Genomic DNA, 57,671 nt, shown 5'->3' on the forward strand with positions numbered 1-57,671 from the left:
CCCATAGCCCTACACATCGCACCCCACACACCCCCACCCACCCCCACGCCCCACCCCGGTCGCGCGCCCGCAATCCTGCTCATACGCTCCGAAATGTGACGTCATCCTTGATACGGGGCCGGCCGCGGCGCGGGAGCTCCCACATATCCGTGCGGGTGGGGCATGCCGTGCTGGGTGGGGCGGTCGGGGTCGTGTGGCTGGTGTTGCCGGTGATGACGATCAATGCGGAGGTTCCGGTTGCGGCCGCCCGGGGTGGGCCCGTCGCCGATGCGGGCGGACACCGGCAGCAGGTGGCCGAAGGGGCGACCTCCGCCGACCTCGTCCTCCCCCTCGTCGCCCTCGGCGGAGTCGGCGTACTCGCGGGGTACGGGTACGTGCGGCGTACCCGTAGGGCCCGTACCCGTACGACTCCCGGTGTCGGTATCGGTATCGGTGTCGTGTCGACCCAACCTCCCGTCACTCCACTCCCCGTCCTCGAACGCCAAGCCGGTGCCGCCCTCGTCCAGGCCGACGACTGCCTGCGCACCAGCCGTGAGGAACTCGCCTTCGCCGAGGCCCGGTTCGGGGCGACGGCCGTGGAACCGTTCCTACAGGCCCTGCGGGACGCCGAGCGTGAGCTCTCCGCCGCCTTCGCGATACGCCTGCGCTACGACCGAGGCGTCCCGGAACCGAAAGAGGAAGCAGCCCGGCGGCAAGCCCTCGCCGGCATCGTCGGACGGTGTGCCGAGGCCGGGCGGCGGTTGGATGCCGAAGCACCCGCCTTCGATCAACTCCGGGCGTTGGAGCAGGAGATGAACGAAGCGCTCGGCATCGCGGAGACCCGGTTCCGCGAACTGGCCGCCCGCACAGGGAACGTCGACGCCACCCTCACCGACCTGCACGCCCGCTACCCGGCACCCGCCGCCTCGACCGCGACCACCACCGTCACCGGGTACGTCGAACAGGCCAAGGACCGCCTCGTGTTCGCCACCACCCACCTCAACCAGGCCCGCCAAGCCGCCTACTTGGGACATACGGGCGAAGCCGTACGTTCCCTCCGCGCCGCCGAGGGCGCCATCAGCCAGGCCGACGCCCTCCTGAACGACGTCGACCGGCTCGCCAACTCACTCGCCGCAGCAGCGCAGTTGGTGCCCGCCACACTCACCGGCGCCGAATCCGAGATCGCACGGGCAACCACCAAGTCGCCGACAGGGCCGCTCCACACCCACCTCACCCACGCCCACACCACCCTCGCCGCCGTACGGGAAGAACTCACCGGCGACCGCAACCGCGCCCACGCCCACGTCCACGACCCCCTCGACGCCCTGCGCCGCATCGTCCAGGCCATGCTGCCGCTGAGCGGGGCACGTGACGGAGTCCTCGGCGCCGCCGCGTGGCTCGTCACGCGGAACGACGTCGGCTCGGCGGACGGTTTCGTGGCGACGCACCGGGGTGCCGTGGGCGTAGAAGCCCGGACCCGGCTCGCCGAAGCGGAGCTGCTGCTCGCAACCGACCCCGCCGCAGCCGACGAACCCGCGCTGGGGGCAAGGGAGTTGGCCGAGCAGGACGTCCGCGTGCACGGGAACCCGTACACCGGTACCGCCGACGAGCACACGAGCGGGGTCGGCGGGGCCGTCCTCGGCGGAATCCTCCTCGGCGAGGACCCGGACGGCGGCCCACCCCTCACCTTCGGCGGACCGGCCACACGAAAGCGCCGCGCGCTCCCACCGACGTAGAACACCACAGTCGACATCGACAGGCACACAGGTGCCGGCACCGACACCTGCCACCAGTCGGCCGCCCCCATGACAACGGAAGCAGCCGAAGTCACCGGAGCCCTCAGAACAAACTCAGCAACGCCTCCGCCGGATCCACCAACCCGTTCTCCCCGTCCGGCAACGGCAGTTCGAACCACACCGTCTTGCCGCGCGGCGTCCGGCGTGAGCCCCACGCCGCCGACAGCAGGCCGACCAGCTGCAACCCCCGGCCCCCCTCGTCCGTGTCACGGGCGCGGCGCCGGCGCGGCTGGACCAGCCCCGCGTCCCAGACCTCGCACACCAGCGTGCGGTCCAGCAGCAACCGCAGCCTGATCTCGCCCTCGCCGTACCGCAGCGCGTTCGTCACCAGCTCGCTGACCAGCAACTCGGCCGTGTCGATGAGGGGTTCCAGGTCCCAGGACTGGAGGCGGGCGCGGGCGTACTCGCGGGCGCGGCCCACACTGCGGGGTTCGCGCGGCAGCGTCCAGTCGCCGACCGAGTCCTCGGGCAGGCCCTGGACGCGGGCCATGAGGAGCGCGATGTCGTCCTCGCCGTGGTGGGTGTCGAGGGTGCTGAGGACGTGGTCGCAGACGTCCTCCAGGTCGCGGTGGGTCTCCGCGTTCAGGGCCGCCTTGGCGTGGGGGTGGTCGTCGGACGAGTTGCGCGTCGCCGGGTCGGTCAGCGCGCCCACGAACGCCTGGAGGCCCTCGTCCAGCGGGTGGTCGCGGGATTCGACCAGTCCATCCGTGTAGAGCGCCAGCAGTGCGCCTTCGGGGAGTTCGACCTCCACCTCCTCGAAGGGCTCGCCGCCGACCCCTAGGGGCATGCCGGGCGGGACGTCCAGCATCAGCGCGGCCTCGCCCGGTTCCACCAGGACCGGCGGGAGGTGGCCCGCGTTGGCGAAGGTGCAGCGCCTGGTCACCGAGTCGTAGACCGCGTAGATGCAGGTGGCGAGATATACCTCCGCCAGGTCCGCCTCGCGGGGGCGGCGGGCCGCCCGCGTCGCCTGCTGGACTCCACCCGGCGTGCCCAGGCCTCGCGCGATCTCGTCCAACGCCGAGAGCACTTCGGCCGGTTCGAGGTCCAGGAGGGCCAACGTGCGGACGGCCGTGCGGAGTTCACCCATGGCCACCGCCGCGCGTAGACCCCGTCCCATCACGTCTCCCACCACCAACGCCGTGCGGTGGCCGGGCAGTTCGATGACGTCGAACCAGTCGCCGCCGACCTCCGTCGCCGCGTTCCCAGGGAGGTAGCGGCAGGCGATGTCGAGGCCGGAGGCCTCCGGGTCGCCGGGCGGGAGCAGGGACCGCTGCAGTATCAACGCCCGTTCGTGCTCGCGGCGGTACAGCCGCGCGTTGTCGATACAGACGGCGGCCCGCGCCGCCAGCTCCACCGCGAGATCCCGGTCCCGGTCCCCGAACGGCTCGCTCCCCTTCGTCCGGGCGAACTGCGCGAGTCCTACGACGGTGTCGTGGGCGACCATCGGCACGGCCAGCGTGGACTGGACCGGGCCGCCCTCCTCGGCGGGGACGTACTGCGGGCGGGCGGTGCGCAAAGCGTCCGCGCAGGGCGAGTTGAAGGGGTAGTGGTGGACCGCGCCCACGGCCACGGGAGCGCCGCCGCCCACGAAGGGGGCGTCCGAGACCGCGCTGGCGAAGGCGACCCGGCGGAGTTCCGCGCTGCCGTCGGCGCGCCCCGGCGGGGTCTCGTCGCCGGCCAGGAGGCCCTGGTAGAGGTCGACGGTCGCGAGGTCGCAGAAGCCGGGGACGACGACGTCGAGGAGTTCGCGGGCCGTGGTCTCCAGGTCGAGGGAGTTCCCGATGCGGGCGCCGGCCTCGTTCAGAAGGGCGAGATTGCGCCGCGCGGAGGCGGCCTCGCGGGCGGCGGCGCGGCGGGCGGTGACGTCGGTGCCGAGCCAGGCGATGCCGATGGGGCGGCCGCTGCCGCTGTGCACGCGGTAGAGGTTGATGGACCAGTGGCGGCGTTCCTCGGAACCCGGCACGAAGCCGGTGACGTGCATGTCCGTGATGGAGTTGCCGGTCTCCAGGACCCGGCGCAGGGTCGCGGTGACCCGCTCGGCCTCGGGGCTCTGCAGATAGTCCTGGACGCCGTTGCCGCGGTGGTCGTCGGGGCTGCCGCCGAAGGTGTTGGCGATCTGCTGGTTGGCCCGGCGGACCCGCAGGTCGGGGTCGATCAGCAGGAACCCGAAAGGAGATTGACCGAATATCGACTGCGAGGCGGCGAGATCGGTCTCGATACGACGCAGGATGCGGACGTCGACGACGATGCAGACGGCGGCCCGCTCGCCCTCCTCGGTCCGGGTCGGCATGACGTAGACCTCGGCGAGGCCTTCCTTGCCCGGCTCGCCGTCCACGGTCTCCGGCACCTTGAAGGGGACCACTCCGGTCCACTCCCGGCCGTCCAGGATCTCGGCCATCTTCCGCTGGCCGCGCTCGTGCAGTTCGGGGTCGACGAACGCCTCGATGGGATCCATGCCCACCGCGCGCTCCGTGGGGATGCCGAACAACTGCTCGGCCCGCAGGCTCCACTGGTCGACGAGCCCGTCGGGGCCTATGGAGAAGGAGGCGACCTTGATGTAGTCGTAGATCGAACCGGGTGGGCTGCTCTGCCACATGGCGTCGCCGACGGTCATCGCGTCACCGCCGGGCACACCCGACATGACGTCGGCGGCGGACACTCCGTCGCCTCCGGGCACGTCGATGTAACCCGCGGCCTCAGCCCTCGCGCGGTCCGACGGGTCCTCGGACTCCGTGGCCTTCGCTGGTATCTCGCTCACGCGAACCGTCCCCTCCAGCTCACCGCGTCCGGCACCGGTCACCGGGGGCGGCTGCCCGCAGTATCCAGCACTACGGCGCCGCACAACACGGTGTTCACGATCACAGGACAATCCCGATGCATTTCGGACCTGCCTGCGACAACACTCCCAGTCTTCTAACCAGCGGACACGCAGTCGAACCACGCCGATCGACAACCGTCACAGGCCTGAACCAGTCGATGGACACGGCTGTCCGGTTCGTACAGCTGTGTTCGGCCCGGATTCACCCGGGCACGGCCAGCTCGAACCACACGGTCTTGCCCGTCCCGCCGGGCCGCGTGCCCCAGCGGACGCAGGCGCCCGCGACGAGTTGGAGACCCCGGCCGCTCTCGTCCTCGGGGCGGGCGACGCGCTCGCGGGGCGGTTCGGGCAGCGGGTCGGAGACCTCGACCAGCAGTACACCGGCCGGGCCGACGGGCCGGACCAGCCGGACGCCGATGGGGCCGGTGGCGTGCCGCAGCGCGTTGGTCACCAGCTCGCTGACCAACAGCGCCGCGATGTCGGCGAGGGCGTCGAGGTCCCAGTCCCGCAACTGGCCGCGGACGGCGGTGCGTGCGGTGCGAACGGCTCCGGGATCCGCGGGAAAGGTCCACTCGGCGCAGTCGCCTTCGGTGTCGATCAAGCCGATCACATCCCGGGCCAGCCAGCTCACCCATGTCCGATTTCATGGGGTTAATGGGCACATACCCGATATTCAGGGCCCGGTACCGTCCCCAAGGGCGCACTGTGGCACGAACGGCGTACGACGGGTTCGGCACGCTCCGCCGTCCCGACTCACGACGACCTCAACGCGCCCCGCGGCAGGACGGACGGAGACGGCGACTTCAGCGGGCTCCCGCGTCGAGCAGCGCGAGTGTCTCCCGTACGGCGGGCACGTCCTGGTCGAGCCAGTCGACCGTCCAGATGTCGGCGGGAGCGAGCCAGCGCAGTTCGTCGTGGTCCTCGAGGGGTTCGGGCTCCGCCGAGCCGGGGAGCAGCCGGGCCGTCCAGACCTGGAGGACGTACGGCGGCTTCAGCGGCCACTGGCCCGGGACGCGCGCGACGGTCTCCGCGTCGACTCCGAGCTCCTCGCGCAACTCGCGCACCAGCGCGGCCTCGGGGCGCTCGCCGGGTTCGACCTTGCCGCCGGGAAGTTCCCAGCGCCCGGCCAGTTCGGGGGGTGCGCTGCGGCGCGCGGCGAGCAGTCGGCCGCCGTCGCTGCCGCCGTCGAACAGGGCGGCTCCGACCACCACGATCCGTGTCGTCATGCGGCGGAGCCTACGGGGTGCGGGGGCGCGGTCAGTTGCGGGTGGCGTCCTCGCTCTGCCCGATCCGCTCGACCCAGTACAGCTGCTTGTGCCCGCGGTCGTCGAGGCTGTCCGCGATCTTCTGGGCCTCGGCGCGGGTCGCGTACCGCCCCACGCGGTAGCGATTGCCGTTGTCGTCCTGCCGTATCACGAGCCAGGGAAGAGTGATCGTGCCGTCGTTCATCGCCATCGCGCCCCTCCGCCTCCCGCTCGCGGTTCGTGCCGTGCCCCACCCCATAAGGAAACCGCAATCCGCATATGCCGGAGCCTACGCCTAACCTTCACGCAGCGAATACGGGTTTTCACAAAGAGGTACGCAACCAGCCAGGACGGAGGGGGCGCACGATGACGAACGCGCCGTTGGCGCACCTCGATGCATCCGGTGAGAGGCACGCTACAGGCGCCGTGAACGACCTGCGAGAAAGACCGGAATCCAACGGCGCCCGGGACAGGGCGGATTGACCGGTTCCGGCGACAAATGCCGCAAGGGGTGGACTACTTCACACGCAGCGCACTACTCGGTGCGCTGCTTGACGGGCGAGGCGCGCTACTTGACCGGCAGGTGGTAGGCGATCCGGTACCGGTCGGCCGGGACCACGACGTCGGCCGTCTCCACCGGGCGCCCCGAGGCGTAGTACGTGCGCTGGATGACGAGGACCACATGCCCGGGGACTCCCCCCAGGGCGAGCAACTCCTCGGCGAGACCGGGCCGGGCGCCGACCTCCTCGGTGACGTTGTCCACGACGACGTCGATCGCGCGCATCCGCTCGACGACCCCCATGCCGCCCAGCGGCCCTTCCTCCGGGAGCATCACGGGCGTACGGCCGGTCACCGCGAGGGGCTCCCAGGACGTGGAGAGCATCATCGTCTCGCCGGCGTCCCGGAACACGTACTTCGTGCACATCACGCGCTCACCGGGCTGGAGCGCGAGCCGCTCGGCGATGGTGACGCCGGCCTCGGCCTGCTCGCTGCTGGACTCCCAGGTGCCGCGCGCCTCCCCCTCGGCCTGCTCCTGCCGGAACGGGGTCGCGCCGGCCGGCGGCCGGAACCCGGAGCGGGAGACGCGCCGCGGCACGGGACGCTCGCGCACATACGTCCCCGACCCGGAACGGCCCTCGACCAGCCCCTCGGCCATCAGCACCTTGCGCGCCTCCAGCGCGACCGTGTCGGAGACCCCGTACTCCTCGCGGATCCTGGCCTGCGAGGGCAGCCGGGTGTGCGGGGGCAGCTGGCCGTCGACGATCTTCTTGCGGAGATCACCCGCGACGCGCAGATACGCCGGCTGCTCACCGAATGTCACTGGCCGCTCCCATCAGGTTGTACAGACAGCAACAGCCTGGCAACCGTGGGTTGTGCCATGCAAGCAAAGGCCAGAGAATCACTCGATGTGATGACTTATGCCCGGCGTGGGCTTTACCCAGGCACTTTCTCCCCGCTATAGGAGCCGTCACACCTCCATGCCGCCGGCGTCTCCCCCGCCGTCCCCGCCACCGTCGCTCCCGTCGTACGACGGAGGGGTCGTGGCGAGCCCCAGAGCCTCGCGGGCGGTGACCGACTTCTGGGGGTCGATCAGGTCGGCGCCCTTGTCGTAGTGCGCGTAGAACTCGTCGGCGTCGGAGGCCTTCGCCGCCTTCGCCCACTCCTTCTGCGCCGCCCGCAGATCCTTGACCAGGGCCGCGACCGGCTTCCCGGAACCGCCGAGCCACTCATGACGCTCCAGCAGATCGGCCTGCTGGGTGAGCGCGGTCGAGACCCGGCCCGCCCAGGCCTTGTGCCCCGGCAGGTCGTCCTCGACGTACCGCGCGTCGGGGGCCGTGTCCAGCGCCGAGTTGAGGACGTGGGCCGCCTTCAGATACGCGACCTGGTCGGAGTCGAGGGTCGTGGCGTCGTTGCGCAGCGAACCGCCGGGCAGGCTCGCCTTCTCGTCCGTGTTGCCGAACACGCAGGTGATCTCGCGGTCGCCCAGGCTCCAGCTCTGCGCGGTCGGGGTCACGTAGTAGATGTCCACGTCGTCGGGCACGGCCCAGCCGTCCATGGCGTAGGCGTCCTGGAGGGCGTAGCACTTGTCGTCGGCGGTGGCGGTGACCTTCTTGTCCCCCGGGTACGAGCCGCTCCCCATCCGCACGACGGCGAACACCTCCCCGTCGTGCTCGCCCTCGCAGGACACCACGTCGAAGTCGTACGTCATGCCCTCCAGCGAACCGCTGGGCGCGTCGAAGCACTCGCCCTTCACCGGGGAGGCGCTCGAATTGTCCCGCGCGCTGTCCTTGACCTCGTCCCAGAACCCGGTCGCCGCGCCCGTCGCCCCGAGCACCCACACCATCAGCCCGAACGCCGACAGCACCATCCCGGCCGCCGCCATGCTCCGCCCGCGCTCGCCCCGCTTCTTGATCTGGTTCAGCGAGATCAGCCCGAGGACGACCCCGACCCCCGGTATGCAGCACAGGATGCCGAGCACGAGGGCGGCGACGGACATGCCGTTCAGGGGCGCGGGGTTGTTGTACGGGGTGTAGCCCTGGGACCAGGTCTGGTAGGGCTGCGGGCCGTAGGGGCCAGGGGGACCCTGAGGGATTTGGGAGGCCTGGGGGTACGGGGCGTAGGGGGTCTGCGGCGGTGTGCCGTAAGGGGGTTGGGGCTGCGCGCCGTAGGGGATGTGCGGGTCCTGCGCGGGCGGGGCGTACGGGTCCTGTGACGGCGGGGCGTACGGGTTGTACGGGGTGGATGCCTGCGGGGAGGGAGCCTGGGCCGGGGGCTGGTCCTGGGGGCTCTCGGGGCCCTGGGTGGGCGGACCTTGGGGCTCCGGGGGCGGGGGTATGGACACCGGTTACCGTGCTCCTGGTTCGGGCGGGGATCTCCGGAAGGAGAGCTGGAGATCTTCAGATGCGGAACTGACGTACGACTTGGCGCATGGTAAGCGTGAGGTGAGCGGGGGCGGAATGCGGGTTGGGCGGGCGACCGTACGGGCGGTGAACGCGCTTACGGCGCGGTGGGCCGGGGTCGCCGACAGGGGCACGGTGTTCTCGGCGGCGGGGGTGTGGCCGCTGCTGGCCCTGCTGGCGGACGGTGCCGGGGGTGCGGCTCGGGCCGAGCTGGCGGACGCGGTGGGGCTGCCCGCGGATCAATCGGCCGCCGCGGCAAGGGAGTTGCTGGGCGGCCTGGCGGCGATGCGGGGCGTGGACTCGGCGCTCGGGCTGTGGACGAAGCGGACGCTGGAGCTGCGGGTGCCGTGGGCGGCGGGGCTGCCGGCCGAGGCGCACGGGGTACTCACGGGTGACCTCGACGCCGACCGCGCGGCCCTGGACGCGTGGGCGGCGAAACGCACCGGCGGCCTGATCGAGCGCATGCCGGTCGCTCTGACCGACGCCACCGAACTGGTGCTGGCGAGCGCGCTGGCCCTGCGCACGGAGTGGCTGCGGCCGTTCGAGGAGGTGCCGATGGAGAGCGCGTTCTGGAGCGACCGAGTCCCGCTCGGCCTGTTCCGCAGCACGGCCGTCCTGGACCGGATCGGCGTCGCGGACACACCGGACGGCCATGTCACCCGGCTGAAGGTGCTGGGCAATGCTGCGGTCGACATCCATCTCCTGCTCGGGGAGGAGGGGATGACGCCCGGGCAGGTCCTCGGCGCGGGCGTGGGCATCCTGGACGCCCGTCATCCCGTAGTACCCGGGGACCAACTCCCCTACGGGGAACCCGGCCCGGGCCTCAGCGTGGCGAAGGAACGCTGCACGAGCCCACAGCCACCCTCGCTCGACGTGACGACGGTGGCGTACGACATGAGCGCGCAGCATGATCTCCTGCGCCTGCATAACTTGTTCGGGCTCACGGCGGCGCGGGACTCCAGGGTGGGTCACTTCCCCGGGATCAGCGAGTTCCCGCTGGCCATCGGGTCGGCGGAACAGTCCACGATGGCGAGATTCGGCGCACGCGGCTTCCGCGCGGCGGCGGTGACGGCCTTCGCCGCCATCCCCGGCGGTGCCGCGCCCGCCCTGCGCTACGTGACCACCACCATCACCGCCCGCTACGACCGCCCCTTCGCGTTCCTCGCCCTGCACCGCCACACGGGGTTGGTACTGGCGGCGGGCTGGGTCACGGAACCGGAGCCGTACCCCGAGCAGGACCAGGGGGACTGGGGCTGAGCGTCGGAGGCCGGGCGGGCGACGATAGCCTTCCCGTGCGCGATCTTGCGCTACGGCACTCACGGGGGCGGAATTGGGAGCGGTTCAGGGCGCGGTGGCCGGGGGCACGGCGGTCGGGGTGACGGTCGACGCGGTCAACCGGCTGACGGCGCGTTGGGCGGACGCGGTGACCGGCGGCTCGGTCTTCTCGGCGGCCGGGGTGTGGCCGCTGCTGGCGTTCCTCGCCGACGGGGCGTCGGGCGCCGCGCGGGCGGAGCTGGCGGACGCGGTGGGGCTGCCCGCCGACCAAGCGGCCGCCGCCGCACGGGAGTTGCTGGGCGCGATGGGGTCGATGCCCGGGCTGAACTCCGCGCTCGGCCTGTGGACCCGGCGCGAACTGGCCGTACGGGAGGAGTGGCGGGCGGGGCTGCCGGCAGGCACGCACGGTGTGCTCACCGAGGATCTCCCGGCCTCGCGGCGGGCGTTGGACGCGTGGGCGGCCGAGCGGACGGGCGGGCTGATCGAGCGAATGCCGGTCACGCTGGACGAGGACGTGCTGATGGTCCTGGCGAGCGCGCTCGCGCTCCGGACCGAATGGCCGCGTCCCTTCGACGAGTTGAGGCTCAGCCCGGACGCCGGGCCCTGGCAGGGACGGCAGTTGGCGGGCCTGCACCGCACCGGAGTCCGCCTCGACCGGGCCGGTGTGGTGAGCGGCCCGCACGGTTACGTCACTGAGCTGAAGGTCCCCGGCGACAACGGGATCGACGTCCACCTGCTGCTCGGCGAGCAGCGCATGACGCCAGGTCAGGTGCTGGGCACGGGAGTTGACGTGCTGGCCCGCCGACTGGCCGTCGTACCGAGTGGCCAACTCCCGTACGGGGACGTGGGTCCGGGCCTGCGCGTCGAGCAACAGCGGTGCGCCACACCGCAACCGCCCGAGCTGCGCGTCACGGCGGTGGCGTACGACATGCGGGCGCGGCACGATCTCCTGGACCTGCACGGCCTGTTCGGGCTCACCACGGCGATGGACACCCGGGACGGCCACTTCCCCGGCGTCAGCCCGACCCCGCTGGCGATCGGGCAGGCCGAACAGTCCGCGGTGGCCCAGTTCGGCGCGCTCGGCTTCCGTGCGGGCGCGGTGACCGCGATCGCGGGCTACGGCGCCGGGGCCCGGCCCGACCTCCGCCACACGACCACCGTCGTCACCGCCCATTTCGACCGCCCGTTCGGCTTCCTGGCCGCACACCGGGAGTCCCGGCTGATCCTGATGTCGGGCTGGGTCACCGATCCGACCCCTTACGGGAGGTAGGGGGTTCGGGGCCGGGTGCGCTCCGTCCGTGGTAATCCCCCGCGCGCTTCCCGCCACCGTCCGGCGGGGCACCCCATCGTCGAACGGTGACCAAGCCGACCCGTCTGCTGCTCCCGCTCCTCGCCGCCGCGCTGCTCTTGCCCCTCCCTCCGGCGTCAGCCGCACCCCTCCCCCGCCCCCGCGACGACTGCGACGCGCGCGGCTGGGCGCCCTCGGCCACCCGGATCGACCCGGCCGACACGTACCACCCCTACGTCGGCAACGGTTACCTCGGCACCCGGGTCCCGCCCGCCGGCGCCGGGTACGCCGCGTCCGGTGAGAAGACCGGCTGGCCGCTCTACACCCCGCGCTACGACGGCGCGTTCGTCTCCGGCCTCTATGCCCGGGGTCCCGCGAACACGGCCGGCCGCGAGGCCCTCGCCGCGCTGCCGAACTGGACCGGCCTCGACGTCACGGCGGGCGCCGAGACGTACGGCGGGGAGGGCGGCGGCCGGGTCAGCCACTACCGCCAGACCCTCAACCTCCGTTGCGGGTACGTCCGTACGTCCCTCACCTGGACCACCACCGACGGCCGCCGCACCGACCTCGTCTACGACGTCCTCGCCGCCCGCGACACCCCGCACACCGGCGCCGTGCACCTGAGCGTGACCCCGCACTGGGACGGCGAACTCACCCTCACCGACCGCCTCGACGGCCGCGGCGCCCGCCGTGTCACGCAGACCGATGGCGGGCACGTCGGCGAACACACCATCGGCGTGGCGTTCCGCACGGACGGGACGGGTGTCGACGGGGCCGTCGCGTCCGTGCTGGACGCACCCGGGACTCATCAACAGGCCGCCAGGCAGAGCGAGTTGAGTGCCAGTCAGGCCACCGTCATCCCCGTCCGCTCCGGCCGTACGTACACCGCCACCAAGTACGTCGGCGTCGACACCGCCCTCACCTCACGCGACCCCCGTTCCGCCGCACAGGACGCCGCCGGGGTGGCCGCGCGGCGGGGATGGGACGCGTTGCTCGCCTCGCACAGTGCCGCGTGGCGGGCGTTGTGGGCGGCGGACATCGAGGTTCCGGGGCATCCGGATCTCCAACTCTGGGCCCGTTCCGCGCAGTACGGGCTGTTGTCCGCGCTGCGCCCCGGCGCCCGGAACAGCATCGCGCCCGCCGGTCTGACCAGCGACAACTACGCCGGCATGGTGTTCTGGGACGCCGAGACCTGGATGTTCCCCTCGCTGCTCGCGACCCACCCCGACCTCGCCCGGCCGGTCCTCGAATACCGCTACCGCACCCGCACGGCCGCCGCCGAGAACGCCGCGAAGACCGCGGTGAAGGGCCTGTTCTTCCCGTGGACGAGCGCGAGTCACGGCCGGTTGTGGAGCGAGTGCCAGAGCTGGCAGCCGCCGCACTGCGTCACCCAGAACCACCTCCAGGGCGACATCGCCCTCGCCGCCTGGCAGTACTACCTCGCCACCGGCGACCGCACCTGGCTCCGCACCCGAGGCTGGCCCCTCCTCAACGGCCTTGCCCAGTACTGGACTTCGAGGGCGACCAAGAACCCCGACGGCTCGTACTCCGTCAAGGAGGTCGCCGGACCCGACGAGTACAGCAACGGTGTCAACGACGGCGTCTACACCAACGCGGTCGCCGCCACCGCCCTGCGCGCCGCCACCGACGCGGCCCACGCCCTCGGCACCGACGCCCCCGCCGACTGGCTCACCGTCGCGAACCACCTGCGCATCCCCTACGACCCGAAGCGCAAGATCTTCCTCCAGTACGACGGCTACAACGGCTCCCAGATCAAGCAGGCCGACACCGTGCTGCTGATCTACCCGCTGGAGTGGCCCATGCCGGCCGGTGCCGCGGCCGCCACCCTCGACTACTACGCCCAGCGCACCGACCCCGACGGCCCCGCCATGACCGACGCCGTCCACGCGATCGACGCGGCGGCGATCGGCGAACCGGGCTGTGCTGCGTACACCTTCCTGCGGCGGGCCTACCAGCCCTTCACGCGCGGTCCGTTCGCCCTCTTCTCCGAGTCGCGCGGCGACAAGGCGGGCGCGTCCGACCCCCTCGCGGGCTCCCCCGCCCAGGACTTCCTCACCGGCAAGGGCGGCTTCCTCCAGGTCTTCACCCACGGCCTCACCGGCCTGCGGCTGCGCCCGGACGCCCTCCACCTCGACCCGACCCTGCCGCCCCAACTCCCGGACGGCGTACGCCTGTCGGGGCTGCGCTGGCGCGGTCGTACGTACGACATCGCGATCGGGGCGAGGACGACGACGGTACGGCTGCGGTCCGGGGCGCCCTTCTCCCTGGACACCCCCGAGGGTCGCCGCACCCTCTCCGGCTCGGTCACCCTGAAGACCCGGCGCCCTGACCTCACCCCCACCACCGACCTGGCCCGCTGCCGCCCGGCAACGGCGACTTCCTCGACCTCCGGCCTCTACCCGGAGGCCGCCGTGGACGGCAGCCCCGCGACCGCCTGGTCCCCGGACGCCGACCGCGCCACCCTCACCGTCGACCTGGGGCGGGCGGTGCGCGTGGGGACGGTTCGGCCCACGTGGGCGAAGCAGCCGGGGTCGTACAGGGTCGAGGTCTCCGCGGACCGTCGTACCTGGCACACGCCCGACGGGACGCCCGCCCGGTACGTCCGCGTCACCGTGCGCAGTGGCGGCAAGGGCGCCGCTCTCGCCGAACTCAACGTGCGCTCGTGACGGCCGAACTCCCCTGAGGGAAACGTCAGTTGGTGGCCTCCGCCGCCAGTCTCCGCTGCTCCTCCTCCACGATGCGGCGGGCCAGCGTGGCGTCGGAGATGTCGATCGCGTCCGGGGTGGCGTCCGCCAGGGCGCTGCGCCGGGCGAAGGCGTCGAAGAGGCGGTCCTTGTTCTTGAGGATGGTCAGGAGCCGGTCGTCCACGCTGTCGGGGGCGAGCATGCGGTGCACCTGGACCGTGCGTATCTGGCCCATGCGGTGGACTCGGGCCACGGCCTGGTGCTCCACCGTCGGTTTGACCTGGGGTTCGCAGAGGATGACCAGGGAGGCGGCCTGGAGGTTGAGGCCGACCCCGCCCGCCTCGATCTGGGAGAGCAGGACGGCGTGGCCGGGAGCCTGGGTGAAGTCGTCGACGAACTGCTGGCGCCGGGCCGCCGGGACGCTTCCGGAGATGGGCCCGAACACGCCCTTCTCCAGGGCCTGTTCGACTGCCGCGAGGACGTCCCGGAAGTAGGAGAAGACCACCACCTTCACGCCGTTGTCCGCGGCCTCGGCGACCAGCTCCCGCAGGCGCTGCAGCTTCGCGGACTTCTCGGTGTCGGCGTAGGCGGCCCGGCGCATCGCCATGAAGTTGCCGTCGCCGACCGCGCGGGCGTACGCCTCGCGGTCGGCGACGCCGAGTTCCACCCACTCGTCGACCTGGACCAGGGCGGGCAGTTCGGTGAGCACGTCCTCCTGGTTGCGGCGCAGATAGGCCGGGGCGACGGACTTGCGGAAGGCGTGCGGTCCGGCCGCCGCCGTGCCGTTGCGGACGGTCGGCAGGAGGTCGGGGCGGAGGTGGCGGACGAGGGTGCGGAACTCCTCGACGTGGTTCTCCATGGGCGTCCCGGTGAGGAACAGCACGCGGTCGCAGCGCTCGGTCCACAGGGCGACCGACTTGGTGCGGCGGGTGTCCGGGTTCTTCACGTAGTGGGCCTCGTCCACGACGAGCATGCCCGGGGTGGGGCCGGGCGGCGCGTCGGCCTTCGCCCGCTTCCCCTTCGGTGATGTGTCGGCCGGCGTCGGCAAGGTGTGCAGCGTGTCGAAGGTCGTGATCGCGACCCCGCCCCGCTCACCCCACTCCGCGTAGGCCTCGTGCCGGTCCGGGCCGTGCACCGGCAGCGCGCGCAGGGTGCTGCGGGCGCCGATCTCCCGGGTCCAGTTGATCAGCACGCTGGCCGGGCAGACCACCAGGAAGTGGCTCTGCCCCTCGGCCGCGAGATGGGCCAGCGCGGCAATGGCCTGGATGGTCTTGCCGAGTCCCATCTCATCCCCGAGGACGACCCGGCGCTGGGCAAGGGCGAAGCGCGCCCCGAAGGACTGGTATCCGCGCAGGGAGACCCGGCGGTGGGTGTCGTCCAGCGGCTGGGCGTGCACGCGCTCGGCCAGTTCCGTCGGCAGGAAGCCCTCGCTCGCCGCGAGGTCCGGCTGCTGGCCGTCGACCTCGGCGAGCTGGCTGTAGTACTCGGCGGACCGCAGCTCGAAGTCGACCCACGCCTCGATGTCGGAGACCGGCGGCCGCAGGAGGTCGGTGGAGGCCTGGGCGATCAGCAGCCGTACGTCCTTGGCGGCCGGGTCGGCGACCAGTTCGTGGAGTTCGGCGACCGCCGCGAGCGCGCTCTCCCGGCGTTTGCGTCCGGCGAGCGCCATCAGCAGCCTGCTGCTGGCGGGCCGGGCCACGGGGAGCAGGGCGCCGAGCCGCTCGTCGAGCCGGTTCGCGGCGTCCAGGGCGCGGCGCAGCTCGGGCCCCGCCTCGACGAGCCGTTGCAGGGCGATGACCAGGGCGGTGGTGCGGGGTTCGGGGTGGTCGACGTCGATGCGCACGGACACGGTCTCCGCGACGGCCCGCGCGATCTGCCGGGCGGCGGCGAGGGCCCGGTCGGCGGTCTGCTGTCCTACGCCGGGCAGTTGCCGCAGCTCGTACCGGCTCGCCTCGTGCACCGCGCGCACGGAGGTCAGCCCGGCCGCCTCCACGGCCCCGAGCCGCAGCCGCCCCTCGGTGACGTCCTTCAGCCTCGCTACCGGGATGGACTCCAGCTCCTGCGCGACGAGTTCGGCCCGCAGCGGCTCCAGTGCGGAGCGGACGGTGTCGAGCGCGCGGGTGTGGTCCTCACGCAGGGCGCGCGCCACGTCGTAGAGCCGCGTCCCCCGTGTGCACAGCTCCCTGGCCCGCCGTCCGGCCCGCGGAAACTCGCCCTCCATGTCACCCCCCGCTCCCCATGCGTCTCGCCGTGTACCCATCGTGGCACGCGGCACTGACAACGGGAGCGGGCCCGGCCTCTCAGCCCTCCGTCACGCGTCGAACCCCGTCGCCCGGGTCCGCTTCTCCCAGGCCGCGATGTCGCCGCGCACCTGCTCCAGGTGCCCGAGCACGGCGTCGACCGCGTCCTCGCCGAGCGGCAGGCGGAGCGGGGTCTCCTCGGCGTCGAGGGCGGCGAGGATGAGGGCCGCCGCCTTGGCCGGGTCGCCGGGCTGGACGCCGTGGCTGCCGGCGGCGGCGTCGCGGGTCGCGCTCACGTTGGCGTACACCCCGCTGTCGGCACTGGCCCTCGCCCGGCCGCTGTCGAAGAAGGACGTCCGGAAGGCGCCCGGCTCGACGATCAGCACCTTGACGCCGTACTCGGCGACCTCGTCCGCGAGCCCCTCGGACAGTCCCTCCAGGGCGAACTTCGTTCCGCTGTACGCCGATACGCCCGCGAAGGACATCTGCCCGCCCATGCTGCTCATCTGCACGATCGCCCCGGAGCGCCGTTCCCGCATGAACGGCAGCACCGCGCGCGTGAGGGCCGCCGGCCCGAAGACATGCAGGTCGAACAGGTCCCGCAGCTCCTGCTCGGTCGTCTCCTCGAAGGCCCCGACGAGCGCGCGCCCCGCGTTGTTGACGAGCACGTCGATCCGCCCGTGCCGCGCCACCACGTCCCGTACGGCCGCCTCCGCCGCGCCCGTGTCGGTGACGTCGAGGCGCAGCGCCTCCATCTGGTCGGGCCGCGCGGCCACCAGGTCGTCCAGACCCTCGGTCCGCCGGGCCGCACCCACGACCACGTCACCGGCCGCGAGCGCCGCCTCGACGATCGCCCGCCCGAACCCGCTGCTCGCACCGGTGACCAGCCACACCTTGTTCATGACGTCTCCCCTTGAGATCCCCTGTTGTCCATCTGCCGACCAGCCTGCTCCCGCCCCCGATCACCCGTCCAAGACCTACGCTGATAACCAATGGCTATGACGACGGACGTCCACGTACGGGACCTGCGCTACTTCGTCGCGGTCGCCGAGGAGCTCCACTTCACGCGCGCGGCCGAGCGGCTGTACGTCTCGCAGCCCGCCCTGAGCAAGCAGATCCGGGCGCTGGAACGGCAGTTGGGCGCCGAACTGTTCCGGCGTGACCGGCAGGGCGTGGCGCTCACGGCCGCCGGTGCGGCCCTACTGCCGTACGCCGAGCGGGTGTTGGCGGTCTGGGCGGAGGGCGCGGCCGCGCTGGCGGAGGTGAGCGCGGCCGGGCGCAGCACCCTGGTGGTCGGTATGAGCACCAGCCCCGGCCGGGGTGGCCTGCTGCCCGCGATCCGCTCCCGCTTCACGGCCGCGCGTCCGGAGGCGAACGTACGGCTGCGGCAGGTGAGTTGGGACGATCCGACGGCGGGTCTCGCGGACGGCGACGCGGACGTGGCGTTCGTCTGGCTGCCGCTGCCCGACGCGGAGCGCTACGACTGGACGGTCGTGGCCGAGGAACCCCGCCTGGTCGCGCTACCGGACACCCATCCGCTGGCCGCCCGCGCCGAGGTCGACTTCGCGGATCTCGTCGACGAGCCGTTCCTCGCCCTGCCGTCCGACGCGGGCCCGTTGCGCGACCACTGGCTCGCCCTCGACGAACGCGATGGCCAACTCCCGCGCATCGGCGCCGAGATCGCGAGCACGGAGGAGACGTACGAGGCGCTGGTCGCCGGTCTCGGCGTCTGCCTGGTGGCCACGGGCAACGCCCATCTGATCACTCTCGGCGGTGTCATCACCCGCCCGGTGCACGGGATTTCGCCGAGCCGTTACGCCCTGGCCTGGCGGCGGGAGGACGGCGGACGGCCGCTGGTCCGGGCGTACGCGGAGGCGTGCCGTCCGGTGGCGGGGCGCTGATCGAACGCGTCCGCGGCACGGTTACGATGAGCCGTTTTCGGGGGTTGGGATTCAGGGTTCGGGGCTCGGAGGGGAATCATGTCCACAGGGGGAAGCATGTCCGTACGACGGACGAGACGCACGCCGGTCGCATCGCTCGCGTTCGTCGGAGTGGCCGCGCTCGCGGGGCCGTTGCTCGTTCCGGCCGCGTCCGCGCAGGCTGCGTCGGGCTCGCTGACCGTGACCACGCTGGGGCGGCACGGCGCCAAGGTCGCGACGACGATCACCGTCGTCAACGCGTCGTCGGGTGAGACGCGTACCGTCAAGTCGGGCAAGCGGCTCAGCCTGCCGGCGGGCAAGTACCTCGCGATGACCGACATCTACGAGAGCGCCACCGACGGTCTGGGCACCGACACGATCGGCGCGCAGGTGGTGACGGTGTCGGGGGCCAAGTCCGTGACGCTGGACGCCCGTAAGGGCAAGGTCGTGAAGGTGTCGCTGGACACCCCGGCCGATGTGACGCAGCCGGCCCGGATCAGCGCGCAGGTGTGCGCCGCGGACATGGACATGCCCTCCGCGTTCAGCGCGGGCGGCTGGAACGACGCGGGGTCGCTCTACGCGATCCCCAACTCCTCCAAACTGCTCCAGTTCGGGTACCTGGCGCAGTGGTCGGGCGACGACAGCTATGTCGCAGTCAAGAAGACGACCGGTATCCCGACCGCGCCCGGCGGTTCGTTCAAGCGGTCGCAGCTGGCGACGCTGCGGTTCTCGGTGCGCGCCGGGACGCAGATGGGCACGCAGAACGACACCGCCCTCCAGGCCGCGCCCAAGGTCGACGACTGCACGACCGACCTGTACGCCAACGTCACCGACGACACCGCGCCGTTCAGCACCGCGGTCCATGTGACGCCCGGGACCTGGCAGCCGCGCGACGACGTGATCGCGAACAACGGCGATGTCGTCAGTGGCGGTTTCCCGGCGACCAGGACGCTGAAGGCGGGGCAGAGCTTCACCCAGTCGTTCGGGCGGGCCGTGTGGAGCCCGCTGCACTATCTGCCCTTCGTCTGGCAGAAGTCCGTGAACTTCATCCCGGACGCGCTGATCGGCGACCCCGACGTGGGCGTCTGGGGCGCCGACCCGACGAAGGAGACGGTGGTCCTGACCAAGGGGAGCACCACCGTCAAGAAGCAGACCCTGACCAACTGGGGCTCCTCGGCCAGTGACTCGTTCGCCGCCCGTATCCACTCGGCCGGCACCTACCGGCTGACCGTGGACGCCCACCGCTACCACCCGGGCATCACCTTCCCGTCCGGCATGCTGTCCTCGCGCGTCACCCTGGACTGGCGGTTCAAGGCCGACCCGGCCAAGTCGGTGGTCGCCCCGGTCTTCATGACCCGCTTCCTGCCCGCCGGCCTCGACAGCCGCAACCGCGCCAAGGCGAGCAGCACCACCTCGGTCACGGTCAGCGCGGGCCGCGGATCCCAGGGCCCGGACGTCAAGTTCACCAAGTCGACGGTCAAGTCCCTGAAGGTCTGGGCGTCTTCGGACGGCGGCACGACCTGGAAGGCCGCTACGGTCACCCGCTCCGGTTCCTCCTGGAAGGCCGCCGTGCACAACCCGGCCTCCGGCGCGGTCGCCCTGCGTTCACAGGTGACCGACTCCGCCGGCGGCACGTCAGTGGAGACCGTCTACCGCGCCTACGCCATCGGCTGATCCGCTCCCGTTCCCGTCCTGGCCCCCGGCGCCGGCTCCGTCCGGACAGGGCTGGTCGCCGGTCGGGGCGGACGGTTCGGGTGTGGGTGACGTCGAGGGGTCGGACGGGGTCGTGGGCTCGGACGGAGTCGTGGGCTCCGGTGTGGTGACGGGATCCGGAGTCTCCTCCACGGGAGTGCTCGGCTCCGGCGTCGGCTCCTCGCTCTTCGGAGGCGTGGGAGCGGGCTCCGTCGGCGCCGGGTCCGTCGGTGTCGGGTCCGTCGGTGTCGGGTCCGGCTTCGGTTCCGGCTTCGGTTCCGTGACCACCGGCGGTGTGGGAGTCGGCTCGGGCTCCGGCTTCGTGGTCACCGGCGGAGCAGGAGTCGGAGGCGGGGTCGGAGCCGGAGTCGGCTCGGTAATCACCGGCGGCGGCTCAACAGGCGCCGTAGGAACCGGAGTTGCCCCACCACCACCCACCGGCACTACGACCGACCCGCCCCCGGTGCCGCCAAGTGCGGCCGGAGACACGGAACTTATGGACCCGTCCGCCGCGGGCGCCGTAGAACCCGTACTCCTGCCCGGCGACTTCGAGGGCTTCCCCGTGCGCGGCTCGGAGGCCACCGGCGCCTGGGAGACCGGGACTTCGGCCACCGGGCCCTTCGCGACCGGGACTTCAGTGGCGTCGCCGCCGCCGAGGAGGACGACGACCGCGACGGCGCCCGCCACGGCCGTACCGACGGCGGCCGCCATCTGTGTCTTCGAGGCGCCGACTGCCGCGTGCCGTACGCCGTGCAGCAGTCCGGCACCATGGCCACCCGTCGCGGCCGTGGCCGCTCCCGCGGAACCCGCGCCGAACGCGGCGAGCAGGAACTTGCCCGTGCCGCCGAGCACGAACACCAGCAGGGCCGGGGCGACGATCGCGGGCAGGCGGTCGTTGGCGCGCATCAGGGCCGCGAGGCGGGCGGCGCAGTCGTCGCACGCGTCGACGTGGCCGAGGAGGCGTTCGGACTGCCGCTCGGTGGCGCCGCCGCGCACGTACGCGGGCATACGGGCCCAGTGGACCTGGCACGCGGGATCGTCCGGGGCACCGGTCTGCTCACGCAGGAACGCCTGCCGCATGCCCTCGCGCGCACGGTGCAGCAGGACGGCCGTCGCGCCCTGCTTGGTGCCGAGCTGAGGGCCGATCGCGGCGAGCGGCAGGCCCTCCGCCTCGGCCAGCCACAGCGCTTTCACCCAGCGTTCGGGCAGTTGCTCAAGTACCCGTACCAGCAGGTCGGTTGAGGACACCTGCTCGGCCGGGTCGCCCCCGTGGACGTGCGCGTGGCTCGCGTCCGCCCGCTCGTCCGCCTGCGGATCGCGCGGTGTCTCGCGCGCGGCGCTCCCCGCGGCCGTGGCGAGGTGCTTCACGGTCGTCATGAGGTACGCCGGTACGTTGTCGATCTCATGGCCGGCGGACAGCCTGCGCCACACCCTGAAGTGCGCCTCGGCGACGAGGTCTTCGGCGACCCAGGTGTTCCGGGTGAGCGAGCGGGCGTAGGCGACGAGGCGCGGCTGCTGCTCCTCGTAGATCCGGGCGTACGCGGCGGTGGGACCGTCGTTCATGGCAGCAACGCTCCAGTTGCCAAGGGGGGCGGGGAAGATTTGTAAGCCTAGATGCCGAAACTTTCAACTAAAGTTGCAGCGACAACAGAAGGTGACCCAGATCACATCAACCTTCTTGCGCAACGGCGTAATCAAGCGCCCCTCCGCGCGCTCAAGGAGGGTGAGTCGGCACAACCGGCCGCCGTCCCACCCGAATCGGAGACCGCCCATGCGCCACGTCACCCTGGAACAGCCCACCAGCGCCCGCCTGATCGCCGACGACGACCAGGAGTTGGCGGTGACGGTCACCCTGCGCTACTCCTCAGGCGACCCCTTCGCCGTCCAACTCCTGTTCCCCGCCTGGATATCGCTCGACGGCAAGAAGGTGACGTGGACCTTCGCACGGGCGCTGCTGGAGGAGGGGCTCGCCACCCCGGCCGGGATGGGCAACGTGCACATCCGTCCCTACGGCCCCGCCCACACCGCCGTCGAGTTCCACTCGCCGGAGGGCATCGCGATGATCCGCTTCGACTCAGTCGCGCTGCACCACTTCCTGCGCCGGACGTACCGGGTGACCGAGCCGGGCCGGGAAGCCCTGGAACCGTCCCTCGACCGGGGGCTCGCCTCGCTGCTGGACGGCGCGTGAGGCCGACGGCCCCGTTCCGGTCCCCTTGCGATTGGCATATTCTGCGAGGCCTCTTGATGTGATCCGGTTCGCCGGTACCCCTGCCACGCACGAACGGTGCCCGTCTGGAGAAAGCAGCCCCTCATGAGCGAATCGCCGCACAGGACAGCCCGGTTTTCCACCCGTGCCGTCGTCGTCGGAGGCAGCCTCGCCGGCATGCTCGCCGCCGCCGCCGTGAGGGACTTCGTCGACAGCGTCGAGATCATCGAGGCGCACGGCCTGCCCGAGGGGCCCGAGGCACGTCCGGGCGTTCCCCAAGCCGCCCATTTCCACGTCCTGTTGTCGGGCGGGGCCAACGCGATCGAGGAGCTGCTGCCGGGCACGCTCAAGGAGTTGCTGTCCGCGGGCGCCAACCGGGTGCCCATGACGACCAACATGCTGATCTACTCGCCCGAGGGCTGGTACCGCCGTTGGCAGCGTGACAGCCACTATCTGATCACCGCGAGCCGCGACCTCACGGACTCCGTCGTCCGCGGACAGGTGCTGAAGGACCCGCGCGTCGGCGCCCGCCCGCACACCAAAGTCACGGCCCTGCTGGGGAGTTCGGACCGCGTCACCGGCGTAAGGCTGCGCGCGGCGGACGGCACCGAGTCGGACCTGACCGCGGACCTGGTGATCGACGCGTCCGGACGAGCGTCCCGAACCCCCCAGTGGCTGGGCGAGTTGGGCATCCAGGGCCCGGCCGAGGACCGCATCGACTCCGGCATCGCGTACGCCAGCCGTATCTACCGCGCCCCGGTCCCCACCCTCAACTGGCCCGTGATCAACGTCCAGGCCGACCCGCGATCGGGCGCACCCGGCCGCACGGGCGGCATCGTCCCGATCGAGAACGGCCGCTGGCACGTCAGCCTGATCGGCACCCCGGGCGCCCAACCCACCCGCGAGGCAGCGGAGTTCGAGCCCTACGCCCGCACCCTCCGCCACCCCGTAGTCGCCGACCTCCTCTCCCACGCCGAGCCCCTCACCGACGTCGCCCTGACCCACAGCACGGTCAACCGCCGCTACTACTACGAACGCCTGAAGTCCTGGCCCGAGGGCCTGGTCGCCCTGGGCGACTCGGTCGCCGCGTTCAACCCCATCTACGGCCACGGCATGTCGGTGGCGGCCCTCGGCGCGGTGGCGCTCCGCGCCCAACTGGCGTCCGCGGGCCTCACCAACGGCCTCTCCCGCAAGGCCCAACGGGCCATCGCGAGACCTGTCGAACTCGCCTGGAGCCTCGCCGTGGGCCAGGACATCCACTACGGGACGACACAGGGCCGGAGCGCGGGCACGGCCGACCGCCTCCTCCAGCGCTACGTCAGCCGGCTGTCCCATACCGCCACGGGCTCGTACCGCGTGGCGACCGCGATGACGGAGGTCCTGACCCTCCAGTCGCCGGGCACGGCACTGCTCCGGCCAAGTGTGCTCGCGGCGGCGGCAGTTGGGCCGCTGCGGCCGCAGCTGGACGGGCCTACGTTCACGGGTGGGGAGCGGCGGTTGCTGGCGGAGGCGGGGATCTCGTTGCCGGGGATTGCCGAGTAGCGCGCCGGGATTGTCAGTGGCGGCTGCTTCCATGAGGTCATGAGCACCGTGTACGAGGCCGCCGCCCTCCTCCCCGACCCTGCCGAACTCCGCGTCCATCTGCGGGCGTTGGCGGTCCTGGACGCCACGATCGGCGACGATCCGCAGTTCTGCGTATACGCCTTCAACGCCGACTGGGGCCCGGGCGAGGAGGCGGCCCTGATGGACAACGGCTCCGGGGACGACTTCTCGGTCCTCTTCGCACCGGCCGGCGTGCTCATCCGCGGCTTCGACCACGAGTCGGCGATGAGCCCGTACGGGACGGACGACGAGGAGGTCTGGCCCGGTGTCGTCGACGAAGTGCCCGCCGCGCTGCTCCCGTTGCTGGACGATCCGGCCTTCCGCGACGAGGGCCTGGGCTTCACGCGCGTCACCGTCTGTCTGTGGCGCGAGACCGGCGACACCGCGTGGCGCGCCGGCTCGGCCATCGACTTCCCCGTGGGCCACGAGAGCCCGGACGGTTCCGGCTTCCTCTTCCACCTCCTCACCGACCGCTCCCCGGAGACCGTCCAGGCCCACTTCGAGGACTACTACGAGCGCCCCGTCCCGCTCGACGCGGTCCGCCATGTCCTCGCCGGACACCCCGTGACCCCCGCCATCGCGGCGGCCCTCAGCCCGGCCGAGGTCAGCTAGCCGTACAAGACACCGTCGGCCAGGTCCAGTTGCCGTTCGGCTGGATCGTCACGCCCCAGTTGTTGCCGGCGCCGTTGGGTTTGGCGGTCAGTACCTGTGAACTGGGGTACGTGGCGGCGATGTTCCAGGTGGAGAGGATCTTCGCCGGGGACGGGACGTTCATCGTCACGGTCCACGTACTGGAGCCGGTGACCGCGACGTTGAGGTTGTAGCGGTCGCTCCACTGCGTACCGGCGGACAGGGTCGCCGTACAACTGCCGCCGCCCCCACCGCCGTTGCCGCTGCCGTCGGGGGCCACCGCGCGGCCCGTGGTCGGGGAGATCATTCCGGCGCAGAGGTTGCGGGCGGCCAGGCCCTGGGCGATGCGGGGGATCGCCGCGACCGTGTTGGCGGGCCAGTCGTGCATGAGGATGATCTGGCCGTTGGTGAGCCGGGCGGCCGCCGCGACGATCGCGTCGGTGCTCGCGCCGTTCCAGTCCTGGGAGTCGACGTCCCAGATGATCTCCGTCAGGCCGTACTTGGCCTCCACGGCCTTCACCGTCGCGTTGGTCTCGCCGTACGGCGGGCGGAAGAGCTTGGGGGTGCCGCCGCCCGCGGCCGCGACGGCCTGCTGGGTCCGGGAGATCTCCGAGTCGATCGTGGCCTGGGTCTGCGTGGTCAGGTGCGGGTGGGTGTAGCTGTGGTTGCCGACCCACATACCGGCGTCCACCTGGGCCTTGACCTGCGCCGGGTACGCGGCCGCGTACTGGCCCTCGTTGAACATCGTGGCCCGGAGACCGTTCTGCTTCAGGGCGTTGAGCAGGGTGGGGGTGTTGCCGGACGGGCCGTCGTCGAAGGTGAGGCCGACGTACCCGCTGCAAGTGGCCGCCTGCGCGGGGGTGTTCACGCCGACGGCGAGGGTGCCCGCGGCGGCCAGGGCGATGACGGCCAGCCTGGCGACCAGGGAGCGTAACGAGAAGTGCGGTGCGGATGCCATGTGAAGTGGTCCTCCAGCCTTGGGAGTTGGGGGGAGCGGTCAGCTCGCCGTGCAGGACACCGTCGGCCAGGTCCAGTTGCCGTTCGGCTGGATCGTCACGCCCCAGTTGTTGCCGGCGCCGTTGGGTTTCGCGGACAGCACCTGCGAACTCGGGTACGTGGCCGCGGTGTTCCAGGTGGAGAGGATCTTCGCCGGGGACGGGACGTTCATCGTCACGGTCCAGTTGCTGGAGCCGGTCACCGCGACGTTGAGGTTGTAGCGGTCGCTCCACTGCGTGCCGGCGGACAGCGTCGCCGTGCAGCCGCTGGTGCCGCCGCCCGAACTCGTCCCGCCCACCGTGATGTTGGAGTTCCCGCTGCTCTGGTAGCCCTCGGTCGCGAGGATCATGTAGTAGCTGAAACTGCCGAGCGGCATCCCGGCGCGGGCCCACGCGTCGAAGTGGTTGCCGGTGGTGATGGTGCCGCCGGTGCGCTTCGTCTGCCGGACGCTCCAGTACTGGTCGAAGGTCTTCGTGCCCTCCACCGAAGGGGCGTTGTAGCGCGTGGTCTTGTAGATGTCGTACGTGCCGCCGTCGCTGGTGACGGTGCCCATGTACGTGCCCGTCGGCCGGTAGGTGCCCCAGTTGTCGACGATGTAGTACTCGACGAGCGGGTTCGAGGTCCAGCCGTACAGCGACAGATAGCCGTTGCCGGACGGGTTGAAGGTCCCCGAGTACGTCACGCTGCGGCGGCCGCCGGTGCTCCAGCCCTTGCCGGCGACGAAGTTGCCGGTGTTGCTCCACGTGGTGCTGTAGTTGCCGCCGGAGCCGAGGTTCATGGAGACCGAACCCTGCGTGTCGGTCCAGAACGAGTAGTAGTAGCCGTTGTTGGTGCCGGTCTGGTTCGTGGTGACGACCGTGTCGGCACTGGCGCTGCCGGGCAGGGTCATCATCGCCAGAAGGGCCAGCAGCAGGGCGCAGGCGCCGCTGACGGAGAGCCTTAAGTGTTTCGACGTGCGTGCGGGTGTGTTGTCCATGGCGCGTCAGTTTTGGTCTGCCCCTGCCAACTGTCAATAGTTTCGGTGCCGAGTACGAAATATTCGCCGCTCGCGAATGCGGGGCGCTTTATCAAATTCCCCAGCTCATAGCCGCTATTGAACGATTCACGCCGGGAGGTCACCCATGGATCGCCGACAATCAAGATCCGACCGTCGAATGTTTTCGCCCGAATGTTTCGAAGAATTCCCCGATCATACGGACCGCTATCCCACCGTCGCCGAAGTCACCGAGTCCGCACGGCAGTTGGTCTCGCGGTATCCCGGCGTCTGCCGACTGGGCCGGATCGGCAGCTCCCGCGCGGGCCGCCCGATCCGGATGCTGTCGGTGGGACACGGGCCGCGCCACGTCCTCGTGGTCGCCGGACCCCACCCCGACGAACCGGTCGGCGGCGCGACCGCGCTCGTACTGGCGGAGCAAGTGGCGCGCGGAGAGCGGCTGTTCGCGGCGACCGACCCCACCCTCATCACCTGGGACTTCGTCCTGTGCCTCGACCCGGACGGTGCCGCCGTGAGCGAGGCCGGAACCGAAGACACCGCAGCCACGGCCGCCCCCACCCTGCGGAGCTACTACCGCACCACCTACCGCCCGATCGCCGCCGAGCAACCGGAGTGGGCCCCGATCGTCGGCCGCCAACTCCCGGAGAGCGAGGCGCTGTTCGCGACGATCGACGCCCTGCGGCCGTTCCTCCAGTGCTCGCTGCACAGCACCGACGTGGGCGGCAGCTGGGTCCAGTTGACCCGCGACCTCCCCGAACTGGCCGCGCCCTTCCGCGCATCCGCCGCCGAACTCGGCATCCCCCTCCAGCACGGCACGTACGACGCCCTGTACTGGGAGAACCCCAGCCCCGCGGTCTACGTCCTGCCCGCACCGGACAACACCGCACGCCTGGCGGCCGGTTCGGAGAACATCGGCGCGTCCACCTGGTGTGCGCCCCTGCGGTACGGCGGCGTCACCGCGATCGTCGAAGTCCCCATGTGGGCAAGCGACTTGGCCGAGGACCTGTCCCCGCACCCGGACGCCGGACACGCCCTCCGCGACCTGGCCGGCCTGGTCCTCGACGGCGGCCGCCAGGTGACCGCCGTACTCGAGAAGGCACGCGCCTTCCTGCCGTCGCCCCAACACGACCCGCTCAGGCGGGTGGTGGAGTGGATGGCCGACGGCCTCTACGACATGGTCGCCGACTCCTGGGAACCACTGGCCCGTCAGGCAGCCGCCGCGTCGGCCGACGACGACCCGCGGCGCCTGACAACGGCCCAGGTCGCGGCCCTGAACATCGTCGCCCGCCGCCAACCCATCCGCGCGGCAGGGCTGTTGCTACGGCTGCTGCAGGCGTCGGACGACAAGGCGGCCCCCGCGCTGTACCGCGAACTCGACGAACTCTTCACGGCGTGGTGCACGGACGCCGAAGATGCCCTACGGGTGCGCTGGGTGCCGGTCCGCCACCAGGTGGAACACCAGGCGCGCACGGTGCTGGCCGGTGCCGAGAGCGCGCTGAAGGCGCTTCGCTGAACGCGTGACGGACCCCTCGGCAGACCCGCCCTCACCCGAGCCCGGAGGCCCTCCCCCTCACCGCCTCCCGGCGAGCAGCGCCGCCACCCCGAACTCGTACCGCTCCTCGAACGACGCCGGTGCGAGATGACCGGCCACCCGATGCAGCGCGGGGTGAGTCGTCTCGGAGATCGCCCGCGCCAGGATGTCGCCCAACGGCCGGTGATCCACGGCCTGTTCCTCCTGGGTGAGGCCGAGGGCGAAGTAGACGACGGCCCATGAGGTCCACGCGGCCTCGCGGTCGCCCAGGCCGCACGCGAGCAGCGCCTCGACCAGGGCCTCCGCGAAAGCCAGGGTCATGGGCTCGGCGGCGTAGGTGCCGACGACGAGTGCCGCGCCGTCGCGGTGGGACAGCAGGGCGCGGCGGAACCGGCGGGCCAGTTCGCGGGCCCGTTCGGCGGGGACTTCCGGCAGGTCGGTGAGCGGGATCTCGCCAAGTACGGCGTCCGCCATCAGCTCCAGCATCCGGGCCTTGGTCTTCACATGCCACTGCACGGTGTTGATCCGCACGCCGAGCCGGTCGGCGACCGCGCGCGTGGACACCGCGTCCAGGCCCTTCTCGTCCAGGAGGGCCAGGCCCGCGCGGATCACCGTGGCCGGATCCAGTCGGTCGCTCTGTTGCTTGTTGGTCACTGACCTAGTTTACTTCACCCGAAGACTCTAGGTCAGCGACCAAGAAATGGGTGGTCTCATGGGTGCACAGCAGGTGGAAGCAGAGCAGGCGGGGACACAGCGAGTGGAAACCGCGCAGGTCGTCATCTCGGGAGGCGGCCCCGTAGGCCTCTGGCTCGCCGCCGAACTCCGGCTGAACGGCATCTCCGTCACCGTCCTGGAACTCCGCACGGAGATCGACAACCGCTCCAAGGCGCTCACCGTGCACCCGCGCGGCGTCGAGGTGCTGGCCTCGCGCGGGATCCACCAGCGGTTCCTCGACGAGAGCCTGAAGATCTCCACCGGGCACTTCGCCAACCTGTCCAACCGGCTCGACTTCTCGGTCATGGACACCCCGTTCCCGTACACCCTCTTCATCCCGCAGGCCCGTACCGAGGCGCTCTTCGAGGAGTACGCCCGCGGGCTCGGCGCGACGATCCGGCGTGGGCACCGCGTCACCGGCTTCACCGAGCACGCGGACTCGGTGACCGTCCGGGTCGAGGGGCCAAAGGGGCCGTACGCGATCGAGGCGGAGTACATCGCGGGCTGCGACGGCACGCGGAGCACCGTGCGCGACGTCGCCGGGATCGAGTTCCCCGGCACGGACTCGCGCTATCTCGGCTGGCTCGGTGACGTCCTCTTCGACAACCCGCCGGCGCCCGGCTTCAGCCGCTTCACCGAGCGCGGCGGCCTGATGATCGTGCCGCTGCCCGACAACCGCTGGCGCATCGCGGGCACCAGCCCCGACAGCGCGACCACCGAGTGGCCCGGCGACTTCACGATGGACGAACTGCGGCAGAAGGTGACCGACATCGCCGGCGAGGACTTCGGCATGCGCGACCCGTCCTGGCTCTCCCGCTACGGCAACGCCACCCGCCTCGCCTCCCACTACCGGCGTGGCCGCGTCGTGCTCGCGGGCGATGCCGCGCACCAGCACTACCCCACCGGCGGTGTCGGCATGAACGTCGGTTTCCAGGACGCCTTCAACCTCGGCTGGAAGCTGGCCGCGACGATCGACGGCTGGGCCTCGGACGGGCTCCTCGACAGCTACCACACCGACCGCCACCCGGTCGGCGAGCAGCTGATGGAGCACAGCCGCGCGCAGACCTACCTGTTCCACGCCTTCACGCCGGAGGGGCTCGCGCTGCGTGACCTGCTGAGCCGGATGGTCCCGGAATCACGGGAGTTCAGCGATGTCCTGGCCGGCCGGCTGACCGCGCTCGACGTCGCCTACCCGAGCGCCGACCCGACGGCCCACCCGGTGACCGGCACCCGCGCCCCCGACCTGCCCCTCACCGACACGGACGGCACGCTGTTCGGCGCGCTGCGGGCGGACTCGTACATCCTGCTCGACCTGACGGCGGAGGGCGCGCTGGCCGACCGCGCTCGGCAGCGGGTCACCGTGCACTCCGGTGCGCCCGACGGGACACGGCCCGCGTGGGCGGACGTACGAGCGGCCCTGATCCGCCCCGACGGACACGTCACGTGGGCATGGACGGACGAGGACGACACGAAGCTGGCGGCGGGGGTCGACGCGGTCGTCGCCACGACCCTCGGACTCTAGAAGGGACCGGACCGGACTCATGGATCTCGGACTGAGGAACAAGGTGTACGTCGTCACCGGCGGCACCCGCGGACTCGGCCACGCCGTCGCCCGCGAACTGGTCGCCGACGGCGCCAAGGTGCTCGTCACCGGCCGCGACGAGAAGCGCGCGGCGGAGGCAGCGGCCGAGCTGGGCCCGAACGCGGCCGGCGTCGCCGTGGACAACTCCGACCCGCGGGCCCCGCGCCAACTGATCGCCACGGCAAGGGAGTTGTACGGCGGCTTCGACGGCGTCCTCGTCAGCGTCGGCGGCCCGCCCGCGGGCGACGTGGCGGCCACCACCGACGAACAGTGGCGGGCGGCCTTCGAGTCGGTGTTCCTGGGCGCGGTACGGCTGGCCCGAACAGCCGCGGCGGAGTTGGGAGTTGGGGGTGTGATCGGCTTCGTCCTGTCCGGCACGGCCCACGAACCGGCCCCCGGCATGGCCATCTCCAACGGCCTGCGCCCCGGCCTGGCCGGCTTCGCCAAGTCCCTGGCCGACGAGTTGGGCCCCCGCGGCATCCGCGTCGTCGGCGTCCTCCCGGGCCGTATCGCCACGGACCGCATGCGCGAACTGGACGGCCTGGCCCCCGACCCCGACGCCAGGCGGGCCGCCAACGAGTCGGCGATTCCGCTGGGGCGGTACGGGACGCCGGAGGAGTTCGGGCGCGTGGGCGCCTTCGTGCTGTCGCCGGCGGCCTCGTACGTCACCGGGGTGATGGTGTCGGCGGACGGCGGGGCTCGGCGGGGGTTCTGAGACCGGTCGGCCCTGGGGCGCGGGGCGCTTCCCCGGTACCCCGCGCCCCAGGGCCGTAGCTCACGCGGTGGTGCTTCGGCCGCTCACACCCAGAGCTTGACGGCCTCCAGCCAGCGGGTGTTGTCCAGGGTGCCCCCGAAGATGTAGCCGGGGCGTGGCTGGGCGCAGTCCGAACTGCCCCAGTCGTAGCCGTGGACGATGGCGGACCGGCAGACCTGCCCGGTGCCGATGTTGATGGCGAAGCCCGTCATGTAGGGGGCGCCCGACTTCGTGCTGCCGACGTAGTTGTTCTTGCCGTCGCCGATGACGGCCGTCCACTGCGGTTCCCATTTGCCCTGCCCGCTGGTCGACTTGGCGTCGTGCACGAAGGCGTTGGCGGCCGAGCCGCCACCGCCGTACACCGCGATGTTGAGGGCCTGGATCGGGTGGGTGCCGCTCGTCGTTCCGGCGAGCGTGCCGTCGCAGACGGGCTTCTGCCAGCCCTGTCCGGTGAGGTAGGCGCGGTAGCAGATGTGCCGTCCGGACGGGTCGCTCCGGTGCAGCCGGTTCACCGCGGTGGCGGCGGTGTCCTGCGCGGGTTTGGCGGTCACGGTGGCGCGCGGCGGCTTCGCGGTCACGGTGACGGTGACGCCCGCCAGTCCTCCTGTTCCTCCTCCCGTCCCTCCCCCGCCCTTCGGGGCCTTCGCGCCCTTCGAGGTCTTCGGCTTGGCCGAGGAGGAGGCTGTCGCGCTGGGCGGCGGGAGCGGTGTGCTCGCGGTCGAGGAGTCGGTCGGCGCCGTCTCCTCGGCCAGCGGAGTCCCGCTCGTCTCGGCACCCGAGCGCGCGGTCTGCTTCTGGCGCCCCCCGTCGTCCGGTGAGCCGCTGCCCAGGATCACCAGCGGAACGATGACGAGAGCGGCCACGCCGATGGCCACCGGGCCGACGACCAGGGGCTTGTGGAGCAGCCCGGGCGACGCGTACTCGTCGTCCGACTGGCGCCGTCCGTTCCCCGGGGCGACCCTCGAGACCGGGCGGACGGTGGGCGAGGGCGGAGGCGGGGGCGGCCCCGCGAGCCGGCGCTCCCTCTGCTGCTCGAGTGTGTACGCCTCGACGTCGAAGGGGTCGTCACCGTCGTCGCGGTCGCCGTCCCTGTCGTCATCGCCGTCGTCCTCGGCGTGGTCGAGGTCGTCGTCGGGGTCGTCGAGGTCGTCGTCGCCCGTGGAGGGGCCGGCCTCCTCCATCGGTCCGTACGGCTCCGGGCGCACCGCCTCCTCGGCGGGCTCGGCGTCTCCCAGTGGCGGCCGGACGGGTCCCAACTCCTCGGCCGGTTCCGGCAGTTGCCCCTCCTGCTCCAGAAGGCTGCTCGAACCGTCGGGGGCGACCTCGACGAACGCCACGTATCCCGCGGCGGGATCGGAGATGGTCGCCGTCACGGTGGTGTTCCGGTCACGGGCGTATGCGTGCAGTCTGTCGAGGATCGCGGCGTCGACCGACTCTCCTTCCGCCGGCCGTACGGGTTCGCCGTCGATGGCGGCCGAGCCGTCTCCGGAGATGACCACCGCGTGGCGCGGCGGCGGCCCGGACGGCTCCCCGGCGGATTCCGGTTCGCTGAGATCCACCGGCTCACCGGACACGGCGTGGTCGTCCCCCGCGATCGGCTCGTCCGTCTCTTCACCCCGGCTCATGGCGCTTCCTCTCTTCTGACGTCTCCCGGCCGACATGGCCCCGGTCGGGAACGGCGTGACGGTCCCCGGACAGCGCAACGGGTGCCGTAGGGGAACGGTTCAATTCCTCGGTCACGGGCCCGCATCGATCGAACAGAAATCCACACACTCCGTCAGGTGCCTTGTGGCGCAAGGGTGTTGAGTACAGTCCGGGGCGTGAACGGCTACGAAGACTCCCTCCGTTTCGCCGTGCTGGGACCGGTCCGCGCATGGCGCGGTGAACAGGAACTGGACCTCGGTTCGCCCCAGCAGCGGTCGGTCCTGGCCGCGCTGCTGCTGCGGCGGGGACACGCTGTCGCGCTCGCCGAACTCCTCGACGCGGTCTGGGGCGAGGAGCAGCCGCAGGCCGCCGTGTCCGTCCTGCGGACCTATGTGTCGCGCCTCCGGAAAGTGCTGGAGCCGGGCCGGGAGGCGGCCGACCTCCCCCGGGTGGTCGTGTCGGTCGGCGACGGATATCTGGTCCGCCTGCCGGCACACGGCCTGGATCTCGCCGTGTTCGAGCGGCGCGTCGCGGAGGCGAAGGAGCTGCGCGCCACCGGGCGGCCGGCCGCCGCCGCGGAGCTGCTGCGCGTGGCGCTCGACGGGTGGCAAGGGGCGGCACTGGCGGGACTCCCCGGACCGCTGGCCGAGTCCGAGGGCTCCCGGCTGGACGAGGAGCGGCTGACCGCGCTCGAGACCTGGCTGGACATCGAGGTCGACCGCGGCCGCCACGCCGAAGTGATCGCCGAACTGGTCTCGTTGACCGGCCGGTACCCGCTGCGGGAGCAGCTGTGCCGGCTGCTCATGCTGGCGCTCTACCGTTCCGGGAGGCAGGCCGAGGCGCTGGCCGCCTACCGCGGTGCGCGCAGCACCCTGGTGGCCGAGCTGGGCATCGAACCCGGTACGGCGCTGCGGGACCTGCACGACCGCATACTGGCGGCCGACGCGACCCTGGACCCCGGCCCGCCCGGGCGGCCCCCTCCGCCGCCGGAGCCGGACTCCCCGGCGCCAACGGCCTCCCCCGCAGCCGTACATGCGGCCCGGCCCGCTCAACTGCCCGCCGATCTGCCGACGTTCGTCGGCCGGTGCGCCGAACTCGACCGGGCCCGGGCCCTGTTGCCCGAGCGGGGCGGCGCCCCGGCCACCGTGGTGATCACCGCGATCGGCGGGATGGCCGGCATCGGCAAGACCACCCTGGCCGTGCACTGGGCGCACGAGGTCGCCGACCGCTTCCCCGACGGACAGCTCTACGTCAATCTGCGCGGCTTCGATCCGACCGGCTCGCTGGTGACGCCGGACGAGGCCATCCGCGCCTTCCTCGGCGCGCTCGGCGTCCCCCCGATGCGGATCCCCTCCGGCCTCGACGCCCAGACCGCGCTGTACCGCAGCATGCTCGCCCAGCGGCGGATGCTGGTCCTCCTGGACAACGCCCGTGACACCGACCAGGCCCGCCCGTTGCTGCCCGGCTCCCCCGGCTCCCTGGTCATCGTCACCAGCCGCAACCAGCTCACCGGCCTGGTCGCCGGCGAAGGGGCGCATCCGCTGACCCTGGACCAGCTGACGCCCGCCGAGGCGCACGGCCTGCTGACGAGCCGGCTCGGCACCGAGCGGCCGGCGGCGGAACCGCGGGCGGCGGACGAGATCATCACGCGGTGCGCCCGGCTGCCGCTGGCCCTGGCCATCGTCGCCGCCCACGCCGTCGCCCACCCCGGCTTCCCGCTGAGCGCCATCGCCGGGGAACTGCGCGACAGCCACGGCAGCCTCGACGCCTTCGCCTCCGGCGACGACATCACCACCGACGTACGGGCCGTCTTCTCCTGGTCGTACAAGGCGGTGTCCGCGCCGGCCGCGCGCGTGTTCCATCTGCTGGGCCTGCACTCCGGACCCGACATCTCCGCGCCCGCCGCGGCCGCCCTCGCCGGGCTCCCGGTGCGGGAGACCCGCGGGCTGCTCGTCGAGCTCACCCGCGCCCACCTGCTGACCGAACACTTCCCGGGCCGCTACGCCCTGCACGACCTGCTGCGCGTCTACGCCGCCGAACGCGTGCGCGCCGAGGAGACACCGCGGGAGCGGGAGCGGGCCGTGGAGCGGCTGCTCGCCTGGTATCTGCACACCGCCGACGCGGCCTACCCGCACATCACCCCGCAGCGTCGCCGGATCCCGCTCGAACCGCTGCCGGCCCTGTGCCGGCCCCTGGAGTTCACGACGCACGACCAGGCGCTGGACTGGTGCGAGACCGAACGGGCCAACCTGGTCACCGCCGTGCACCAGGCGGCCGGGTCGGGCAGACCGGGTGTCGCCTGGCGGCTGCCCGCCGTCCTGTGGGGGTTCTTCTACCTGCGCAGCCACACGCACGACTGGGTGGACACCGCGCAGGTGGGCCTGACCGCCGCCCGCGCGGACAACGACCGCTGGGGCGAGGCGCAGGGCCTCGCGGACCTGGCCGCCGCGCTGCGCGGCTCGGGCCGGCTCATCGAGGCGGCCGAACAGTTCCGGCTGGCGATGGTCGCCTACCGGGAGCTCGGGGACGCCGAGGCCAGAGGGTCGGCCGTGACCAATCTGGGCGACACCTATCTGGAGGCCGGCCGGCTCGGCAAGGCCGTCGAGTACATCCGCAGGGGATTGGCGATCGAGCAGGTCATCGGCAGCGCCTGGGGGGAGGGCATCTCCCTGTGCAACCTGGGCGACGTCTACCAGCGGCTCGGCCGGTTCGACGAGGCCGTCGGCTGCCTGGAGCAGGCGCTGGACCTCCTGCGGGCCAACGGCAACCGCTGGGTCGAAGGGGTCACCCTCGACATCCTGGGCACGGCCCACCGCCGGCTCCAGCGCCACGACGACGCCGTCGAGTACTACCACCAGGCGCTCAGGACCCACCGGGACATCGGCAACCGGTGGGGGGAGGGCCACACCCTGGGCAACCTCGGTGACGCCCAACTGGCCGCCGGTGAACCGGAGTCCGCCCGTGACAGCTGGCGGCAGGCACTGGCGATCTTCGTGGAGTTCGACCACCGGGACGCCGCGAAGATCCGCGAGCGCCTCGGCCGGCTGGAGGAGGGTCAGCCGCACACCGACGCGCGACGGGCCGCGCCGGAGCGGGCCGCCTGACCCGCGCCCGCGGCGGGAACACGGCCTGGCCGTGCCCCCGGGGGGCGGGTACACGGCCAGGCTGCACCCGTACAACGGGCGGGGGGTGGGGACGGTTCAACCCCGGGGTCAGCTCGCGTCGTGGTAGACACGGCCGCTGGCGTTGGCGGTCGTCCCGTCGTAGAGACCGGTCGGGCTGGTCTGCGTGGAGAGCGTGAACCACGCGTAGCGCTCCAGGAAGTCCAGGCCGTCCAGCATCCGCGTCGACGACGTGATGAAGGCGGTCTGTTCCTGCTCGCTGGGGTAGCGGGGGGTGCCCTGGGAGAAGTCGATGAGGCCGTACTCGGTCAGCCAGACCGGCTTGTGGTAGCGGTCCCAGACGGCCTGCAGATAGCCGCGCAGCTGGTCGGCGGCGCCGGGTCCGAAGTCGGAGCCGTACCAGTGCACGGGGATGAAGTCGACGCGCAGACCGCGGTCGGCGGCGCCCTTCATGAAGCGGTCCAGCCAGCCGCCGTCGACGTCGGCGCCGGCGGACACCGCGGGCGCGCCCAGCCGCAGCCCGGTGGACTCCAGCCGGGGCCACAGGTCCAGGGCCTGTTCGGGCGTCATGTTGGACTGCCCCGCGTTGTCGGGCTCGTTGAAGCCGAGGAGTTCCTTGCTGCCGTTCTGGACGGCCGCGCCGAGTTCGGCGTCGGTGACGGAGCCGGGGCCCCAGATCATGGGGACGAAGTCGACGCCGTCCGGCTTGGTGACCGCGCCGGTGGAGGACGCCCAGTCGAAGTACCAGGACGCGCCGGAGTCGGCCAGTGCCTGGGAGGCGCCGTCGACGGGGTTGAGGCTGACGCCCTTGCGGGTCGGGGCGGCCGTGGTGACGGGGTTGGTGACCGGGGCGGGCTGCGTGGTGGCCGGGTCGGCCGGGGCGGGGCTGCCGGTTCCGAACGCGACGGTCAGGCCGCTGCACTTGGTGCACTGGTACATGACCTTGTTGCCCGGTTCGGCGTCCTGCTTGGACCAGGCGTACGCGGTCGGGCACTTCTGGTTGATCATGTCGCTGTAGGAGGTCTTCGCGTCCCGGTTCGGGTTGACGCAGACCAGCGACCGGCCGGTGGCCTGGTCCTTGGTCAGGTCCTCGGCCGGGCAGGCGGACAGCAGATCCTCGGCGCACCCGGCCACCGCGCACTCTCCGCTCGCGGGCGGCGTCACGTCGTTCGGCGTGATGGTGACGGGCGCGGCGACGGCGTCAACGTAGCTGACGTCGTACCAGGGGGCCAGGGAATCGGCCGGGTCGAAGTTGAACTCGGCGAGCCCGGTGGGCTGTTGGCCGAGGGTGCAGTGGTCGACGTAGGGTCCGCAGTCCCCGACGGCGCAGTGGAACGTGCTCCCGTCGTCGCCGCCGCACCCCTGACGGGCGAAGAAGGTGCCGCGCCAGTGCCCGGCGCCCTCGTGCTCCGGGACGGTGACGGTGGCGGACTGGCCCGGGTCCAGCGTCGGCAGCCCGGTGAGCGCGGCCGAGCCGTCGGCGTTGACCTCGCTGCCGACCCAGATGCGGCTGTCGGTGTTGTTCCGCAGGGTGACTGTGTGGTCGGCGGTGCCTACGTCGGCGGCCGGGGTTCCGTCGAGGTTCGTGCTGCTGGAGCGGTGCGTCTGGATCGCTATGGCGGTGCCTGACACACCGACGATGACCAGGAGCAGGGCGAGGAGGAGTGAGGTGCGTCTGCGCATGGGGCGTGCGTCTCCATTGACTTGCGCGGGTTGGGGTTCGGGGTTTCTCAGGTCGACGATCAGTTCTCGCCACCGCCGGCACGACGGATAGGGGTGGGGGACGGTTCAGTGGGCGAGGACGTATTCACCGTCCGCGGACGGCCTTCGACTGGCCGCCGTTGCTGGTGCTGTTCTGCCGAACTGGCTTCGGAGAATGCGCGTGTGACGGACCGTCACCAGTGCTCTGGGTCGGGGTCGGTGAAGGGCTGCGGAGAAACGAGCGGTCGTTGGCGATGTCCAGGCCCGTGGGGCTGAGCAGGGGCGACACCGGATAGGTCGAGTCGCCGGGGGTGCTGAACGCCATGCCGATTTCGTCCGGCAGGGACGACACCGGCGCTCCCAGGGGCCAGTCCGTGCGGCCGGTGTGATCGACCGACTGGAGCGGGGTCAACTGTGCGGCGCTCGCCCTGAGCGCTCTCTCCGTCTCGGCCACGTTGAAGCCATGGGCGTCGTGTTCCTCGCCCGGGCTCGGACTCACGGTGGCGTCACTCCGTCGTCGCGCCGCGTCGGCGGAGTGGGCGTCGAGAGGTTCGTTGGCGCGCGGATCCTGGAAACTTGGCCGCGGCGATGGCTCCGGTGACGGCACCCGTGGCGGAGCCGGTGGTGGCACCTGACGCTCCCAGCGTTGCCGGTTTTCCTCACTCGGTTGTCGTCTGGGTGTCGCGGCCTGTCGTTCTTTGATGTCCGCGGCCTGGATCGCGTCGACGATCATGGCCTTTTCCTGTGCCTCCAGCCGGAGGGCGTCGTGCGGCCGTTCCCGAAACGACTCCCGCTCCTGCGCGTTGGCGACGGACTGCCACACCAGGGGCATAGTGGCGCGGGATTCCTGGAACGCCTTCACCAATGTGGCGTTCTTGGGTTTCCTCAGCTCACTCAGGAGCGTGTCCTCGAAGGCCCAGCGTTCCGTGTCCGAGAGCAGGCCGATCCGCTTCTCGATGCGGTGCATACGCTGGAGCAGTGCCTGGGACTCCTCCGTGAGCACCGGCCGCTGTTCGGGCGGCGGCCCCTGCGCCTGCTCGCCCCCGCCTTGCCCCTGTGGGCCCTGGCCGGCCTCCTGTCCACCGCCGGGTGCCGCGCCTCCACCGCCCGACCCCGACCGTGACCGGCTCCAGATGCGATCCAGGGCGCTCCGCAGGAGGTCCCACATCCCCTCGAAGATGTCCGGTTCCGGTGGGCCCGCCGCACGGAACCTCGGGCCGCCGAGCAGCTTGGACTGGGTCTTCAGCAGGTCTCGCGCCAGTCCCGTCCGGGACCTCGTCCTGGTCAGCCGCTTCCGGCCCTGGGAAGCAGTGTTGTCGAATGCCACGTTGCCCCGCTCTCGAGTCGGAGGTGCTGACGCGGGTCACAACGGGCCGTCGGAGGACGGTGGTTCAACGCCAGACGCTCAACCACCGCACGACGGCCCGTGATCAGCCTGCCGCTGTGTGCGGGTCGAACCCCGCCGGCAGCGGCAACAACCCGACAGGCAGCGGCGATCGGGAAAGCCAATGGACCCCGCCGACCGGTCGCGCCGAAGCCTGCCCCGAGAAGTTCCCGTAGTACGTTCCGGTCCCGGGCCGCCGACGTCTCAACAGCCCCGCCGGCGCGAACCGCCCGGCACCGGTGGCCACCCGGCTTGGCTCCCCGTATCCCACCACGCTGTCAAGTCCGCCGAGTACGTCGACCGTGTACGTCATGCCGGTGCCCCCTCGTGTCGGCGGCCTGGACCGCCTCGGTGTTCGAGACGCAACGGCCGCACCAGGAAGGTGCGGCCGTGCGAGCCGAGTTGGCGGGTGGGATTACCGGCAGCTGCCATGTGCGTCCGGTTTCCTGCCCTTGCCCGACAGGAAAGGCTCCCGGTGGTCGCGGTGCCGGCCGGTCCGCGACGGGCCGATCCGGACCACCGGGAGCCTTCCTCAGTCCCGTGCGGACCTGTTCACCTGGCATGCCCCTGCTGTGCGGCGTACCGCTCGGCGGCCCTCCGCTCCTTCCGCTCGGCATGCGACTCCTGCGTTCGCGCGCCTTCGGGTGGGTTGTACTGCCCCGCCCCCGTCGGGTCGCCGTGCTGCTGGTACTGGGGGTAGTGCTGGCCCTCGTACGGGTTGCCGCTCTGGTAGTACGGGGCGGCGTAGGCCCCCGCTGTAGTTGTCGTCGCGGGGGTTTCGTACGACGACGTGTAAGTCTGCGTCGTAGGCATGGGGTTGTAACGCGCCGTCAGCGAGGGGCTTTCGAACGCCGACGTCAAGCCCATCGTCGTAGTCAGGGCGCTGTAGTCACCGGCCGACGTCACCGGTATCGAGTACTGACCCGCGACTATCGGGGGTGTGTACTCCGCCTGCGTCGTCGGCGGGAAGTACCCGTCATGGTCTCCTGTGTACCGGCCCGGTGATTCGTAGCCCGGCGACGTGACGTAGTCCAGGTTCATCCCGGTCTGGCTCGGGTGCCGTTCGTCGAGCTGGGTGCCCAAAGCGTAGTTGGGCGTTTGGAACGTCGGCGCCGCGTTCGCCTTCTCGTACGCCTTGTAGGCGTTGGCTCCGAGCCCGCCCAGGGTCGCCGTTTGCGACAAACCCGTTGACACGTCACCGGTCGTCAATGAGCCGGCCACGCCGAGACTTGCCGAGAGACCGGCGAGAACCTTGCCCGTGTACGGAGGACCGGCTTGGTACCCGTCCCAGAGGTCCTTCCCCACGCGCGCAGCAGCCCCGCCCCCGGCCACGTACTTCCCCACGGTGGGATCCACCAGCTGTACGAGCCTGCCCCCTTCGGAGATCAGTTCAGGGGCGTAGGGCGCGACGACCTTAGCAGCCTGTACGGCATAGCCGAGCCACGTTTTCGACGTTTCGGCTACCCACGCCCCTTGCTTGCTGGACCACTTCGCGATGGACCACGTACCGTCCTCATTCGCCTGGGCAGCGAAGGATGACTTCCTCCTTGTTTCCCTACCCTTTGCGTCTGCTGCCTGCTCTTCAATATCGAAGAGACGGTTGTGCCCCGCCGGCGGGGGGGTACTCGGGCCCTCGCGGAAGCCCCCCATGTCGACTACGGTGGAGCGCCTTCGCGCCCCGGGCCGTGCGTCCACGCTGAATTTTCGATACCCAGCGGGTTGGGCAGAGCTGGTGGAACTTTCTCCGGCCATTCGTTGATCTCCTTGTGTGGAATAGAAGACCTGCTTTGCAGAGAGCACAACGGGACCGGATCTCGGACGGTTCACCGGACGCCGAAACGAATCACCCCGAGGATCGTCGACGCGGGCGCGGCGGGAAGGTGCCACAGGCTGCACGTGTCTGCGGCGCCGGAAAGCGGTTCACCCGCGTTCCGGCGCGCCACCATGCGAAGAGCTGGGGTGATCGTGGCCTTCGTCAGGCCGGTGGGGGCACCGGCCCGAAGGGGTCGACAGCCGCGACGGTGGGCGATTCCTTCGGGCGGTGCATATTGGGCTTGCAGCCGGCGAAGGGGCCCTGGGGGGCCCGCAGGTGGTCCAGGACGTTGTACAGGTAGTCCCGGTGCCAGTTGGCGGGTCCGGTCATCGTGGAGCCGGGGCCGGTCAGGTCACCCCAGGCGAGCCAGAGGCCGTGCAGGAGAGCTACCGCTTCGGGGTGCTCCCACCAGCGGGCGCACCAGGGTGCCGCGGACGTGACTTCCCTGCCGTAGACCGGCAGCAGCACGTGGTGAGTCCACAGGGTCAGTTGACGCAGTGAGTGCGCGTAGGCCGGCCCCTCCAGGTAGAGGATGAACTGCGGCGGAGTCGGAGGCTTCTTCTCTTCGGCGGCCGGCACTTCCGGCTCGGCCTCGGGCCGCCGTCGTTCAAAAGACGCGTCCCGCTCCGCCCCGGCAGCCCGAGGCGGCTTCTCCGTCGGCATGGTTGACATGACTCTCCCGCTGTCGCTCGGCAGTTGTGCTGCACCCCCGCTCACGCGGCACAACGGAGGCCACCCCGCCGCCGGTTCAAGCGTCCGGCCGCACCACCCCCAATATCCGCATCGACGCCGCCGGCGACACATACACATCCCGCCCCGGCCGAGGCGCCGAGATGATGTCCCCGCCCCCGACATAGATCGCCACATGGCTCGCGTCGGAGAAGTACACGATCAGGTCCCCGGGCCGCATGTCCTCGATCGGGACGTGCTTCAGCCGGGCCCACTGCGACTCCGACGTGCGGGGAATGGCGACGCCCGCGTGCAGCCAGGCCTGGGACGTGAGGCCCGAGCAGTCGTAGGAGTCGGGGCCCTCGGCGCCCCAGACGTACGGCTTGCCGATCTGCTTGACGGCGAAGGCGATGGCCTTCCGGCCGGCGGTCGTCGCGTCGGTGCCGACCTTCTTGAGGATGCCCGTGCTCTCCCACTTCGCCTGGGCCCGGTCGGACTCCGTCTTCTCCAGGTCGGCGAGGCGGGCCCGCTCCTTCGCCGCCAGCGAGGACTCCAACGCCCGCGCCTCGGCGATGTGTTGCTCGATCGTCCGGCGCTGCGCCGCCATCGCGCGCCGGCTCGCCCGCAGGCGCTTCAGCTCGGCAGCCGCCTCGTCCGTGCGGGTGCGCAAGGACGCCTTCGTCGTCTTCAGGTCCGTCAGGAGGTTCTGCGTGTTCTGCTGGGCCTGGAGCGCCAACCCCGCGTTGTCCAGGGCCCGTCCGGGGTCACTGGCCAGCGCGAACTGCAGCTCGGCGGGCACGCCCCCGCCGCGGTACTGGGCCCTGGCCGCCGCTCCGGCAAGGGAGTTGAGGCGGGTCAGTCTCGCCTCGGCCGTGCGGACCTGGGAGGTGAGTGAACCGACACGCTTCTGCTGTGCCGTCACCCTGCCGTCGGCCGCGTCGTACTTGTCGGTCGCCACCTCCGCCTGGTGGTACAGGCTTTCCAGCTGGTGCTGTACCTCGGTGAGGGTCCGGGGGTCGGCCTGGGCGCCCTGTTGGCTCGCCGCCGTCAGGGCGCAGGCCAGGGCGACGGCTGCCGCCGCCCGGTGGTTGTGTGTGCGCGGGGGCCGTCTCATCTGGGCCGGAGTTCCCTTCGTACGCGTCGGTGAGGATGCGTACGCACAACGGCCGCCACCCGTACGGCGGTTCAGTGCGGAGGTGACGGCGTGAACCCGTGGCGCGCGGCAGACGTTGTGCGCGAAGAGGTACGACGGCCGGTGAAGGGGACCGTATGGACGCCAGGTTGCTGCTGCTCGCGCTGTGCACGGGGGTGGGTCTCGGGTTTCTCCTGCTCGCCGTACGGCAGTTGGTGACCGTGGCGCGGCTGTGGGTGCGCGGGGTGCTGGTGACGGGCACCGTGATCCCGCGGATCGCGGGCGACCGGCGGCGGACCGGGCTCGTGGTCTTCACCGACCACCTGGGGCGGCCCGCCGTCCTCGATCCGGGGGCGTACGGGACGCTGCGCGGACTGCCGCCGGTCGGCGGGACGGTGCCCGTGTGCTACCCGCGCGACCGGCCCGCGGCGGCCCGGCTCTGGACCCCGCGGTATCTGCTGTCGCCGACGTTCGGGTGGTTCCTGACGGCGACCGTGGCCTTCGTCTGCGGGACCCGGCTGACCCGGTGAGCGGGCGCGAGACGGCCGGTACCGGGCGGGTCCAGGACGTCGATGTGCTGCGCGGGTTCGCCCTGTTCGGCATCCTGCTCGTCAACTCCCAGTTGATGGCGGGTCCTTACACCGCGTTCGGCGGCGGGCCGGACGCCACCGCCGTCGACCGGGCCGCCGCCTGGGCGGTGACCGCGACCACCACCCTCTACCAGCTGTTCTCGTTCCTCTTCGGCTACAGCTTCGTCCTCCAGGAGCGCGGTGCCGGGAAGCCGGACGGCGGCGGCTCCGCCGGGCGCCAACTCCGGCGTACGGCAGGGCTGTTCGGCCTCGGACTGCTGCACGCGGTGCTGCTCTACCCCGGCGACATCCTCATGACGTACGCCGTGCTGGGACTGGTCCTGTACGGCCTGCGCGGGCTGCGTCCCCGGGCCGCGCTGCGGGTCGCGGTCTGCCTGGTGGCGGGCCTCGCGGTGCTGCTGCTCGGGTACGGGCTGCTCACCGTCGCCCTCACCCGGCCGGTCACCCCGGCGCAGTACGCCCCCGAGGTCGCGCGCAGTGCGGCCGCCTACCGCGGCGGCTTCCTCTCGGTCGTAGGGGCGCATCTGCGCGAACTGCCGTCGACCGTGGGCGCGAACGTGCTGTACGCCCCCGACATGCTGGCCGCGTTCCTGGCCGGCCTCGCGGCGGCGAAGACGGGCCTGGTGGAACGGCGCGGCCGGGACCGGGCGTGGCTCAAGCGGGTCGTCGTACGGTGGCTGCCGGTCGGCCTGGCCGGCGGGATCGTCACCGCGTGCTGTGCGAACGGGCCGCTGGACAGCCGCTGGTTCCTGGTCGGCCACGCGGTGTCGCTGCTGACCGCGCCCGCGCTCACGGCGTCGTACGCCTGCGGCCTGCTCCTGCTGACCGGCGCGCGGCGCCCGGCGGCGGGCCGAGTCCTGGCCGCCACCGGGCGCATGGCCCTCACGCAGTACCTCTCCCAGTCACTGGTCCTCGCGCTCGTCTTCACCGGTTACGGCCTCGGTCTCTACGACCGGGTCGGCACCGCCGTCGTCCTCGCCGGGTGCGTGGTGCTGTACGGCGCCCAACTCGCCCTGGGCGTACGGCTGATGGGGCGGGTGCGGTACGCGCCGGCCGAGCTGGTGCTGCGGACCGTCACGCTGTGGCGGCGTCCCGGTAGTCGTCCATCTCCACGACGTTGTCCTTCTCCAGGGTCAGCCCCAGGCCCGGCAGCAGACGGGCCGCGGCGCGTTCGGTGATCGCCGCCGTCTCCGCCTTCGCCGCCGCCGAGATGACATCGGCGCCGGGCTCCTTGTACCAGGGGCGCAACCGGATCAGGGCCGGCTTGACGCCGGTGGCCAGGAGCAGGGCGGTGCCCTTGGGGAGGGCGCGGATCCTGTCGGGCGGCAGGACGGACTCCTGACGGTAGGAGTACGAGCGTGAAGTCCCGTCCTTGCTGCGGGAGATGCTCGGGGTCTTCACGTCGTGCTGGCCGACCAGGGTGGAGATCTTCTGCACGAAGTCGGCGTCGTCCAGGCCCGCACCGAGGAGTTTGACGGTCGCCGCGCTCCACAGCGCGTCCATCCCGACCTCGCCCCACACGCGGGCGCCCTGGCGGTAACTCTGCAGCAGGGTCACGACGTTGATGCCGCGCGAGCCGAAGTGCGAGTACAGGTCGGGGAGATCGGAGATGCGGCACACGTTGGCCGCCTCGTCGAGGACGGCGGTCAGCGGCGGGTCGAGCCGGCCGCCCATGCGCTCCGCCGCTACGACACCCGCCCGCATCGTCGCGTCGGCGAGACCCGCGATGACGCCGGCCGCCGAGCCGCCGCCGTCCTTGGAGAGGAGGTAGAGGGTGTCGGTGCCCAGGACGTGCTCGTGCGGGCGGAACTCCGGGAGCCGGGGGTCGGGGGTGACCCAGGCGAGGATCTCCGGGTCGAGGAGGCAGGACGCGGTCTGGCGGGCGGTCTCGTAGATGCCGTCCCGGGTCTCCACCGCGCCGCGCACCGTGCCCTGCAACTGCTCGGCCATCGCGACGAGTCCGACCTCGCGGAGCAGGTCGACGGGGGTGCGGTCGGCGGGGTCGGCGAGCCAGGCCAGCAGGTCGGTCAGCGGGGCCCGGCCGCGGGCGGCGGCCAGGAACAGCGCGGTCAGGGTGTTCTGGGCGGCCGAGATCCAGAAGTCCTTCTTCGCGGTGTCGTCGTTGACCGACGCCACGAAGTGACCGGCCATCCGGCGGGCGCCCTCGATGGTGTGGCACTCGCCGAGGATGTTCCACCACATGGCGCGCGGGGCGTGGGCGATGCCCTGCGGGTCGAACGTCCACACCGTGCCCGCCTTCTCACGCTGGGCGCGGGTGACGGCGTAGACGTCGGACTTGTTGGAGGTGAGCAGGACCGCGCCCTGCGCGCGCAGCACCCGGGGGACGGCGATGCCGGTGGACTTGCCGGCCCGGGGCGCCATCAGGTCGAGCTCCACGTCCTCGTAACTGCTGCGCAGTTCGGGGCCCTTGGGGTCGAGGTCGCCGAGGAGGTTGCCGGTCTCGTCGGGGTGGACCTGCTCGCGGCCCCGGAGGGTGGGGCGCAGTTCACGGGCGCGGGCCTCGATGCCCTTGGGGCACATGGCGGCGAGTTCGCGCTTCCCGGCGAGGCCCTTGGGCGCTTTCCCGCGGTCCATGAAGAAGTTGACGGCGAGGGCGGCGGGCACGGTGACGATCGCCAGGACGCCGAACATGCCCGCGTAGAGCACGGCGGCCGGGGTGCCCGGCCACAGCGCGGTCGGCCCGTCGGAGACCAGGGTGGAGACGGTGGACATGGCGAACGGCGGGGCGTCCCAGCCGTAGCCGGCGAGGCCGGCGCCGAAGGTGCCGCCGGCCCAGACCATGGTGAAGGCGAGGATGCCGAAGGCGGCCAGCGCGGCGATGGCCCACTGCAGCTGGTCGCCGAGGTCGGTGCTGCGGGGTCCGCTCACGCCGTCCACCCCCCGGCCTCTCCGGCGAGGGCGCCCGGGTCGCCGGGGAAACCGAGGGGTCCCTCCTGAGCGACCCGTGCGACCTCTTCGGCGGCGCGGGCCGCGGCCTGCTCGATGGCCGCCTCGTTGGTCGTCCAGCGGGTGTTGGTGTTGTGCAGGTCGCGCTCGGCGTCGGTGATGGCGACCTTGATCGGGATGCCGGGGCGGCCGCCGACCTTGATGAGGAAGCGGCCGCGGCCCGGCGGCTCCTCGTCCTCGCCGCGGACGCCCCAGCCGGGCGGCGAGGACCAGGACGAGACGAGTTCGATCTCGCGGCGGGAGAGTCCGACGACCTTGCCGAGATCCTCCATCTCGGTCTTCGGCAGTCCGGCGCAGACGACCATGCCGGCCCGCTCGACGAAGCCGCGCGCCTTGGCGCGGTCGGCGTCGGTGCCGAGGGCCTCGGCGTCCTTGAGGGTGTGGGTGATCTTGGCGTCGCCGAGACCGAGGGAGCGGTTGAGGCGGGTGAGCGCGTCGATGCGGTCGACGATGCCGGAGGCCGCGCGCAGCGGGCGCCACAGCTCGTCGAGGACGGTGAAGAACCAGCGCCGGGGCGCGAGTCCGGCGTCCGCGAGGGCGTGCGAGGCGGCGACCGTGCCGAGCCCGTCGGACCAGGCGGCGAGCATCGCGGCGGCGGTGAGCTGGGTGTCGGCCTCGCCGATGCCGGAGATGTCGATGCACACGGCGGGCGCGTTCGCGTCGATGCGGGTGGACGTCTCGGAGGCGAAGGTGTCGCCGAGCGGACCGTCGAGGATGCCGAGCAGGGAGCGGTGCAGCGGGTCCACGGCGTCCCGGTAGCGGGTGTCGTCGCCGCGGTCGAGGGTGACCGCGCGGACCCGGTCGGGGCCCTCGGTGAGGACCCGCAGCACGTCGGGCAGCAGCACGCTGCGGCCGGGAGGGGTGCGTTCGCGCAGGTGGTGCAGGACGGCGGAGAGCACGGACTGCTCGTGGTCGTCCATGGGCCGGCCGCGCACGATGGTGATGAGCGCGGCGACCATGTTCAGCACCCGGCCGTGGGCCTCGGCCTTCAGGACCTCGCCGGCCTCGCCGCCGACCTTCGCGGCGGCCTCGCCCATGGCGCCCGGGTCGAGGACGTTGATGCCGCCCCGGCCGCGGCCGATGGAGATGACCTGGCCGCCGAGCGCGCGGACGGTGTCGGCGTAGTCGGGCTTGAGGTCGCCGAGGACCAGCGGGACGACACCGGTCGCGGCGAGCCCGATCAGCATCCGGTTGATGAGCGTCGACTTGCCCAGGCCCGGCATGCCGAGCATGAACAGGGAGGGGTTGGAGATGTAGCGGGCCCGGGTGAACCAGTTCAGCGGGTCGCCGCAGACCGTGGCACCGGTGAACAGGTGCTGGCCGAGCGGCACTCCGGTCATGGGCGAGCCCGAACCGGCGGCGAACGGCCACATGCCGCAGGCCTGCACGGTGGTGGCGCGCCACATGGTGGGCGGGTCCATATATCCGACGCGGCCCCCGCCGGCGCCCTCCCAGCCGCGGGCCGGGATGTACAGCTCGCGGGGCTTGGCCGGGGCCTTGCCCTTGCCGGCGCGCCTGGCGTCGGACTTCGCCCGGGCCTTCGCGGACTTCGTCGCGGCGGCCTCGGCGCCGGATCCGTCCAGGCCGACCAGGCCCGGCCCGCCCGCGGCCAGGTCCCGGAGCGCCCGTTCCTCGGCCAGCAGGTCGGCGCGCTCGGCCAGCTTCTCCTCGCTACGACGGCTCACAGCGCCTCCTGCAGTTCGTGCGGGACGAGGGTCTGTTCCCACGGAAGGATCCCGGCGGGCAGGGTGCAGCTGAACGCGGCCGCCTGCATCCGGTCGGCGGGGCGCATGAGCACCCGGGACGCCGCGGTCAGGTTGCGTACGGTGACGCTGGCGTCGGCGAGTTCCGCCAGGGTGTCGACGGTGACCGTCAGCATCAGCGAGAACTCCACGAGCCCGGCGCCGGACGCCTCCTCGGCGGCGGTCTGTTCGGCCGCCCGCACCTCTGAGGCGGCGCGCGCCTGGACCATGCCCTTGCCGGACGTGGCCATGAACTGGGCGCTGCGCCGGTCGGCCTCGACGATGCGGGCCGAGGTGGCGGGGTCGATGGCCCGGTAGACCAGGGCGACCCGCTTGCGCCGGGTGCCGGGGGCGGCCTCCAGCATGCCGCGCAGCACCGAGGAGCGGACGGTGCCGCGGGGTGCCAGGGTGAGCATCCAGGTGCGGGAGACACCCGAGTCGTGCTGGTAGGCGTTGACCGTCTCGACGGCGGCGGCGGGACCGGCGTCGTCCCACTCCAGGCCCGTTCCGCCTTCCAGGGCACGGGCGTTGAGGACGTCGGCGGCGACGGCGGGGTCGTAGGCGACCCGGACTACCTCGGCGATCCGCTCGGCCGACAGCGGGTAGGCGGCACCGCCGCCGGCCGCGACGAGCCCGCTGAGCAGGCCGGGGATGCGGATGGCCAGTTCGGTCATCACGTCCTCCTTCCTGCGCTTCTGGCCGGCCGGGTTGCCGTAGGTGAGGGTGACGTAGGTGTGCATCTCGGAGGAGGCGCTCGGGTAGCGCTCGACGACCTCCTCCATCACGGCGCGGGCGGCGGCCGGCGCGTTCGGGTGGATGCGGGGCAGCACCTCGTGGGCGAGCCGGGTGCCGGGGTCGGGGGCGGTCTCCACGATCACGGTGGCGCCCTTGAGACCGGGTTCGTGGGAGAGCCGGGCCAGCCACTCGCCCCACAGCGCGACCCAGACGTCGACCTGGTCCGGGTCGATGAGCGAACCGCCGTCGGGGTCGCAGCCCAGGACGATCGTGTACAGGTCGCGCTGCGGGTGGTGCAGGATCCCGAAGGGGCGGTCGTAGGCGTCGCGGCCCTCGCTCGCGGTGACCTTGTTGAGCAGGCCCGGCGGGCGGAACCGGCCGCCGGGGCGCGCGGACAGCGGGCCCGAGACGTAGAGGTGCGAGCCGGCGGCCTTCCTGCGCCACCAGCCGACGCGCAGGGCGAAGAGCTGGTAGACGTTGCGGCCGTCCTGGGTGCGGATGGTCAGCGGGATGAGGAACAGGACGACCGGCACGAACACGACGAGCGCCGCGTACAGCGAGATCAGCGAGGCGAGCAGGGTGGCGACGAGGCCGCCGAAGATCACGAAGGTGCCGACGAGTCCGAGCGGTCCGAGCCCCGCGCGCCTCGGCCTGCGCCAGTTCCCGTAGGTCGGGTGGGAGACGGCTTCCGTGGACATGTGACCGGTTTCCTTTCGTGAGGTGACGGTGGTGCGGCGTGGGCCGGGACCGGTGGGGAGACCGCCGGACGCCCCGGGGGAGGGCGCCCGGCGGCCGTTCGTCAGGGGAGGCGACGCCGGGCGGGGCTACGGGCGTACGGCCCCGGTGTCGTGGACTCCCCCGGGCTCACTTGTTGTTGCCGAGTTCTCCGTCGGCCCCCTCGACGGCGCCGGAGACGGTCGAGCTCGCGACCTGGGTCGCGGCCACGGCCGCGAGGATCGCCATGCCGGCGGGGCCGCCCATCGCCGCCGCGGCTTCCTTGCCCGCACCGCCCGCGGCCTTGCCGGCACCGCCACCGCCACCGCTCTTGCCCGCACCGCTCGGACCGCCCGAGCCGGACGCGCCGTCGGAACCGCTGCCGCCGGACGCGCCGTCCGAGCCGCTCCCGCCGGACGCGCCGCCGGTGCCGCTGGCTCCGCTCGGGCCCTTCTGCGCGCCACCGCCACCGCCGCCGCCGGACGCGCCGCTCATGGCGCCGACCTGCACGGCACCGCTGGCCAGCTGGCTGCCCGCCTGGCCCATGGAGGCCATCGGGTTGCCGGTGCCCATGGCAGCGGCGGCGGGTACGACGAGCTTCAGCAGCGCGGGGAGCGCGATGGCGGACAGCAGCATCACGCCGATACCGGCGATACGGGTGTTGACGTTGGCGCCCGTCGGGCTGTTCTGGCCTTCGGTGATCATCGCCATACCGGCGTTCAGCACGAGGGCGACCGCGGGTTTGTACAACAGCCAGGAGATCATCCAGCCGATGTGCTTGCGCCACCAGCCGGCGCCCCAGTCCGTCATCGAGGCCGCGGCGGCCATCGGGAGGGTGCCGAGCATGATCATCATGACGCCGAGCCGGATGTACATCAGGATCGTGTGCAGGATGCCCGCGAGCAGCAGCAGGAAGGCGAGGATCAGCAGCAGGAAGGACTCGATGCCGGTGCTGTCGCCGCAGGCGCCGATGTGGTCCAGCGCCTTCTGCACCGAGTCGTCGAAGAGGTAGGTGGAGTAGTTGTCCGCGACCCTGGCGGCGGCCACGCAGATGGTGGTGGCGGCGCCCGAGACGAGGACGACCCGCATGATGCCCTTCAGGGCGGTGACACCCGCGGTGCCCCTGCGCTCGATCGCCATCTTGCCGGCCGCGAACAGCAGGGAACCGACGGCCAGATAGACCACGATCCACGATGTCTTGTTGCTGAGGTCGTGCGAGGTGGTCGTGTCGTCCAGGGTCGGGACACTCTCGGCCAGCCCCGCGAACACGGCGATCGCGGCGGCGAGGATCGTCTTCGCGATCAGACTGATGACCGTCCCGACGGGGTCGCCGAGAAAGCTGAAGAACCCGGTGATCGCGTCCGCGAGCGGATTCCCGGTACTGCAGGCCGCCATGTCAGGCCCCCCAGAGTGTGTAGCCGACGGCGCTCTGCTCGGAGGCCAGCTGCGAGTACAGTCCGCCGCTTTCGTCGGGCTGGATCTTCCAGTCGCCACCGCTCCAGCGCACGTAGACGGTGGTCCTGGCATAGCCCTGGTCGTTCTTGATCAACAGCCCGACGGTCGCCGCCTTTCCGGTGTACGAGGTCACCTGGAACCCGGCGTACGACGAGGTGGTCGGGGCGGTGTTCGAGCCGTCCGTGTCCGGCACGGCGGTGCGCTGGAACACGAACAGCTCGCGTTCCTGCCCGGCGACCACCTGCTGGTCGGTGACGGTGCGCCACTGGGACCCGCTCATCTGGGTGGGGATGTCGGTGGCGGCCAGTACGGCACCCATGGGGGTGTGCGCGAAGCACCACCACACGGCGCCCTGGATCTTCGTCGGCCCCGCCGAGGCGGAGACCGGCACCCGCCCGACGTCGAGCGTGTGCCACGTGATGTCCTTCGGCACGGACGTGGGGATCGCGTCGCCCGCGCTGTCGTCGGTACGGCAGCCGCCGGGACGGCTGTCCTTCGTGGTGACGGTGCCGGACAGCGGGCCCTTGGACGCCGGAGCCTCAGCACCGTCACCGGAGCCCGATCCGGACGTCAGCGTGGCGGTCACGCCCATGACGACGACCAGCGCGAGGAACCCCGCCGACGCCTGCCAGCTGCGCTGTTTCCAGTACGGCCCGGACTCCTCGGACCGCTGTTCTCCGCGCTTGAGTATGCCCACTGCCCCGCGCCCTCTAGTTGAAGACGAACTGGACGAGCGGGCCGGCCGTGGCCACCAGGACACAGCCGCCGAGCACCATGCCGAGGCGGCTCATGTGCTCCGAACTCTCGCCCCGCTTCACGGAGATGGCCATCATCGCGCCGGTCACCAGCACGCCGCAGACACCGGCGGCGGTGCCGGCCCAGGCGAGGATGCCGAGGACGAGGTCGACCTTGGTGGTCAGTTCGGACGGGGCGTTGCTCGTCGGCTGTGGAACGGTGGCGGCGAGGATGCTGGCGGTTTCGTGAAGCGGTGCGGACATGAGGTCTCTCCGAGGAGTCGGCGCCCGGCGCGAGCGGTGGGCGAAAGGGTGAACGGGCAGTACGGGAAGGCCTGTTGGGCTCAGGGACCTTGCAGGGTCAGGTCGCCGAGGAACTTGACGATCGGGTAGGCCGAGGTGGCGACCACGCAGGCGAGGACGACGAAGAAGACCCCGCGGAAGTGCTCACCGCCCTCGCCCGGGTCGCCGCGGCGCAGCTGGAGCGCCATCTGCATGCCGACGATGATCAGTCCGGCGACACCGCAGGCCGAGGCGCACCAGGAGAGGGTGTCGATGATCAGGTGGCCGTCGCCGCCCGGGTCGAACCCGTCGGCCAAGTACCGCGTGGCGGTGAGGAGTTGACTCACGACATGGCTCCCTCGCCGTAGACGTCGCTGCCCACCAGCCGGGAGAGCGTGACCAGTTGCCGGGGGACGTACTTCATCGGGCCGTCCGTGCGCCACGCCGGGATCCACGGCACGCGGTGCACGCGGGCGACGGAGCGCAGTACCCGGATGCGGCGCAGCAGGCTGAGCGGCAGCCGGCCGGGGGCGTCGGCGACGAGCACCACGGCCAGCAGTTCGAGCCCCTGCGGGGCGTCGCCGTCCTCGAACGCGCCGAGCGCCTGGGACACGGACCGCAGTCCGCTCGCGCTGGTCCGGCCGACCAGGACGACCCGGTACGGCTCGCCCCGCGCGGGCTCCGGCCAGCGGGCGCCCATGTCCACGCCGCCGAGGGCCTCGGCCAGCGAGGTCGCGCCGGAGCCGCCGTGCGCCTTGACCCACCCGACGTCCTCACGCGGCCTGCCACGCCCCACCGTCCTGGGCCGCCTCGGCTGGCCCAGGCCCGAACTGGCCTTGCGCGCGGGCGCGTTGGGCCGGGGTGCGGCCTGCCGCGGGGCGGGCGCCACGGTCCGGGGGGCGGTGGTCTGCCGTACGGCGGGGGCCGCGGGCCGCGGAGCCACGGGCCGCGGGGCGGGCTGTACGACGGTCTGCGCCCCCTGCCGTACGGGCGCGGACGGCAGCCCGCCGCCGAAGCCCTGGTGCGGGGAGTACGCCGTCTGCCCGACGGGGGCCTGGTATCCGGCGGGGGCGGGGGGTCCGACGGGGGCGGCCGTGCCGCCGTCCGTCGCCGGGCGGGCCGACTGCTCGGACTGTGTGGACCTGGGTCCCCGTACCCATGACCGCGGGCCCGGCTGTGGTGCCGAAGGAGTGCCCATGACGTTCTTCCCGCCCCCCTCTTGCCTCGTGCTTCCGCTGTTCTGGCTCATCCGGTTTCCACTGGTTTGAACTTTTTCGCCACGGGGCCCGTTTCGGTCTACCGGGCCCGTCGGACAGCACAACGGGCCATGTGGCCACAGCGGTTCAAGACGAGCCGAAGAAGGCGGAGGACGCGGATGGGTGCGGGAGAGAGCGAGGACGGCGCGGGCTCGAAGGCCGTCATGTACGGCGTGGCCGGCGCCGGCGTGGGCGGCTGCGTGATGATCCCGCTCGCCGTGGCGGGCGCCGTGCCGCTGATCATCGTCTTCGGCGGGCTCGGGGTCCTGCTGGCCCCGCTCATCGCGCTGATCCTGTTCTTCGGAGGAGGCGGCGGCAGCGCCGACGACTACAGCGGCGACAACGACACCGCGAACCAGACGATCGTCATCCTCCAGGGCGACGGGAAGGGCGAGCTGGACACCGCGACCGTCCCCGCGGACCTGGTGGACCCCATCCAGAAGGCCGGCGAGCAGTGCGAGGCGATCGGCCCGATCGTCATCGCCTCCCAGCTGGAGAAGGCGTCCGGCTTCAACTCGACCCTGGTCGGCCCGCACGGCGAGACGGGCATCTCACAACTGACGCCGGACATCTTCGCCAAGTACGGCAAGGACGACGACGGCAACGGCAAGACGCAGGCGACGGACAACAAGGACTCGGTCATGGCCCTGGGCCGCTACATGTGCGATCTCGCGGGCCAGGGACAGACGTTGCTCGACAACGGCACGGTCGTGAAGACCACCGACAAGGACGGCAACACCACCAACAGCGTCCTGGACCTCGCCCTGGCCGGCTACGCCATCGGCATGGACGCCGTGAAGGCGGCCAAGGGCGTCCCGCAGTCGAACGACGCCCTGAGCTACGTCCTCGCCATCCGCGCCCAGTTCGCCAAGTACCAGGGCGTCGGCGCCCCGCCCGACGGCGCCACCCCCGGCGTCACGCCCACCGACACCGCCACTTCCGGCACATGAGGAGGACAGCCATGCAGACGATGGTCATGAAGACGACGGTCATGGACCAGTTCAAGGTGCGCATCTCCGACGACGGACTCGCCGAGATCGACGGACACCCGCTCGTCCCGGTGCCGGGGCAGTCCGTGCACGAGGCCGTACTGGACCAGTTGCAGCGGTACGCGCAGGAGCGCGCCGCCGCCGTCGAGGCGACGGTGAACGACGGTCCCGGCGCCGCCCACTTCGTCCTCCAGGTGTCGCCGGACGGCTCCAGCCGCGTCCTCGACATGGAGGAAACGGCACCCCCGGAACCCGAGGCAACCCCCGCCGCCCCCGCCCCTGTCTCCGCCGTCGCCTCCGCGGTCGCCCGCGCCCGTGCCATGGCCGCCGCCCGTGCCTCCGCCCCCGCACCCGCGCCCGCCGCCGACGACCTTCCACCCGAACTCGCCGAACGGCTCGGCCGTATCAACGCGTTGGGGGTCGCGGGCCGGCTCGACGAGGCGTTCGCCGACGCGACCGCGCTGCGCGAGAGCCTGACCGGTTCGGTGGGCGCCGAGCACCCGCACGCGGTGGAGGCCCGGGCCGTGGAGGCGTACCTCGCGCATCTGCGCGGCGACTACCGCGAGGCCGTCGTCCTGGCGCTGGCCGTGGCCCGGATCCGGTGCGGGGCCGGGGACGAGCGGGCGGCGACGGAGGTGGCGCGGGCCGCGGCGGCCTGGCAGCAGCTCGACGACTCGCGGACCGCCGTCGCCCATGGACGCGAACTGCTGCACATGTGGGGCGTGTTGAACCGTCGCGGTCCGCTGCCGCCGGGCCACGTCGAACTCGCCGAACAGGTCCACAGATACGTGCGGGCGCTGGAGGCGGCCTACGCCTGAACCCCGCGTACCGGCACTGACCGGCCCGTCAATCGCCTCGTACAGCGGGCGTCAAACGGACGTGGACCGTCCCTCGGAACACTCCCTTCCCCAGGAGACCCGGCTCCGGCCCGCATCGGCCGGAGCCGGTCAGGCGGAGAAGCAGGAGCATGTCCATGAACGTCACGGCCATCGGATCGGCGAGCGCGGTCTCGCCCGAGGAACGGGCGCTGCGCGACCTCTACTTGGAACACGGCCCGGCCCTCTACTCGTACGTGCTGCGCATGCTGGACGGTGACACCCACCGCGCGGAGGACGTCCTCCAGGAGACGCTGCTGCGCTGCTGGAACAACGGGAACCTGACCGACGGCGAGGGGATGGCCGTACGGCCCTGGATGTTCCGGGTCGCCCGCAACCTCGTCATCGACGCGCACCGGACCCGGCTGGCGCGCCCGCTGGAGATCAGCGGCACCAACTGGCTGGGCGACATGTGCGCCGAGGTGGACGACATCGAACGGATGCTGTCGTCGATGGTGCTGCACAAGGCCCTGCAGATGCTGACGCCCGCGCACCGCGAGGTGCTTCGCGCGACGTTCTTCGCGGACCGCACCACCCAGCAGGCCGCGGAGGACCTGGGGATTCCGCGGGGCACCGTGAAGTCCCGCGTGTACTACGCCCTGCGCAGCCTGCGCCTGGCCCTGCGGGAACACGGGGTGGTGGTGGAGGACCTGCGGGAGGAGGCGCCGGACGTGGCCTGTTGATCAGCCGAGCAGGATCCCGCGCACGTCCTCGGCGTCCGGGTGGCCGGTCTCCTCCAGCAGCGCGAGGGCCGACCGCAGCGCCTCGCGGGCCGCGTCGCGGTCGCCGGTGGCGCGGTGGGTGTCGGCGAGGTGACGCAGGACGTCGGCCTCGAGATAGCGGTCGCCCATCGCGGCGAACAGGCGCGCCGACCGCTCGAACCGCTCGACGGCCTCGGCGTACCGGCCGAGGTGGTGGTAGGCGTAACCGATGGTGTCCTGCGTCGAGGCCGATCCGTAGGGGTCGCCCGTCTCGTCGTAGAGGAGGAGGCTCTCCCGGCAGCGGTCGAGGGCTGTCGCGTGGTCGCCGATCAGGATGTACGTCCAGGCGACCTGGTTGAGCACCCCGGCTTCGCCGTTGCGGTCGCCCTCGGCCCGGAACAGCGCGCGGGCCTGTGCGTAGTGGTCGACGGCGGCGGTGCGCCGGTCCGTCCGGTTGGCCAGGTAGGCGAGGGCACGATGGACGCGGGCCCGGCCGAGCGGGTCGCCGACGGCACGGAACAGGTCCAGCGCGCGTTCGAGGCAGCCCGCCGCGGGCTCCGCGTGGTGGAACTGCGCGTGGGCCATGCCCAGGCCGCACAGGGAGTACGCCTGGCCGAGGGGGTCGCCGAGCCGCTGGGCCGCCGCCAGCGCCGCGCTGTTGATCTCCAGGAGGTCGTGCCAGAAGCCGAGCCGGTTGAAGTAGACGTCCAGGGCCGCGGCGGTGCGCCAGGCGTGTTCGTCGTAGCCGTGGGCGGCGGCGTGCCCGACGATCGCGCGCAGGACGTACCGCTCCGTGCGCAGCCAGGCGGTCGCCCGCGCCCGGTCGTCGAACCGCAGGGGCTCGCTGCCCGTCGCACCCGGCGGCAGGGCGATCGGCTCGCGGAACGGATCGAGCACCGAGGAGGCGTTGTGGGCGGTGCGCAGGAAGTGGTCGTGCATCCTCAGCAGCGCCGCGCCGCGGGTGCTCCCGTCGTCCTCGGCGTCGGCGAGTTCCCCGGCGTAGGCGCGCAGCAGGTCGTGCAGGACGAACCGGCCCGGGGCCCGTTCGATGAGCAGGCTCGCCCCGGTCAACTCGCTCAGCAGGGCGCGGACTTCACGGGGTGGCGCACCGGTCAGCGCGGTGGCCGCGGCGGTGGTGATGTCGGGGCCGGGATGCAGGGCGAGCCGGCGGAAGAGTCCGGCCGCCCCGGGCGACAGCGCCCGGTACGACCAGGAGAACACGGCGCGGGCGTCGGTCCCGGCGTCGTCGCCGACGAACGCGTCGAGGCTGCCGTGGTGGTAGCGGAGTTCCCCGACGACGTCGGCGAGCCGGAAACCGGGGTGGTGGGCGGCGCGGGCCGCGACGATGGCCAGGGCCAGCGGCAGCCGGGCGCACAGGTCGGCGATCGCGGCGGCGGCCTCCGGTTCGGCGTCGACCCGGGCGCGGCCCAGCCGCCGGGTCAGTAACTCGTACGCTTCCCCGGCGCTGAGCAGACCCAGCGTGAGCGGATGCGCCCCGTGCCCCGCGACCAGGCCGCCGAGCCGGCTGCGGCTGGTGACGACGACGAGGCTGCCGGGTGTGCCGGGCAGCAGCGGCCGTACCTGCCCGGCGTCCCGGGCGTTGTCCAGCACGATCAGGACGCGCCGGTCGGCGAGGACGCTGCGGTAGAGGGCGGCCCGCGCGTCGAGTCCCTCCGGGACGGCCTGCGGGGCGACGCCGAGCGCCACGAGGAACATCTCGATCGCGGAGCCGGGCAGCATCCGGGAGCCGTGCGGGTCGTAGCCGCGGAGGTTGACGTAGAGGCTGCCGTCGGGGAAGCGGCGGGCGATCCGGTGGGCCCAGTGCACGGCGAGCGTGGTCTTGCCGGCCCCCGCCAGGCCGTCGACGACGGCGACGACCGCGGTGCCGGGCGGGCCGTCGCCCTCGGGCAACAGCGCGGCGACGTGGTCGAGTTCGGCACGGCGACCGGTGAACAGGGGGAGATCGGCGGGGAGTTGGGCAGGGCCTGCGGCTCCGGTCCGGCGGGCCGGAGCGGGCGGGTCCGGTTCCGGAGGGGGCCCGGCACCGGAACCGGGCGGGGCGGGGGTGCCACCGGGCGCTCCGGCGAGCGCGGGGTCCCCGGCCAGCAGCCGTGCGTGGACGGCGCGCAGGGAGGGGCCCGGCTCGATGCCGAGTTCGTCGACCAGCGTGCGGCGCGTCCTCGCGTAGGCCTCCAGCGCCTCGGCCCGCCGGCCGCACCGGTACAGGGCGGTCAGCAGCAGTTCGCTCACGGCCTCGCGCAGCGGATGCGCCTCGCGCAGTGCCAGCAGTTCCGGCACCAC

General features: G+C 72.1%; 45 protein-coding genes (1 of these 45 running past the window's edge). 18 read left to right on the top strand and 27 right to left on the bottom strand.

What is annotated here, in order from left to right; all coding sequences use genetic code 11:
* Positions 1-212 precede the first annotated feature (212 nt).
* A complete protein-coding gene (locus tag OO69_RS43030; RefSeq protein ID WP_420707959.1) occupies positions 213-1,715 on the top strand; it encodes a hypothetical protein in 1,503 nt (500 codons plus the stop codon).
* A 103-nt stretch (positions 1,716-1,818) separates the two neighbouring features.
* Here OO69_RS43030 and OO69_RS43035 read toward each other — a convergent pair whose 3' ends face one another.
* The 6 genes from OO69_RS43035 to OO69_RS43060 form a co-directional block, all read right to left on the bottom strand.
* Positions 1,819-4,533 (bottom strand): SpoIIE family protein phosphatase, encoded by a 2,715-nt coding sequence (locus OO69_RS43035; RefSeq protein WP_033286437.1) that lies wholly within the window; start codon positions 4,531-4,533, stop codon positions 1,819-1,821.
* Between the two features lie 262 nt (positions 4,534-4,795).
* Positions 4,796-5,203: an ATP-binding protein gene (locus tag OO69_RS43040; protein ID WP_420707960.1), complete on the bottom strand. Its 408-nt coding sequence runs from the start codon at positions 5,201-5,203 to the stop codon at positions 4,796-4,798.
* A 193-nt stretch (positions 5,204-5,396) separates the two neighbouring features.
* A complete protein-coding gene (locus tag OO69_RS43045) occupies positions 5,397-5,819 on the bottom strand; it encodes a (deoxy)nucleoside triphosphate pyrophosphohydrolase (RefSeq protein WP_033286439.1) in 423 nt (140 codons plus the stop codon).
* Positions 5,820-5,850: 31 nt separating this feature from the next.
* Positions 5,851-6,042: an SPOR domain-containing protein gene (locus tag OO69_RS43050; RefSeq protein WP_033286475.1), complete on the bottom strand. Its 192-nt coding sequence runs from the start codon at positions 6,040-6,042 to the stop codon at positions 5,851-5,853.
* A 363-nt stretch (positions 6,043-6,405) separates the two neighbouring features.
* A complete protein-coding gene (locus OO69_RS43055; RefSeq protein ID WP_033286440.1) occupies positions 6,406-7,158 on the bottom strand; it encodes a GntR family transcriptional regulator in 753 nt (250 codons plus the stop codon).
* A 147-nt stretch (positions 7,159-7,305) separates the two neighbouring features.
* Positions 7,306-8,679, bottom strand: a complete 1,374-nt coding sequence (locus OO69_RS43060) for a DUF4190 domain-containing protein (protein ID WP_033286441.1) — start codon at positions 8,677-8,679, stop codon at positions 7,306-7,308.
* A 115-nt stretch (positions 8,680-8,794) separates the two neighbouring features.
* Here OO69_RS43060 and OO69_RS43065 point away from each other — a divergent pair, with 115 nt between their 5' ends.
* From OO69_RS43065 to OO69_RS43075, 3 genes are all read left to right on the top strand, one after another.
* Positions 8,795-9,994 (top strand): serpin family protein, encoded by a 1,200-nt coding sequence (locus OO69_RS43065; protein WP_033286442.1) that lies wholly within the window; start codon positions 8,795-8,797, stop codon positions 9,992-9,994.
* A 73-nt stretch (positions 9,995-10,067) separates the two neighbouring features.
* A complete protein-coding gene (locus tag OO69_RS43070; RefSeq protein WP_234444678.1) occupies positions 10,068-11,282 on the top strand; it encodes a serpin family protein in 1,215 nt (404 codons plus the stop codon).
* Between the two features lie 86 nt (positions 11,283-11,368).
* Positions 11,369-13,987, top strand: coding sequence for a discoidin domain-containing protein (locus OO69_RS43075; protein ID WP_033286444.1), 2,619 nt, complete (start codon positions 11,369-11,371; stop codon positions 13,985-13,987).
* Positions 13,988-14,012: 25 nt separating this feature from the next.
* On the opposite strand, the gene OO69_RS43080 is transcribed toward OO69_RS43075, so the two are convergent.
* Both OO69_RS43080 and OO69_RS43085 read right to left on the bottom strand, forming a co-directional pair.
* A complete protein-coding gene (locus tag OO69_RS43080) occupies positions 14,013-16,226 on the bottom strand; it encodes a DEAD/DEAH box helicase (protein WP_033286445.1) in 2,214 nt (737 codons plus the stop codon).
* Positions 16,227-16,316: 90 nt separating this feature from the next.
* Complete coding sequence (locus OO69_RS43085; RefSeq protein WP_033286446.1) at positions 16,317-17,147, bottom strand: oxidoreductase; 831 nt, start codon at positions 17,145-17,147, stop codon at positions 16,317-16,319.
* 90 nt (positions 17,148-17,237) lie between these two features.
* On the opposite strand from OO69_RS43085, the gene OO69_RS43090 reads away from it, so the two are divergent.
* Together OO69_RS43090 and OO69_RS43095 are read left to right on the top strand one after the other, a co-directional pair.
* Entirely contained in the window at positions 17,238-18,146 is a 909-nt protein-coding gene (locus OO69_RS43090) for a LysR family transcriptional regulator (protein ID WP_078652830.1), read from the top strand.
* A 78-nt stretch (positions 18,147-18,224) separates the two neighbouring features.
* Positions 18,225-19,838, top strand: coding sequence for a hypothetical protein (locus OO69_RS43095; protein ID WP_158713488.1), 1,614 nt, complete (start codon positions 18,225-18,227; stop codon positions 19,836-19,838).
* Here the strand turns inward: OO69_RS43095 and OO69_RS43100 are convergent.
* Positions 19,800-21,419 (bottom strand): sigma-70 family RNA polymerase sigma factor, encoded by a 1,620-nt coding sequence (locus tag OO69_RS43100; protein WP_078652831.1) that lies wholly within the window; start codon positions 21,417-21,419, stop codon positions 19,800-19,802. The genes OO69_RS43095 and OO69_RS43100 overlap by 39 nt on opposite strands.
* Positions 21,420-21,627: 208 nt before the next feature.
* Here OO69_RS43100 and OO69_RS43105 point away from each other — a divergent pair, with 208 nt between their 5' ends.
* The 3 genes from OO69_RS43105 (at position 21,628) to OO69_RS43115 (ending at position 24,276) form a co-directional block, all read left to right on the top strand.
* Positions 21,628-22,044, top strand: a complete 417-nt coding sequence (locus OO69_RS43105) for an SsgA family sporulation/cell division regulator (RefSeq protein ID WP_033286449.1) — start codon at positions 21,628-21,630, stop codon at positions 22,042-22,044.
* Positions 22,045-22,167: 123 nt separating this feature from the next.
* Positions 22,168-23,604: an NAD(P)/FAD-dependent oxidoreductase gene (locus OO69_RS43110; protein WP_033286450.1), complete on the top strand. Its 1,437-nt coding sequence runs from the start codon at positions 22,168-22,170 to the stop codon at positions 23,602-23,604.
* Positions 23,605-23,643: 39 nt separating this feature from the next.
* Positions 23,644-24,276 (top strand): hypothetical protein, encoded by a 633-nt coding sequence (locus tag OO69_RS43115; RefSeq protein ID WP_033286451.1) that lies wholly within the window; start codon positions 23,644-23,646, stop codon positions 24,274-24,276.
* On the opposite strand, the gene OO69_RS43120 is transcribed toward OO69_RS43115, so the two are convergent.
* Positions 24,269-25,252, bottom strand: coding sequence for a polysaccharide deacetylase family protein (locus OO69_RS43120; protein ID WP_033286452.1), 984 nt, complete (start codon positions 25,250-25,252; stop codon positions 24,269-24,271). The genes OO69_RS43115 and OO69_RS43120 overlap by 8 nt on opposite strands.
* A gap of 39 nt (positions 25,253-25,291) precedes the next feature.
* Positions 25,292-26,266, bottom strand: a complete 975-nt coding sequence (locus tag OO69_RS43125) for a glycoside hydrolase family 11 protein (protein WP_033286453.1) — start codon at positions 26,264-26,266, stop codon at positions 25,292-25,294.
* Between the two features lie 178 nt (positions 26,267-26,444).
* Between OO69_RS43125 and OO69_RS43130 the strand changes: the two genes are divergently transcribed.
* Positions 26,445-27,797, top strand: coding sequence for a M14 family zinc carboxypeptidase (locus OO69_RS43130; RefSeq protein WP_051801647.1), 1,353 nt, complete (start codon positions 26,445-26,447; stop codon positions 27,795-27,797).
* Between the two features lie 57 nt (positions 27,798-27,854).
* Here the strand turns inward: OO69_RS43130 and OO69_RS43135 are convergent, their stop codons facing one another.
* On the bottom strand, positions 27,855-28,469 hold the full coding sequence (locus tag OO69_RS43135) for a TetR/AcrR family transcriptional regulator C-terminal domain-containing protein (protein WP_033286454.1): 615 nt from the start codon (positions 28,467-28,469) through the stop codon (positions 27,855-27,857).
* 58 nt (positions 28,470-28,527) lie between these two features.
* On the opposite strand from OO69_RS43135, the gene OO69_RS43140 reads away from it, so the two are divergent.
* Together OO69_RS43140 and OO69_RS43145 are read left to right on the top strand one after the other, a co-directional pair.
* Positions 28,528-30,051: an FAD-dependent monooxygenase gene (locus tag OO69_RS43140; RefSeq protein ID WP_051801648.1), complete on the top strand. Its 1,524-nt coding sequence runs from the start codon at positions 28,528-28,530 to the stop codon at positions 30,049-30,051.
* 19 nt (positions 30,052-30,070) lie between these two features.
* Positions 30,071-30,826 (top strand): SDR family NAD(P)-dependent oxidoreductase, encoded by a 756-nt coding sequence (locus OO69_RS43145; RefSeq protein WP_033286456.1) that lies wholly within the window; start codon positions 30,071-30,073, stop codon positions 30,824-30,826.
* 83 nt (positions 30,827-30,909) lie between these two features.
* On the opposite strand, the gene OO69_RS49620 is transcribed toward OO69_RS43145, so the two are convergent.
* Positions 30,910-32,490 (bottom strand): hypothetical protein, encoded by a 1,581-nt coding sequence (locus OO69_RS49620; RefSeq protein WP_051801649.1) that lies wholly within the window; start codon positions 32,488-32,490, stop codon positions 30,910-30,912.
* A gap of 195 nt (positions 32,491-32,685) precedes the next feature.
* Here OO69_RS49620 and OO69_RS43155 point away from each other — a divergent pair, with 195 nt between their 5' ends.
* On the top strand, positions 32,686-35,613 hold the full coding sequence (locus OO69_RS43155) for an AfsR/SARP family transcriptional regulator (protein WP_033286457.1): 2,928 nt from the start codon (positions 32,686-32,688) through the stop codon (positions 35,611-35,613).
* A gap of 108 nt (positions 35,614-35,721) precedes the next feature.
* Here the strand turns inward: OO69_RS43155 and OO69_RS43160 are convergent, their stop codons facing one another.
* The 5 genes from OO69_RS43160 to OO69_RS43180 form a co-directional block, all read right to left on the bottom strand.
* Complete coding sequence (locus OO69_RS43160; protein WP_033286458.1) at positions 35,722-37,314, bottom strand: glycosyl hydrolase; 1,593 nt, start codon at positions 37,312-37,314, stop codon at positions 35,722-35,724.
* 124 nt (positions 37,315-37,438) lie between these two features.
* Positions 37,439-38,659, bottom strand: a complete 1,221-nt coding sequence (locus tag OO69_RS43165; protein ID WP_033286459.1) for a hypothetical protein — start codon at positions 38,657-38,659, stop codon at positions 37,439-37,441.
* A 609-nt stretch (positions 38,660-39,268) separates the two neighbouring features.
* Positions 39,269-40,366, bottom strand: coding sequence for a hypothetical protein (locus tag OO69_RS52210; protein ID WP_158713489.1), 1,098 nt, complete (start codon positions 40,364-40,366; stop codon positions 39,269-39,271).
* A 325-nt stretch (positions 40,367-40,691) separates the two neighbouring features.
* Positions 40,692-41,201: a DUF4913 domain-containing protein gene (locus OO69_RS43175; protein WP_420707958.1), complete on the bottom strand. Its 510-nt coding sequence runs from the start codon at positions 41,199-41,201 to the stop codon at positions 40,692-40,694.
* Between the two features lie 76 nt (positions 41,202-41,277).
* Positions 41,278-42,312, bottom strand: coding sequence for a C40 family peptidase (locus OO69_RS43180; protein ID WP_033286462.1), 1,035 nt, complete (start codon positions 42,310-42,312; stop codon positions 41,278-41,280).
* Positions 42,313-42,467: 155 nt separating this feature from the next.
* On the opposite strand from OO69_RS43180, the gene OO69_RS43185 reads away from it, so the two are divergent.
* The gene (locus OO69_RS43185) at positions 42,468-42,860 is read left to right on the top strand and encodes a hypothetical protein (RefSeq protein WP_033286463.1); all 393 of its coding nucleotides are present in this window, start codon (positions 42,468-42,470) and stop codon (positions 42,858-42,860) included.
* Complete coding sequence (locus OO69_RS43190; protein ID WP_033286464.1) at positions 42,857-44,098, top strand: DUF418 domain-containing protein; 1,242 nt, start codon at positions 42,857-42,859, stop codon at positions 44,096-44,098. The genes OO69_RS43185 and OO69_RS43190 overlap by 4 nt, the downstream gene beginning before the upstream one ends.
* On the opposite strand, the gene OO69_RS43195 is transcribed toward OO69_RS43190, so the two are convergent.
* The 8 genes from OO69_RS43195 to OO69_RS49625 form a co-directional block, all read right to left on the bottom strand.
* Positions 43,995-45,818, bottom strand: coding sequence for a type IV secretory system conjugative DNA transfer family protein (locus tag OO69_RS43195; protein ID WP_033286465.1), 1,824 nt, complete (start codon positions 45,816-45,818; stop codon positions 43,995-43,997). The two genes, OO69_RS43190 and OO69_RS43195, sit on opposite strands and share 104 nt — an antisense overlap.
* Entirely contained in the window at positions 45,806-47,572 is a 1,767-nt protein-coding gene (locus OO69_RS43200) for an ATP/GTP-binding protein (protein WP_051801650.1), read from the bottom strand. The genes OO69_RS43195 and OO69_RS43200 overlap by 13 nt, the downstream gene beginning before the upstream one ends.
* Complete coding sequence (locus OO69_RS43205; protein ID WP_033286466.1) at positions 47,569-49,062, bottom strand: SCO6880 family protein; 1,494 nt, start codon at positions 49,060-49,062, stop codon at positions 47,569-47,571. Before OO69_RS43205 ends, OO69_RS43200 begins: the two co-directional genes overlap by 4 nt.
* A 166-nt stretch (positions 49,063-49,228) precedes the next feature.
* Positions 49,229-50,473 carry a hypothetical protein gene (locus OO69_RS43210; protein WP_033286467.1) on the bottom strand — a complete coding sequence of 415 codons (1,245 nt, stop codon included), beginning with the start codon at positions 50,471-50,473 and terminating at the stop codon, positions 49,229-49,231.
* A gap of 1 nt (position 50,474) precedes the next feature.
* Positions 50,475-51,230 carry a hypothetical protein gene (locus tag OO69_RS43215; RefSeq protein WP_033286468.1) on the bottom strand — a complete coding sequence of 252 codons (756 nt, stop codon included), beginning with the start codon at positions 51,228-51,230 and terminating at the stop codon, positions 50,475-50,477.
* Positions 51,231-51,243: 13 nt separating this feature from the next.
* Positions 51,244-51,531: a hypothetical protein gene (locus OO69_RS43220; RefSeq protein ID WP_033286469.1), complete on the bottom strand. Its 288-nt coding sequence runs from the start codon at positions 51,529-51,531 to the stop codon at positions 51,244-51,246.
* Positions 51,532-51,611: 80 nt separating this feature from the next.
* Positions 51,612-51,896, bottom strand: a complete 285-nt coding sequence (locus OO69_RS43225) for a hypothetical protein (protein ID WP_033286470.1) — start codon at positions 51,894-51,896, stop codon at positions 51,612-51,614.
* Positions 51,893-52,747 (bottom strand): hypothetical protein, encoded by an 855-nt coding sequence (locus OO69_RS49625; RefSeq protein ID WP_324604585.1) that lies wholly within the window; start codon positions 52,745-52,747, stop codon positions 51,893-51,895. Before OO69_RS49625 ends, OO69_RS43225 begins: the two co-directional genes overlap by 4 nt.
* A gap of 177 nt (positions 52,748-52,924) precedes the next feature.
* Between OO69_RS49625 and OO69_RS43235 the strand changes: the two genes are divergently transcribed.
* From OO69_RS43235 to OO69_RS43245, 3 genes are all read left to right on the top strand, one after another.
* Positions 52,925-53,755: a lytic transglycosylase domain-containing protein gene (locus tag OO69_RS43235; RefSeq protein ID WP_033286471.1), complete on the top strand. Its 831-nt coding sequence runs from the start codon at positions 52,925-52,927 to the stop codon at positions 53,753-53,755.
* An 11-nt stretch (positions 53,756-53,766) separates the two neighbouring features.
* Positions 53,767-54,612 (top strand): hypothetical protein, encoded by an 846-nt coding sequence (locus tag OO69_RS52215; RefSeq protein ID WP_051801651.1) that lies wholly within the window; start codon positions 53,767-53,769, stop codon positions 54,610-54,612.
* 155 nt (positions 54,613-54,767) lie between these two features.
* Positions 54,768-55,352, top strand: a complete 585-nt coding sequence (locus OO69_RS43245; protein WP_033286472.1) for a sigma-70 family RNA polymerase sigma factor — start codon at positions 54,768-54,770, stop codon at positions 55,350-55,352.
* On the opposite strand, the gene OO69_RS43250 is transcribed toward OO69_RS43245, so the two are convergent.
* A protein-coding gene (locus tag OO69_RS43250) for an AfsR/SARP family transcriptional regulator (RefSeq protein WP_033286473.1) crosses the window boundary here: on the bottom strand, positions 55,353-57,671 show its 3' portion. 564 nt of this gene lie beyond the right edge of the window; only the last 2,319 of its 2,883 coding nucleotides appear in the window; its start codon lies off the right edge, out of view; its stop codon occupies positions 55,353-55,355.

Source organism: Streptomyces sp. NRRL F-525 (assembly GCF_000716605.1).
In the GTDB taxonomy this organism is placed as follows: Bacteria; Actinomycetota; Actinomycetes; order Streptomycetales; family Streptomycetaceae; genus Streptomyces.

Coding starts and splice junctions, on each gene's coding strand:
- OO69_RS43235 (WP_033286471.1), top strand. CDS start 52,925: ATGGGTGCGGGAGAGAGCGAGGACGGCGCGGGCTCGAAGGCCGTCATG.
- OO69_RS43100 (WP_078652831.1), bottom strand. CDS start 21,419: ATGAACGACGGTCCCACCGCCGCGTACGCCCGGATCTACGAGGAGCAG.
- OO69_RS43140 (WP_051801648.1), top strand. CDS start 28,528: ATGGGTGCACAGCAGGTGGAAGCAGAGCAGGCGGGGACACAGCGAGTG.
- OO69_RS43105 (WP_033286449.1), top strand. CDS start 21,628: ATGCGCCACGTCACCCTGGAACAGCCCACCAGCGCCCGCCTGATCGCC.
- OO69_RS43125 (WP_033286453.1), bottom strand. CDS start 26,266: ATGGACAACACACCCGCACGCACGTCGAAACACTTAAGGCTCTCCGTC.
- OO69_RS49625 (WP_324604585.1), bottom strand. CDS start 52,747: ATGGGCACTCCTTCGGCACCACAGCCGGGCCCGCGGTCATGGGTACGG.
- OO69_RS43090 (WP_078652830.1), top strand. CDS start 17,238: ATGGCTATGACGACGGACGTCCACGTACGGGACCTGCGCTACTTCGTC.
- OO69_RS43160 (WP_033286458.1), bottom strand. CDS start 37,314: ATGCGCAGACGCACCTCACTCCTCCTCGCCCTGCTCCTGGTCATCGTC.
- OO69_RS43120 (WP_033286452.1), bottom strand. CDS start 25,252: ATGGCATCCGCACCGCACTTCTCGTTACGCTCCCTGGTCGCCAGGCTG.
- OO69_RS43085 (WP_033286446.1), bottom strand. CDS start 17,147: ATGAACAAGGTGTGGCTGGTCACCGGTGCGAGCAGCGGGTTCGGGCGG.
- OO69_RS43095 (WP_158713488.1), top strand. CDS start 18,225: ATGTCCACAGGGGGAAGCATGTCCGTACGACGGACGAGACGCACGCCG.
- OO69_RS43180 (WP_033286462.1), bottom strand. CDS start 42,312: ATGAGACGGCCCCCGCGCACACACAACCACCGGGCGGCGGCAGCCGTC.
- OO69_RS43115 (WP_033286451.1), top strand. CDS start 23,644: ATGAGCACCGTGTACGAGGCCGCCGCCCTCCTCCCCGACCCTGCCGAA.
- OO69_RS43145 (WP_033286456.1), top strand. CDS start 30,071: ATGGATCTCGGACTGAGGAACAAGGTGTACGTCGTCACCGGCGGCACC.
- OO69_RS49620 (WP_051801649.1), bottom strand. CDS start 32,490: ATGAGCCGGGGTGAAGAGACGGACGAGCCGATCGCGGGGGACGACCAC.
- OO69_RS52215 (WP_051801651.1), top strand. CDS start 53,767: ATGCAGACGATGGTCATGAAGACGACGGTCATGGACCAGTTCAAGGTG.
- OO69_RS43220 (WP_033286469.1), bottom strand. CDS start 51,531: ATGTCCGCACCGCTTCACGAAACCGCCAGCATCCTCGCCGCCACCGTT.
- OO69_RS43130 (WP_051801647.1), top strand. CDS start 26,445: ATGTTTTCGCCCGAATGTTTCGAAGAATTCCCCGATCATACGGACCGC.
- OO69_RS43110 (WP_033286450.1), top strand. CDS start 22,168: ATGAGCGAATCGCCGCACAGGACAGCCCGGTTTTCCACCCGTGCCGTC.
- OO69_RS43175 (WP_420707958.1), bottom strand. CDS start 41,201: ATGTCAACCATGCCGACGGAGAAGCCGCCTCGGGCTGCCGGGGCGGAG.
- OO69_RS43185 (WP_033286463.1), top strand. CDS start 42,468: ATGGACGCCAGGTTGCTGCTGCTCGCGCTGTGCACGGGGGTGGGTCTC.
- OO69_RS43245 (WP_033286472.1), top strand. CDS start 54,768: ATGAACGTCACGGCCATCGGATCGGCGAGCGCGGTCTCGCCCGAGGAA.
- OO69_RS43080 (WP_033286445.1), bottom strand. CDS start 16,226: ATGGAGGGCGAGTTTCCGCGGGCCGGACGGCGGGCCAGGGAGCTGTGC.
- OO69_RS43050 (WP_033286475.1), bottom strand. CDS start 6,042: ATGAACGACGGCACGATCACTCTTCCCTGGCTCGTGATACGGCAGGAC.
- OO69_RS43205 (WP_033286466.1), bottom strand. CDS start 49,062: ATGTCCACGGAAGCCGTCTCCCACCCGACCTACGGGAACTGGCGCAGG.
- OO69_RS43045 (WP_033286439.1), bottom strand. CDS start 5,819: ATGACGACACGGATCGTGGTGGTCGGAGCCGCCCTGTTCGACGGCGGC.
- OO69_RS43210 (WP_033286467.1), bottom strand. CDS start 50,473: ATGGCGGCCTGCAGTACCGGGAATCCGCTCGCGGACGCGATCACCGGG.
- OO69_RS43065 (WP_033286442.1), top strand. CDS start 8,795: ATGCGGGTTGGGCGGGCGACCGTACGGGCGGTGAACGCGCTTACGGCG.
- OO69_RS52210 (WP_158713489.1), bottom strand. CDS start 40,366: ATGGGGGGCTTCCGCGAGGGCCCGAGTACCCCCCCGCCGGCGGGGCAC.
- OO69_RS43030 (WP_420707959.1), top strand. CDS start 213: ATGACGATCAATGCGGAGGTTCCGGTTGCGGCCGCCCGGGGTGGGCCC.